At 37.5% G+C, this 57671-nt stretch carries 49 protein-coding genes (2 of these 49 cut by a window edge); 31 read left to right on the top strand and 18 right to left on the bottom strand.

Annotated elements, in window-relative coordinates; genetic code table 11:
* The 6 genes from ACFSQJ_RS01475 to ACFSQJ_RS01450 all read left to right on the top strand — a co-directional run.
* A protein-coding gene (locus ACFSQJ_RS01475; protein WP_377764985.1) for a hypothetical protein crosses the window boundary here: on the top strand, positions 1-1771 show its 3' portion. It extends 200 nt beyond the left edge of the window; only the last 1771 of its 1971 coding nucleotides appear in the window; the start codon falls outside the window, past its left edge; it ends in the stop codon at positions 1769-1771.
* Positions 1772-1774: 3 nt separating this feature from the next.
* Complete coding sequence (locus tag ACFSQJ_RS01470) at positions 1775-2605, top strand: DUF2490 domain-containing protein (protein WP_377764983.1); 831 nt, start codon at positions 1775-1777, stop codon at positions 2603-2605.
* A gap of 33 nt (positions 2606-2638) precedes the next feature.
* The gene (locus ACFSQJ_RS01465; RefSeq protein ID WP_377764982.1) at positions 2639-3499 is read left to right on the top strand and encodes an MORN repeat-containing protein; all 861 of its coding nucleotides are present in this window, start codon (positions 2639-2641) and stop codon (positions 3497-3499) included.
* A gap of 124 nt (positions 3500-3623) precedes the next feature.
* The gene (locus ACFSQJ_RS01460; RefSeq protein WP_377764980.1) at positions 3624-4829 is read left to right on the top strand and encodes a MalY/PatB family protein; all 1206 of its coding nucleotides are present in this window, start codon (positions 3624-3626) and stop codon (positions 4827-4829) included.
* A 71-nt stretch (positions 4830-4900) separates the two neighbouring features.
* Entirely contained in the window at positions 4901-5515 is a 615-nt protein-coding gene (locus tag ACFSQJ_RS01455; protein ID WP_377764979.1) for a hypothetical protein, read from the top strand.
* Between the two features lie 126 nt (positions 5516-5641).
* Entirely contained in the window at positions 5642-6205 is a 564-nt protein-coding gene (locus ACFSQJ_RS01450) for a mycothiol transferase (protein ID WP_377764977.1), read from the top strand.
* A gap of 18 nt (positions 6206-6223) precedes the next feature.
* Here ACFSQJ_RS01450 and ACFSQJ_RS01445 read toward each other — a convergent pair whose 3' ends face one another.
* A complete protein-coding gene (locus tag ACFSQJ_RS01445) occupies positions 6224-9424 on the bottom strand; it encodes an AsmA family protein (RefSeq protein WP_377764976.1) in 3201 nt (1066 codons plus the stop codon).
* Between the two features lie 420 nt (positions 9425-9844).
* On the opposite strand from ACFSQJ_RS01445, the gene ACFSQJ_RS01440 reads away from it, so the two are divergent.
* The 4 genes from ACFSQJ_RS01440 to ACFSQJ_RS01425 all read left to right on the top strand — a co-directional run bounded on the left by ACFSQJ_RS01440 (position 9845) and on the right by ACFSQJ_RS01425 (position 12486).
* Positions 9845-10423 carry a TetR/AcrR family transcriptional regulator gene (locus ACFSQJ_RS01440; RefSeq protein WP_377764975.1) on the top strand — a complete coding sequence of 193 codons (579 nt, stop codon included), beginning with the start codon at positions 9845-9847 and terminating at the stop codon, positions 10421-10423.
* A 69-nt stretch (positions 10424-10492) separates the two neighbouring features.
* On the top strand, positions 10493-11497 hold the full coding sequence (gene ahr, locus ACFSQJ_RS01435; protein WP_377764974.1) for an NADPH-dependent aldehyde reductase Ahr: 1005 nt from the start codon (positions 10493-10495) through the stop codon (positions 11495-11497).
* 112 nt (positions 11498-11609) lie between these two features.
* On the top strand, positions 11610-12023 hold the full coding sequence (locus ACFSQJ_RS01430; protein ID WP_377764972.1) for a nuclear transport factor 2 family protein: 414 nt from the start codon (positions 11610-11612) through the stop codon (positions 12021-12023).
* Between the two features lie 19 nt (positions 12024-12042).
* A complete protein-coding gene (locus tag ACFSQJ_RS01425; RefSeq protein WP_377764971.1) occupies positions 12043-12486 on the top strand; it encodes a nuclear transport factor 2 family protein in 444 nt (147 codons plus the stop codon).
* A gap of 615 nt (positions 12487-13101) precedes the next feature.
* Here the strand turns inward: ACFSQJ_RS01425 and ACFSQJ_RS01420 are convergent.
* On the bottom strand, positions 13102-14304 hold the full coding sequence (locus tag ACFSQJ_RS01420; RefSeq protein WP_377764970.1) for a DUF4932 domain-containing protein: 1203 nt from the start codon (positions 14302-14304) through the stop codon (positions 13102-13104).
* A gap of 266 nt (positions 14305-14570) precedes the next feature.
* Between ACFSQJ_RS01420 and ACFSQJ_RS01415 the strand changes: the two genes are divergently transcribed.
* From ACFSQJ_RS01415 to ACFSQJ_RS01365, 11 genes are all read left to right on the top strand, one after another.
* On the top strand, positions 14571-14909 hold the full coding sequence (locus ACFSQJ_RS01415; RefSeq protein WP_377764969.1) for a PadR family transcriptional regulator: 339 nt from the start codon (positions 14571-14573) through the stop codon (positions 14907-14909).
* Positions 14906-17572: an ABC transporter permease gene (locus ACFSQJ_RS01410; RefSeq protein WP_377764967.1), complete on the top strand. Its 2667-nt coding sequence runs from the start codon at positions 14906-14908 to the stop codon at positions 17570-17572. Before ACFSQJ_RS01415 ends, ACFSQJ_RS01410 begins: the two co-directional genes overlap by 4 nt.
* 15 nt (positions 17573-17587) lie before the next feature.
* A complete protein-coding gene (locus ACFSQJ_RS01405) occupies positions 17588-18193 on the top strand; it encodes a fibrobacter succinogenes major paralogous domain-containing protein (RefSeq protein ID WP_377764966.1) in 606 nt (201 codons plus the stop codon).
* Positions 18194-18623: 430 nt separating this feature from the next.
* Positions 18624-20633, top strand: coding sequence for a helix-turn-helix domain-containing protein (locus tag ACFSQJ_RS01400; protein WP_377764965.1), 2010 nt, complete (start codon positions 18624-18626; stop codon positions 20631-20633).
* Positions 20634-20825: 192 nt separating this feature from the next.
* Complete coding sequence (locus ACFSQJ_RS01395; RefSeq protein ID WP_377764963.1) at positions 20826-21329, top strand: YybH family protein; 504 nt, start codon at positions 20826-20828, stop codon at positions 21327-21329.
* A 547-nt stretch (positions 21330-21876) separates the two neighbouring features.
* Positions 21877-23832: a hypothetical protein gene (locus ACFSQJ_RS01390; protein WP_377764962.1), complete on the top strand. Its 1956-nt coding sequence runs from the start codon at positions 21877-21879 to the stop codon at positions 23830-23832.
* 142 nt (positions 23833-23974) lie between these two features.
* Positions 23975-25198 (top strand): DNA cytosine methyltransferase, encoded by a 1224-nt coding sequence (locus ACFSQJ_RS01385; protein ID WP_377764961.1) that lies wholly within the window; start codon positions 23975-23977, stop codon positions 25196-25198.
* On the top strand, positions 25195-27528 hold the full coding sequence (locus tag ACFSQJ_RS01380) for an ATP-binding protein (protein ID WP_377764960.1): 2334 nt from the start codon (positions 25195-25197) through the stop codon (positions 27526-27528). The genes ACFSQJ_RS01385 and ACFSQJ_RS01380 overlap by 4 nt, the downstream gene beginning before the upstream one ends.
* On the top strand, positions 27528-28835 hold the full coding sequence (locus ACFSQJ_RS01375; RefSeq protein ID WP_377764958.1) for a hypothetical protein: 1308 nt from the start codon (positions 27528-27530) through the stop codon (positions 28833-28835). The genes ACFSQJ_RS01380 and ACFSQJ_RS01375 overlap by 1 nt, the downstream gene beginning before the upstream one ends.
* Positions 28836-29207: 372 nt before the next feature.
* Positions 29208-29492, top strand: a complete 285-nt coding sequence (locus ACFSQJ_RS01370) for a helix-turn-helix transcriptional regulator (protein ID WP_377764957.1) — start codon at positions 29208-29210, stop codon at positions 29490-29492.
* On the top strand, positions 29485-30762 hold the full coding sequence (locus ACFSQJ_RS01365; protein WP_377764956.1) for a type II toxin-antitoxin system HipA family toxin: 1278 nt from the start codon (positions 29485-29487) through the stop codon (positions 30760-30762). Before ACFSQJ_RS01370 ends, ACFSQJ_RS01365 begins: the two co-directional genes overlap by 8 nt.
* 579 nt (positions 30763-31341) lie before the next feature.
* Here the strand turns inward: ACFSQJ_RS01365 and ACFSQJ_RS01360 are convergent.
* Positions 31342-32643 carry a hypothetical protein gene (locus ACFSQJ_RS01360; RefSeq protein ID WP_377764955.1) on the bottom strand — a complete coding sequence of 434 codons (1302 nt, stop codon included), beginning with the start codon at positions 32641-32643 and terminating at the stop codon, positions 31342-31344.
* Between the two features lie 66 nt (positions 32644-32709).
* Positions 32710-33048: a hypothetical protein gene (locus ACFSQJ_RS01355; protein WP_377764954.1), complete on the bottom strand. Its 339-nt coding sequence runs from the start codon at positions 33046-33048 to the stop codon at positions 32710-32712.
* Between the two features lie 120 nt (positions 33049-33168).
* Here ACFSQJ_RS01355 and ACFSQJ_RS01350 point away from each other — a divergent pair, with 120 nt between their 5' ends.
* Complete coding sequence (locus ACFSQJ_RS01350; protein WP_377764953.1) at positions 33169-33726, top strand: YceI family protein; 558 nt, start codon at positions 33169-33171, stop codon at positions 33724-33726.
* On the opposite strand, the gene ACFSQJ_RS01345 is transcribed toward ACFSQJ_RS01350, so the two are convergent.
* The 11 genes from ACFSQJ_RS01345 to ACFSQJ_RS01295 form a co-directional block, all read right to left on the bottom strand.
* The gene (locus ACFSQJ_RS01345; RefSeq protein ID WP_377764950.1) at positions 33727-34161 is read right to left on the bottom strand and encodes a hypothetical protein; all 435 of its coding nucleotides are present in this window, start codon (positions 34159-34161) and stop codon (positions 33727-33729) included. It abuts the gene before it with no gap.
* The gene (locus ACFSQJ_RS01340; protein WP_377764949.1) at positions 34158-34418 is read right to left on the bottom strand and encodes an acyl carrier protein; all 261 of its coding nucleotides are present in this window, start codon (positions 34416-34418) and stop codon (positions 34158-34160) included. Before ACFSQJ_RS01340 ends, ACFSQJ_RS01345 begins: the two co-directional genes overlap by 4 nt.
* A 3-nt stretch (positions 34419-34421) precedes the next feature.
* Positions 34422-35699: a beta-ketoacyl-[acyl-carrier-protein] synthase family protein gene (locus ACFSQJ_RS01335; protein WP_377765159.1), complete on the bottom strand. Its 1278-nt coding sequence runs from the start codon at positions 35697-35699 to the stop codon at positions 34422-34424.
* Positions 35689-36459 (bottom strand): GIY-YIG nuclease family protein, encoded by a 771-nt coding sequence (locus ACFSQJ_RS01330; protein ID WP_377764948.1) that lies wholly within the window; start codon positions 36457-36459, stop codon positions 35689-35691. The genes ACFSQJ_RS01335 and ACFSQJ_RS01330 overlap by 11 nt, the downstream gene beginning before the upstream one ends.
* A gap of 149 nt (positions 36460-36608) precedes the next feature.
* Positions 36609-37397, bottom strand: coding sequence for an SDR family oxidoreductase (locus ACFSQJ_RS01325; RefSeq protein ID WP_377764946.1), 789 nt, complete (start codon positions 37395-37397; stop codon positions 36609-36611).
* A complete protein-coding gene (locus ACFSQJ_RS01320) occupies positions 37397-38452 on the bottom strand; it encodes a type III polyketide synthase (protein WP_377764945.1) in 1056 nt (351 codons plus the stop codon). Before ACFSQJ_RS01320 ends, ACFSQJ_RS01325 begins: the two co-directional genes overlap by 1 nt.
* A 3-nt stretch (positions 38453-38455) precedes the next feature.
* Positions 38456-39157: a methyltransferase domain-containing protein gene (locus tag ACFSQJ_RS01315; protein WP_377764944.1), complete on the bottom strand. Its 702-nt coding sequence runs from the start codon at positions 39155-39157 to the stop codon at positions 38456-38458.
* A gap of 11 nt (positions 39158-39168) precedes the next feature.
* A complete protein-coding gene (locus tag ACFSQJ_RS01310; RefSeq protein WP_377764943.1) occupies positions 39169-40296 on the bottom strand; it encodes an NAD(P)/FAD-dependent oxidoreductase in 1128 nt (375 codons plus the stop codon).
* Between the two features lie 75 nt (positions 40297-40371).
* Positions 40372-41064, bottom strand: coding sequence for an OmpA family protein (locus tag ACFSQJ_RS01305; protein WP_377764942.1), 693 nt, complete (start codon positions 41062-41064; stop codon positions 40372-40374).
* 7 nt (positions 41065-41071) lie between these two features.
* Positions 41072-41554 carry a lipocalin-like domain-containing protein gene (locus ACFSQJ_RS01300; protein WP_377764941.1) on the bottom strand — a complete coding sequence of 161 codons (483 nt, stop codon included), beginning with the start codon at positions 41552-41554 and terminating at the stop codon, positions 41072-41074.
* 170 nt (positions 41555-41724) lie between these two features.
* Positions 41725-43701, bottom strand: coding sequence for an alpha-ketoacid dehydrogenase subunit alpha/beta (locus ACFSQJ_RS01295; RefSeq protein WP_377764940.1), 1977 nt, complete (start codon positions 43699-43701; stop codon positions 41725-41727).
* Positions 43702-43808: 107 nt separating this feature from the next.
* Here ACFSQJ_RS01295 and ACFSQJ_RS01290 point away from each other — a divergent pair, with 107 nt between their 5' ends.
* From ACFSQJ_RS01290 to ACFSQJ_RS01270, 5 genes are all read left to right on the top strand, one after another.
* Positions 43809-44759: an isopenicillin N synthase family dioxygenase gene (locus ACFSQJ_RS01290; RefSeq protein ID WP_377764939.1), complete on the top strand. Its 951-nt coding sequence runs from the start codon at positions 43809-43811 to the stop codon at positions 44757-44759.
* Between the two features lie 4 nt (positions 44760-44763).
* On the top strand, positions 44764-45093 hold the full coding sequence (locus tag ACFSQJ_RS01285; protein ID WP_377764938.1) for a translation initiation factor: 330 nt from the start codon (positions 44764-44766) through the stop codon (positions 45091-45093).
* A 146-nt stretch (positions 45094-45239) separates the two neighbouring features.
* Positions 45240-46172 (top strand): DUF1835 domain-containing protein, encoded by a 933-nt coding sequence (locus ACFSQJ_RS01280; RefSeq protein WP_377764937.1) that lies wholly within the window; start codon positions 45240-45242, stop codon positions 46170-46172.
* A gap of 1 nt (position 46173) precedes the next feature.
* Positions 46174-47040, top strand: a complete 867-nt coding sequence (locus ACFSQJ_RS01275; RefSeq protein WP_377764936.1) for a nucleoside phosphorylase — start codon at positions 46174-46176, stop codon at positions 47038-47040.
* A gap of 19 nt (positions 47041-47059) precedes the next feature.
* A complete protein-coding gene (locus tag ACFSQJ_RS01270) occupies positions 47060-47905 on the top strand; it encodes a substrate-binding domain-containing protein (protein WP_377764935.1) in 846 nt (281 codons plus the stop codon).
* On the opposite strand, the gene ACFSQJ_RS01265 is transcribed toward ACFSQJ_RS01270, so the two are convergent.
* Both ACFSQJ_RS01265 and ACFSQJ_RS01260 read right to left on the bottom strand, forming a co-directional pair.
* Positions 47894-48313 (bottom strand): response regulator, encoded by a 420-nt coding sequence (locus tag ACFSQJ_RS01265; protein WP_377764934.1) that lies wholly within the window; start codon positions 48311-48313, stop codon positions 47894-47896. The two genes, ACFSQJ_RS01270 and ACFSQJ_RS01265, sit on opposite strands and share 12 nt — an antisense overlap.
* 83 nt (positions 48314-48396) lie before the next feature.
* Complete coding sequence (locus tag ACFSQJ_RS01260; RefSeq protein ID WP_377764933.1) at positions 48397-49062, bottom strand: uracil-DNA glycosylase; 666 nt, start codon at positions 49060-49062, stop codon at positions 48397-48399.
* Between the two features lie 98 nt (positions 49063-49160).
* Here ACFSQJ_RS01260 and ACFSQJ_RS01255 point away from each other — a divergent pair, with 98 nt between their 5' ends.
* The 3 genes from ACFSQJ_RS01255 (at position 49161) to ACFSQJ_RS01245 (ending at position 52617) form a co-directional block, all read left to right on the top strand.
* Positions 49161-50201, top strand: a complete 1041-nt coding sequence (locus ACFSQJ_RS01255) for a dipeptide epimerase (protein WP_377764932.1) — start codon at positions 49161-49163, stop codon at positions 50199-50201.
* 3 nt (positions 50202-50204) lie between these two features.
* Positions 50205-51248, top strand: coding sequence for a DUF1611 domain-containing protein (locus ACFSQJ_RS01250; RefSeq protein WP_377764931.1), 1044 nt, complete (start codon positions 50205-50207; stop codon positions 51246-51248).
* An 82-nt stretch (positions 51249-51330) separates the two neighbouring features.
* Positions 51331-52617 (top strand): alkaline phosphatase family protein, encoded by a 1287-nt coding sequence (locus ACFSQJ_RS01245; protein ID WP_377764930.1) that lies wholly within the window; start codon positions 51331-51333, stop codon positions 52615-52617.
* A 102-nt stretch (positions 52618-52719) separates the two neighbouring features.
* Here ACFSQJ_RS01245 and ACFSQJ_RS01240 read toward each other — a convergent pair whose 3' ends face one another.
* A complete protein-coding gene (locus tag ACFSQJ_RS01240) occupies positions 52720-55989 on the bottom strand; it encodes a VPS10 domain-containing protein (RefSeq protein ID WP_377764929.1) in 3270 nt (1089 codons plus the stop codon).
* Positions 55990-56283: 294 nt separating this feature from the next.
* Here ACFSQJ_RS01240 and ACFSQJ_RS01235 point away from each other — a divergent pair, with 294 nt between their 5' ends.
* Positions 56284-57671, top strand: the 5' portion of a protein-coding gene (locus ACFSQJ_RS01235; RefSeq protein ID WP_377764928.1) for an endonuclease MutS2. The gene runs 784 nt beyond the window's last position; 1388 of the gene's 2172 nt are visible here — the first part of the coding sequence; it begins with the start codon at positions 56284-56286; its stop codon lies off the right edge, out of view.

Raw genomic sequence — 57671 nt, 5'->3', positions numbered from 1 at the left:
GGCCAATCTTGATGCGCTGCTTCAAAAACAGGATTATTCATTTGATTTTTCTGGTAGTTTTCAAAACAATTACCCCAATGGAGATTGGAAATTTCAGTTCGGCGAGTTTCAATCCAACAATGAATCTCAAGTAATAGATTACCAATATCGAGTTGCTATTAGTGGTGTTCAAGAAGAGGCCTCGGGTACTATATTAAGAGGAAAACCTGACGGTTCTTGGGCCTACACCGTAAACCAAATCGTAGATTCTAAAATAGCGCAGACCCTTTTTAAAAGCAGTATTGAATTCGATAAAGGAATTCCGCAAAAAAGTTTTCGCATAGAGAACGATAGCTTGGTTCTAGCGGGTCGTTTTTTAAGAAACGGATTGGCACATGATGAATGGTCACTTTATGATTCCTTTGGCTTAGGCGCTTCAGAGAACTGGACTTTTTCAAATGGTTTATTAAAACAAATCACGCTAGAAGTAGATGGCACTAGTAAAACCACAAAGATCTATGGCGCTTATTCAGGCAATACAAAAATCATAAATCTTGATGAAAAATATATTCAAGCCCTAAAAGCATATCTATTCGCAAGCTCTGACCAAGAAAATGAAGTAGGAGGAAAAATGAAGCAATTATTGGCTCAAAATGCGGGCTATTATAAGAAAATAGATACGATTCTTTCAGCACTAGGAGAGTCTGCCTTCCTTCCAGAATTCAAAGTTAAAGTACCTTATTTTCAACTGACGGCCCAGGAAAGCGAACAACTAAAATCGGTACTAGAGAATTATACCAAAGCAGATGAAATAAGCGCTTTATTTTTAAAGGATACACAGCTCAATATTTTAAGATTATCCGATGAAAATGCCGCATTTCATTATGAAATAACCAAAAAAATTGAAAAGGAATTTCTAAGACCTCTTGGAAGAATATTACATTATCACCATCAAGGTGTTCTTGAATTTGCACCAATGCCGCAAGTCATTCAAAAACTATGGCCTGCAGGAAAACCTTCAACGACTATTGAGGCCATTATCAACTTAGATAGCCTAAATAAAAAGCGTTCATTTAGTTTAGACGACAAAGAGCAATTCAATTTTTCAGGTAATAATTTGGCAAGCTTGGTTCAGATAAGCAATTATGCCGCTAAAAGTCTTAATGCCATAAAACGAACGTTGGACAAACGGCTTACCAAGGATAGGCGACAGCAAGAACTCATTGGCATTGAAGAACAATTGATCGTTAAACAACAAGAGTTGCATAGCCTTATCGACTCTGTAGCCAGTACTAATATGTCGTTGTCATATAAAAGAGCACTCGATACTTTGAAAAAACATGCTGATAATGCCTTAAGTTCATATGCTTCAATGAAAGAAACGGAAGCAAAACTTGCAAAGGCTAGAGAACTCTCATCATGCTTTGATGAATTAAATGTGTTGGCTATAAACATTACAAATCTTCCAGAGCAAGAACAACTTATCAAAGAAAAGTACAAAGACCGTATTTGGAATCCATTTATGGCAAACCTTATGGATGAGGAGGTGAAAAAGAGAATAACATCCGCTTACAAAAAAGTTTTGATTCCCTATTTCTTGACGCAGGCACAAACGGAATTCGATTGCCAAAAGGTGAAAACATTGAATAACTCAATGAAAGAAACCTATCAACGCATGCTGGAACTCAGGGTAGAGAACACCTCGAAATTAGAACGCAAGCTGAGAAAAGAAACAGACCCGTCTAAAGTCTTGTCTTTATTTGGGCTTCAATCCCTAACAGAAGAGCACTAGTCTATGAGAAACACTTTTAGTTCCATATTCACCGCATTTCTGTTAGGCGTAATAGCCTGTAATCTGGCAATAGCCCAAGATATCGATGGAGAATTCCTTCCTACTGAATCAAAGTTCAAAGACCCAAAAACCAGGGTATGGCTTAACACTTATGGTAACATTAGAATTTCAAAGCGTTTGTTTTGGGTGGCACAAACACATTTTAGATTTGAAGAAACCGATGCTACACCTTTCATTGGCCAAGTAGGTCAGATTTACAATCGCCATGCCTTGGGGTATATTTACAATAAAAAAATCAATGCGGCATTGGGTGGTGTCATGCGGATTAATTTCAATACCGATGAAAATTCTACGGACCGAAACGTAGTACCCGAATTTCGAATTTGGCACCAATATCAATTTGCGATGCCCGTGTATAGTGCCATGGTCTACCATCGTATACGAATAGAGCATAGATGGACACAAGGGTTCGAAGAAAACAGCGAATATATATTCCGTAATAGGTGGCGCTATATGTTTAGGGCTAAAATTCCATTGAACAATGATGAACTTGCTCCTAAAACACTTTATGTCTCCCCTGAAACCGAGTTGATCATGCAAAGTGGAAAGGCTGTTGTGGGCAGTGTTATGGAAGACTTACGTTTAACAACCACCCTAGGATATATTTTAACACCACGGTTGACCATAGCAGCTGGGGCAATGTATTCTCAAGGGCAAACGCTAGAGAATGCTGGCGAGTTCAAACAAAATTGGACCATACGCTGCCATGTGTATTTCTCACCTGACTTCAGAAAGGTAAAAAATAAATTGCCATCAATACATCTAAACGATTAGGCTTTAACGTACCTAGTAATAGAACCGTTTAAAATGAAAAAAAGAGTTTTAATTCCTTACTTGTTGCTGGCCGCATCACTTTTAATTACCATTGGTCTGTTTTTTAGGGTAAATGCGCTACAAAATTCAGTGAATCAATTTGGTTCCAATAAAGAAACACTATCCAAAACGGTAAGTGTTTATGAAAATCTATTTTCAAAAGACTCGCTTTTGCTAAAAGAAGATTATAATAGTGCACTTAGTGAATATGAAAAAATTGCGCATGAATTAGGAAGCGAAGATAAGGGTCTTCAACTGCGTATCGCATTGGCGAAAAAAATGAGAGGCTATGTCGAGGAAAGAAAAACCAAACATAAAGATACGGTCAAGAACGACTCTTTACCACAAAATAAAGTAGTCAGTCCTTTAGAGATCGAGCGTTATGACTCTTTGAGCTTCGCACATGAAAAAGCGAAAATCCAGCTAAATCGTCTCAGAAAACAATTAAAAGAGAAATCTTTTGGCGAGTACCTCACTTTTAAAAGTAAAAAGGGCAACCAAATGCATTATGTAGGTCAAGTTCGCAACAATATGGCCAATGGTTATGGTATCGCTTTGTTAGATACCGGTAGTCGCTATGAAGGTGAGTGGAAAGACAACCAACGACACGGAGAAGGCACTTTTTATTGGCCCGATGGGGAATATTACATTGGCAGTTACATAAATGCCAAAAGGAGTGGTTATGGTACCTATTATTGGCCTAATGGCGAGAAATATGTCGGGTATTGGCAAGACGATAAACGCAATGGGGAAGGGGAGTTCTTCGCTAAAGATGGAAATCTACTTACAAGCGGAATTTGGGAAAACGATAAGCTTGTTGAAACCGATAAAGCCGAAAAACGAGCTCGTCGCTAACACGACCAGGCCGTAAATTAAGCGAGACCAAAATTTAGCCCATAAAATTCTTGCGGCTTATCCGAAGTACTTTAAATTCGTAGTTGGTAAATTACCTATTCACAATCTAAACTTTCAAAAATAGATGTCGACCAACAACTACCAATTCGATCAAATCATTAATAGAAAAGGCACGAATGCGATGTCCCTAACCGGATATCGTGGCTATCTTTTTGATCCCGATGAAAATCTTAGCGGTAAATATGACGAAGCGGATTTTATACCTATGTGGGTCGCCGATATGGAATTTGCCATAGCTCCGGAAATCATTGCCTCCATGAAAAAACGCTTAGAGCATCCATTATTAGGCTATTCAAGGGTTGCAGACCCTAAATATGCGCTGGTTTTTCAAAAATGGTGTGTGGATCGTTATGGATGGAAGTTTGATCCAAAGCATTTGGTCAATGCCAAAGGAGTGATTCCCGCTTTGTACGATTTAACCGGTCATATCTGCAAACGCGATGAAAAAGTCTTGATTATTACCCCATCATACGCGTTTTTCAAGCATGCCGTAGATTTTAATGGGGTAGAATTGGTTTGCTCTGATTTGATTGAAGTAAACGGCGAATATCGGATGGATATGGATGATATTCGAAAGAAAGCAGCTGATGAAAAATGTGTTTTAGGGATATTCTGTAACCCTCATAATCCAACAGGGAGGGTATGGTCAAAAGAAGAATTGCAAGAGTTAGGTGAAGTATGTTTAGAGCATGATTTAACCATCATATCCGATGAAATTCATTGTGATTTGCTTCGTAAGGGTATGAATTTTACTCCTATGGCAAGTCTTTTCCCAGATTCGAATCAAATCATTACTTGTATGGCCCCCAGTAAAACATTTAACCTGGCAGGTAATATGTTTGCCAATATCATCATTCCGAACGATACATTGCGAAAGACCTATAGTGAAAACTACTTGCCTGTAGAAAACCCTTTAAGTATCGTAGCAGCGCAAGCAGCATATTCAGAAGGGCATGCTTGGTTGGCTGAATTGACAGAATATTTAGATGCTAATTTCAAGTATCTCAAAACAGAATTGGATACTCATTTGCCACAGGCAAAATTTATAATACCCGAGGCTACTTACCTGGCATGGGTAAATGTTAGCGCCTATTTTACTGGCGATGAAAATTTAACGCTCTTCTTCGCTCGTAATGCAGGGGTCTTATTAGAAGGTGGTGATATGTTTGTGGCTAATGCTGAAGGCCATATACGATTAAATCTTGCTTGTCCTCGAATACGACTAGAAGAAGGTGTACGACGCGTTATAACTGCCATTTTAGAACATTAATAACTACTATGAAAACTATTTCAATTCTTTTGTTATGCTTTTTCGGGCTGAATAGTTCCATTGCACAAAACATGACAACAAAATACCAAAAAGTTGAAGGCTGGTATTTTAGGGCCACTGGTGGATATCCAGCGGCAATCACCTTCGAGCCGATTGTACTTTTTAAAGATGGCTCATATTATGAAATAGCAGACGAGCCCTTGACAGACTTGAACTTTTCGCAATCAAAACAAGACCAAAAAGACCTATGGGGAACTTATCAAAGAAGTGGTGATATCTTTACCTTGACCGATAATGAGGGGAAGTCTAACGAATATGATCTAGATTCAGGAAATTGGTTTCGTGCCTTTGCTTTTGATAGCTCCGTACGTTTAAAAGGCACCTACGAAAAGATTTCAGGGGGTGATTTTGGTAATGGTGTATACGCCCTGTTCAACTCGCAATTGACTTTTTTAGATAGTGAGCATTTTACACATACTGAAAATGGTGGAATCACGGCCTATGGGTCAAATGTGTGGAAAAATGATAAAAATTCCGGAAAATATCGTATTGAAGGAAATCTAATTCAATTTGACTATAATGATGGCCGAAAAGCACGCCTTTCGTTCGCCATTGGGGCCGAAGGTGACAATATTATGGATACCGATATGCTATTTATTGGAGGCAAAGCCTATGTTATCGAGTAGTGCCTATCTCTTTAGAAAAAGTAATTTAAAACTACCGATGAAACCTATTTCTAGTATAACTATTTAAGCATAACAAATAACAATAAATAGTACTTTTAGTGTAGATGCTCAGTATAAAATTCAACTATGAAATCGCTCAAAATAAAAATTACATCTATATTACTATTACTGCCGACACTACTATTGAATGCTCAGGGAGTGATGAAATCAGTCGAAGGCTATTCACCAGAGATTGGACTAATGATATACATGTTGGAAGATTTAAAAGATAGAATTACGGAACAGGTCAAAGACCTTGATCAATCACAAATTGATTTCTTGTATGATGACGATGCCAATAGCATAGGATCATTGATTATGCATTTGGTGTCTACGGAATCATATTACCAAACAGCAACTTTGGAAGGTAGGGAATGGACGGAAGATGAGCTGGCAAGATTTGGTATGGCAGGCGAACTTAATAAAGAAATAAAAATTAGGCTCAAGGGCAAGCCTATTCAGCACTATTTGGATTTATGGGATGAAGTCCGAGAAAAAACGCTAGAAAAACTTAAAACTAAAGATGACAGTTGGTTTGCTTCAGATTTAGAAGAAGGGCTCAACAACCACTATATATGGTACCATGTGATGGAACATTCGGCCAATCATATGGGGCAAATTGCCACTATAAAAAACAGATTGCCCGAATAAGGCTATAAGCTTTAAAAATCAGTTCTTATCTTTCTTTTTCTTGCCCAATGAAACCTTATAGTCATCTATAGTGCCTTGAATCTTTAGATTTAGAAATTTGGTTTTTCTATTAGGGTCAACTTCAACAATTTGGTCTACTTGATTTTGCTCGATAACCGTATCCTTTTTGCTCCCGAAGAGTTTTTGCCATGTGGCCTGTCTTACTGTTTTCCAAGGTATGCGTAAGTAATAATCAATATTTTGGTTGCTGTCATGCGTTCCTGATAATTCCATATGACCAATAGTAGATTCAATCGTCATCGAGGGAATATTAATTTTACCTTTATCAATAGCCAAAGTGTTTTGTAGGGTGTCAAATCGAATATTACGTAGGTTTTTATCGCCCATGTAATCTGACAGCGCCAACATAGGGTCATAATTCTTTAGTTTTCCGTTCAACACTTTTACGTCCATTTCAATAGAAGACTGATCCAAATCGGGAACCAAATCGGGGTACACCCTAATTTTACCACTAATATTAGAGCTAAGCTTTCCTTGTAAATTTTCAGAAACCAAATGGTCTTGCCCAAAATTTTCAAACTTGAAAAGTAATTTTTCCAAATCCACATCGGTCATTACCAGGTTCGGTTGCATATAAATGTGTTTGGGATCACTGCCATTAAAGTATCCGTTTAAACGAATGTTTCCGCCCGCAGCATTCATGCTAAGGGTATCTACATAAATATAATGATCAGGGGTTGTTCTTAAGTCTGCGTTGATATTCCGTAAGTCAATCTTATGATACCTAAAATTGGTAATATCCGCTTTAAAGCGCATGTCGGTAAATGGCAATTCATAAATATTGAAAGCCTCAGCATGTACGGCAACATCTTCTGTAGTGGTTTCTTTTGATTTTGTTGCTGACGGCGAACTTATATCAAAATTAAAAAGTGCATCAAAATCGACATAATTTGCGCTTATCGCTAGGTAATTATCACGCTTTTTTACCGATTGGTCCTCGCCTAAATAATAATTCAAGTCCAAATTAAAATTGGTCGACCCAATTTCGCCATGAAAATCAGTAATTACAATATGGTCATCGGCGTAACCAATGTTGCCTTTAAAATCATGAAAACGCTGCGGATGTAATTTCATCTTGGTGTCAAGTTTGTCAAGAACAACGGCAATAGAACTCAACGAAGAATCGGCATACTCCATTTTAGTGGTAAAATGCAGGCCTAAATCTTCAAAAATTTCATGTCGGTATTCTTCAGGCACGTAGTTTTCACCCTTGTACGAAAAAATATCTTCTAGGCGTAATTTTTCTGAAACAAGATTAAAATCCAGGGCAACGGCACCGTTTCGTTCTGGCTGCATCCAAAACGCATAATCATGGATTGAGCCATCGAAATGAAAATCACTATCATCAATAAAGCCGGTAAAGTCTACAATGTTCAAATCTTTTTCATTTAACAATACATCGGCATGAAAATCATGCAAACGATGCGGATAGTGTTTTAACTCTGCGTAAAGGCTATCGATAAAAAATTCTCCTTTTGGTAAATATTCAGATTCGGTAAAGTCTTTGGCAGAACCCACAAAAGAAAGTCCTAAACTCAGGTTCTTTACCTGTTCATCGATCACGGTTTGCACAGTGTCTCGCGCTGAAAACCCTGTTAGTTCTGCAATATCCAGGTAGTTGGATCTCATCTCTAAATGTGCTTCTACGGGGGTGTTCGTATGATGCACAATGGAAGGCAAGTCTGAAAGGAACCCATTGATCGTAATATCTGAATCACCCATTAACAAATCAAATTGTTTGAGAGTAGCTGCCTTGCCTTTCATCAGCAGATTTACATTTAGACTGTCTATGGGAACCAAAAGATTTTCTGCTTCTAAATGCAGCTGCTCTACTTTTAACGATGCGTAGTAGGCCTGGTTGAGCTGTTGCAAGGCCATTTTAGGATTATCGATATCAATGATATCATGAAAATTCATTTGTAGCTTAATATTCCCAGAGACGTTCTGTACTTGTTCCAGTTCAAAAAAGTCTGCAATAAAATCAAGGTTAACATCAGCATCAACTTGCATATCAACTTCCGGGACGTCAAAATTCTTTACAAATAATGAGCCTTTAAACTCTCCTTTTTCCAAGGAAGCCGTCATATTGTTCAGCGAGAATTCCATCGTGTTGGCTGCTCTGTTTGCACCATTGCTAAAATGGCCGCTGAAACCCATATTGTCTATTTTTTTTGCACTGGTAGTATTCTCTAAAAAGGCCTTTCCAGCACCAAATTCAGCATTAATAGCCGGTCTGTTGCCTTTGTTTGCAGCCCCTTTGATGGTAGCATTAAAATAAATCTCACCAGCATTCTTGTATTTCTCTAAAAACGGGATCACATCCGATGGGGCAAAAGCAATAAGCATATCAAAATTAGGTTTGGTACCTTTTATGGCCAAGTCAAGGTCCACATCATTCTTGGTATCGATGGAACCCTCAAGTTCAAAGTCACCGTTCTCCATAGCAATTCCTGAGGGTGCTATGTCTAGTATACCCGTAGCTTCATTAAAGACCAGATCCGTGTGTATTTCAAAATGTTTTTTACGAATAAAAGTAGTGTCACCATCTTTTATGACATTGAGTTCTAATTCGGTATCAATATGACCAGCAATAATGGTATCACTAATACGAAAACCACCTTTGCCATTGTAAATAAACTTCTCCACATCGGTATTGGTCGCCTCATCAAGGGTGTGAATATCCAGATCTTTTAAACGAATCTTATTTAAATGAATATTAGTGCTGGCCGTTCCATCTTCAGTGGTAGTCGCCAACGAATTTTGAATGTTAGAAGTATTATCTTCATGAATAACAATATTAAAAATACCGTCTTCAATACGTAAAGAGTGAATGTCGTAGTTTCCACTGGCGATATCCCAAAGATTAAAACCTACATAAATGTCTTTAACATCCATTAGTAAGGGCGCATTGTCCGCCTTGGTCTCAAATATTTGAACATCATAAACTTTTATGGAGAGATCAGGAAAGTTACCAAATAACGACAAGTTACTATTACCAATGGTAATCAAGCCTTTATGCTCTTGATTGAGTAGTGCAATTTCTCCTTTTATAATTTCGGCTTGGTTGTTTTGCACATACAGCAAAACAATGCCAATGCAAAGTACAGGAACTATGACGACTGCTAATAGTATCCGTTTCCAGTGTTTTTTGAGCCTCAAAGCAGTTTTATTTGATTAAGAAGAGTATTCCCTTTTAGAAATAACGAATTCGGGGTCCTCGTATTGTTTGGTTCACGTTAAGATTTGGAACAGACAATCATGATAATTTTAGATAATGTCTAATCTATCGTCACTGATTTTTTCTTCTAAGAAGTTTCTTTAAAAATGGTAATGGAATACGCTTTTTTCTGAAATCAAGAAAAGATTGGCTTAAGGCAAATCTTTTAAAGATTCACGAATACCTATTTATAAAAATAATGACCCAATGAGTAAGGGGCAGGGGAGTAGGTATAATATGTGTATGGAGTGGTTATATTTTATCAATATTTCTGTTTTTATTAATGTAGCGAATAAAAAATCAAATATTTTTTAATTTTTTTGTAAATAGATAGATTTATATACGACTGTTCGAATATTAAAATGAAAAAAGACAATATACATAGAGCTTTAGAGACTGGAATAAAGATTTTGAGCCAGAAGGGATACCATAATTTGGGTCTTAGGGAGTTTTTGAAAAATGCAGAGATTCCTAGTGGTTCATTCTATTACTATTTCAAGAGCAAGGAAGACTTTGCCGCCAAGGTGCTTGAGCATTATGGGGACAAGGTTGCGGCCTACTTCACCGTTAAGTTATTGGAGAATGATACGCCTTATGCGGAAAGACTGGAAACAATTTTCAATGAAGAATTGGAACGATTGGAGGCCACGGCATGTAAGGAAGGATGTATGGTCGGCACCCTCACCAGTGAGATAGCCGGACAGAACGAGATCATCCAGAAGGTGGCCGACAGCAATTACAAAAAATGGCAGGACATTTTTGAGCGGTTTTTCATGGAAGGTCAAAAGAACGGAGTCTTTTCCAAAGATTTTAAGGCTTCAGAAATGGCAGTGTTCTTTCTGACAAGTAGACAGGGCGTGATGACACGCATCAAGGCAGCCGGAAAAGATGAGTCCTATCGGCTGTTCAAGTCGTTCATGACGAAAATGATAGAAAGGTAATTTTTTTTTCACATTATATACGAACGTTCTAATAGTAAATAATAATAGAATCATAAACAATAGAATCAGATGAAAGTAAATGCATACGCAGTTCAAAAGCCTAATGGAAAATTGACACCGTACACCTACGAATTAGGAGAGATCGGGGCAGAAGATGTCGATATCAGAGTTACCCATTGTGGGGTTTGCCATTCGGATTTGAGCATGATGAACAACGAATGGGGCATGACAGAATATCCCCTGGTACCCGGCCACGAAATAGTAGGGGAGGTCATTGCCATTGGAAGTTCCGTTAAAAATGTTAAGGTGGGACAGACCGTGGGCATGGGTTGGTTTTCGGGCTCCTGTATGAGCTGTTCCAGTTGTATGAGCGGGGACCATAATATGTGTGATACTGCCGAACAGACTATCGTAAACAGACACGGCGGTTTTGCCGACCATGTTCGTGGACACTGGTCATGGACAATCCCCATTCCCGAAGGAATGGATTCGGGCAAAGTAGGTCCATTGTTCTGTGGTGGTGCAACAGTGTTCAACCCGATAGTGATTGCAGGTGTGCAGCCTACGGATGCAGTTGGGGTAATTGGTATCGGAGGGCTTGGGCACTTGGCCCTTAAATTCTTAAAGGCTTGGGGATGTGAGGTAATAGCCTTTTCTTCCAATCCAGATAAAAAAGAAGAAATCCTCGCTATGGGGGCGTCCAAGGTAATCAACTCCAGAGATCCAAAAGAATTGGAAACGGTACAGGGAAAACTCAAACTTATCCTTAATACTACAAATGTTAATTTGGATTGGAATGCCTATCTATCGGCACTTTCAAAAAAAGGAAAACTACATACCGTTGGAGCGGTATTGGAACCCATGGAAATCCCAGCCTTTAGTTTGATTGCCGGAGATAAAACGGTAGGCGGTAGTACCGTTGGAAGTCCCGAGTTGACCAAGACAATGCTGGAGTTCTGCGCAAGACATGAAATTTATCCAACAGTGGAGGAGTTTCCTATGGAAAAAGTGAATGAGGCCATGCAACATCTAGAGGAGGGCAAAGCACGTTATAGAATAGTGCTTAAAAACTGATAAATCATAAAAATTAGCACTAATTACAGTGATAGTGCGCTAAGGGTTTGAAACACCTTTGAAACGAAAGTTCAAATAGTAAATATTAATACAACAATAAATAATAAGAAAAATGGAAACAGTTACAGAATTGACAAAAGAAACAAAGGCAGATGAAATTCAAAGTTTTAATGAATACAAGCAAGTTGAAAAAGCTTTGCAGCCCTACATCAAGAGTGCCAAGACAGGTGATGGAAAGTTGAGCCGTACTGCATTTTACGACCATGCTCATATTGTAGGTTCTATAGGTGGACAATTGTACAACATGACATCTGATGAGTTTGGTGAAGCAGTAAACGCAGGTGGTGCATCACCGGATGTAAAAAGCCATATTGCATGGATTGATATTTCGGGGCCAGCGGCAGCTGCCAAGGTAGAGTTTATCGATTGGAGCGGGTTAAGATTTACCGATTTCTTCGTCCTTTACAAAGAGGATGGGAAATGGAGAATCAGTGGAAAGGTGTACGATTCACATGCAAACAATTAATCCATAAAACTAAATTCCGATGAAGACCTTAAGTATATTAGTATTTTCCCTTATTGCCTTTAACGCATTTGCACAAAAGGGAACAATGCAGGAAAAACAGAGCTTTGATGAGTACAACAAAGTGGCCAAGGCCTTACAACCTTACATCGAGAGCGCCAAGACAGGCGATGGCAAGTTAAGCCGTTCAGCATTTTATGCCCATGCCCATGTTGTAGGTTCTGTAGATGGTGTAGTATATAATGTGACAGCAGATCAGTTCGAAGGTATTGTTGACGAAGGCGGGCCTTCCAAGAATGTAAGGCATCATATTGCATGGATCGATATTTCAGGACCAGCAGCAGCGGCCAAAGTTGAATTTTATGACTGGGGAGGATTCCGTTTTACCGATTTCTTTGTCCTTTACAAGGAGAACGGAAAATGGAAAATCAGTGGGAAAGTGTATGACTCGCATTCACGCAATTAATACATAAAAGCTATTTGATCTCAACAAGAAGGCCCGAAAGATATTGAATCGCATTCGGGCTTTCTTTTAAATTCTAATGACATCAAGAGCAAAGAAAATATTAATCATGACAGAAATTTTGCGCAATTTGCTACAGTAAAGCATTTGTACTATAATGTACCGCGTTATGTAACTTTGCTTTAGTGAAAAGCGAAGTTCTTTAACCCAATTTTCTTGATTTTTTTCTTTCCAAAAGTTTCTTTAAAAATTTAGTGGAATACTCTTTTTTCTGAAATCAAGAAAAGATTGGCTTAAGGCAAATCTTTTAAAGATTCACGAATACCTATTGATAAAAATAATGACCCAATGAGCAAGGGGAGGGGGAGGACAGCGAATCATCGTGGTTGAGGAGCTCGATTTAACCATCGTTATTTCAGGTCATGATGGTGAAGATGATAAAATAATGGAACCTATTTTTGAAACGGTGGTGCCAGCGTTTGTGAAACCATAATTTCAAAATGAAGTACATATTATAACTTCAAAAAACCAAAGCACAACAGGTTTTTAGGTTAGAGCTAAAGTAGTATGGTTCATATCAATGCCTTTTAACATGAACTAGGTGGCCTAAATCAATAGCTAATTGTTATACGTATCCATCCATTTCAACAGCGCCGGATACATATTGGTGTAATCGTTATGGTCTTTGGATAATGAATGCAACTGTTCTTGAAAATCTGGAAAATGGACAAACTCCCTGCTAGCTACCATCATATTTTCATGAATGAATAAAATGGTGTCTATGTTTTTTTTGGAATATGCGTTACGGGCGTACAATCCAAAAACACCCCAAGTCATATATTCGTTAAAGGTAGAATAGTTGCTAGAATAACCTCTTTTTCGGGTGTTCCATTTTTTATAATCGGGTATCGTTTCATCCAACAGTTTTAGAAATTTGTCGGTTGCCAGATTGACATAGTTATGGTCCATTTCTGTAAACAACTGTCGTGTAAATTTGCTTTTTGCAATCTCTAATTCGTCTTCAGAAAGAGAATCTAAAGCGATTCTTGGAGGAGGAGAAACAAACAACCAAGCTTGGTATTTTTCATTCCTTGGGTCTTTAAGTCCCGGTAAGGTATTGTGAAAACCACCGGTTAATGGCGAAAATATAATGCGGTACGAATTGTATCTTTCTGGAAAGTGCGCCTCTAGGAAATCCCAACTTTCCTGTATGTCACAGAGTTGATCAAAACGATTGATAAGATTTTCGTAATAAGGTTGATGTTCGGTATAAAAGGAATAAAAGTCGGACTTTTTTGCAAAGTCTTCAATCAGTTCCAAATGATCTGGATAATAAAACACCTTGCTTTTAAAAAGTTGAAGGAGTAGGCCATTTACGTGAAAAACTTCCTGTTCTTGGATGGTGTTTTCCGGTGTAATTTGATAATTTAACGAGAAAAAACGTATCGTAGGTTGTATTTGTGAGTACGCATTGCCTTTTAGCTGACTTTCCAACAGTTGCACCAAAGCATGATTTTTTAATGGAGCAAAATGTGCCGAAACATCGTTTAAATATTCAGGTGTGGTAGTACTGATAAGATTTTCATCTTCCTGAAATGTTTGTGTTAAACTACACGCAATGTACATAAGCTCGTTCATTGCAGGTACTTCTATAGTATACTTGTTTTGGTATTGTTCTTCTATGGTTACGGTAGGGTAGAGTAGGGCGATTGCAGTGTCTTCGACTAACTTCGGTTTTATGAAATAGACAATAACGATAAGAAGTAACAGTGCGAGAAGGGGCACAATTACGTACTTCAAGAATTTCTTAAAGAGTTTCATGATCCTATGTTGATTAATTGATGAATGATTAAAACATGCTTCGGGTTGATAGGCCAAAAAATGTTCCGTTCCTAAATATAAATGTTTTTCTGATATAACAAACCATTTCGTACAGGAGATCGGTTGAAAAAGATTCATATATAGTACTGGTTTTATTTGTTTTGGGAAAATAGATTCCCAATGTGTAGTCTACAATAAATTATTAAAACTACAATTACGAATAATATAAATTTGTATATTTATTGCAATTACGAATAATATGAAAAATGAAGAAAACAAAACTTGGAGAGTTTGAAGAGTTGGTGCTACTCACGGTAATTGTGCTGGAAGAAGAAGCTTATGGTGTCGAAATAAAAAAAGAGCTTGAAACAAGGTTGAATCAAACGTTGAGTGTAGGATCCATACAATCGGCTCTCAAACGAATGGAACAAAAAGGATTTTTGACCTCGGAATTTGGTGAAGCGACCAACAAAAGAGGAGGAAAGCGAAAACGCATTTATAGTGCAACTTCTTATGCCCATAAAGTACTTAATGAAATAAAGGAAATAAGGGAAGCGCTTTGGAAATCAATCCCTCAACCTAAATACAGCTTGCAAGGCATATGAGTAAGAAAAAGAAAAATATGCCGCCATATTGGGCTCTAAAATTCCTGAGACTCTTTATAAAGCAGGAATATATTGAAGAAATTGAAGGTGACCTCGAAGAAACTTACCAAATCAATAGACAAGAATTTTCTACAATTCAAGCAAATTGGGTTTATGTTCTTGAAGTATTCAAGCTATTGAGGCCTAATTTAATTAAAAGCTTAGCTTGGAATTATTCAATAAGTCCTACAGGTATGTATAAGAGTCACTTCAAAACATCTGTTAGAGGTCTAAAAAAGAACTTAGGTTTTTCAGCTATCAATATTTTCGGTCTGTCCCTAAGCATAGCTGTTGGTATTTTAATGATTTTACTAATTTCTGAACTCTATTCTTTTGATGATTTTCATACACAAAAAGACCAGATATATAAGGTTACGACCCACCGAGTTCAGGGTACTAAAGGTAGCGAAGTACAGCTTAGTACAGCTTCCTACTATATTGGAAATCAACTCAAAGAACAGGTTCCTGGTATTGAAGACGTAGTTTTTATGAGAGCAGATAGGCTTTCAGCAGATTTTACAACCGAAAGTAAAGCCATTAGTATCAATGGGTTTTATACCTCGGCTTCTTTTTTTGATGTGTTTTCTTTTAAGTTGTTACAAGGCAATCCACAAACCTCATTATCTGAACCCAATAGTGTTGTAATAACCCAATCTTCGGCAAGAAAACTATTTGGCGATACCAACCCAATGGGTCAGGTTTTGAATGTAGAAGAAAATGAAGACTTCAAAAATGTTGTCATTACCGGAGTTGTGGCCGACCCACCAATTAATTCTCATATGCGTTTTGATGCACTGGTCTCTTTATCCACAGTGGTAAAACCTTCCAGTGAAACAGGAAGTGCTATCAATAGTCCCGACAATACAAACGATGTGTCGGTTTACCTTGTGCAAAATGAACAGGCCAAAACTGAAGATATTATTGGTTCGATGGCTAACCTTATGGTAGATTATAATAAAACAATCGAACATCCCATTAGGCATTCTTTACAACCTATGGAAACTTTCGTTACCAGCAATATCTATACAAATAGAATGGGACCCATGTTTTCTGAACGTAAAATTAAAATTATGCTTGGCCTTATGCTGATTATACTCATATCAGCGTGTTTTAATTATACGAATCTGTCAATGGCTCGTGCTTTGAAGCGTTCGAAGGAAGTTGGAATCCGAAAAGTGATGGGTGCCAGTAGGTCTCAAGTTTTTACACAATTTATTATGGAAGCCTTGGTTCTTGCATTTTTCGCCTTATTGGTAGGTTTGGTTTTGTTTTTTATAATAAGACCGCAATTTCTCAATCTGCCAAATCCAGCTGCAATGGGTCACGATATGTTTTCTCTAAAAATCAATTATATACATATAGCTTATTTTATTGGTTTCACTTTTATTGTTGGCCTGCTTGCAGGTTTTCAGCCCGCATTTTTACTTTCAAAATATAAAGCCTTGAATGCATTTCAAGATGCCAGTACGTTTAAACTGTTTTCAAAAGGTGTTAACTTAAGACAGGTGTTAACTGGTTTTCAATTTGCCATTTCAATAGGACTCATCGTCTGTGCTGTTTTAGTATTTAAGCAATACAAATTTAGTTTGGATTATGATTTAGGATATTCTACCGAAAGCATTGTAAACATTCCCATAGAAGGTGATTATATTAATCTGCTTGAAGCCGAGATTGCCAAACTACCCGAAGTTCTTGAAACCTCAAAGTCTTCTTGGGTATTGGGTGTGGGAGGTGATGGCATGTCCGTCGGGATGGTAATGTCAAAAGATAATCCAAAACCAACCCCTTTTTTAGTGAATCAAGTAGATGATTCTTACTTGAGTATGCACGAATTATCATTTCTTGCAGGTTCAGGATTTACAAGGTCATTGGCTGAGGGTCAAACTCAAAATCACGTCATTATTAATGAGAAAGGCTTACAAACCTTAGGCTTAGATTCAGCAGCTGATGCTATTGGTAAAACTATTTTGTATGACGGTAATTCACTTCAAATACAAGGTGTAGTTAAGGACTTCATTAGCATTGCACTTACCAAAGAAATATTTGAATCTTTCGCTTTTGTGCAAGCCAATGAAGCAAGCCAATACAAATCGCTAAATGTAAAAATCTCAAGTGCAAATTTACAAAGCACCTTAGCAAAATTAGAAGTCGAGTATCGCAAACATGATGCTATTCACCCTTTTGAGGCGCATTTTTATGATGACCAGATAGCGAAAGTGTATGAGCGTGAAAAAACGACTTTTACAATTGTTTCCTTTCTTGCTTTTTTAGCTATCTCTATTTCAACATTAGGTCTACTGGGTATGGCGGTTTATACCCTTGAAAGTAGAAAAAAAGAAATCAGTATTCGAAAAGTGTTAGGGGCAAAATTGCAAAATCTATTTCTATTACTTTCCCGTGAGTTTTTAATTATTGTGTTGGTTTCAAGCGCAATAGTTATTCCTGTCGCACTATATATTGTTGACAGTATGGTGCTAAATGATTTTATACATCGCATTGAAATAAAGGTGTCTGACTCACTTTCAGGTTTAGTCATTATGCTATCAATAGGCCTTTTAACCATTGGCTGGCAGATTAGGACAGTGTTTATAAAAAATCCTACAGACGCACTAAAAAATCAATAAAAGCAACTTATGAGTATGAGACTAATTTTAGTTACGATTGTTTTATTTCAGTTTTCGGCGGCTGCCCAAACAGTGGGGTCATTTACTGATCAACGCGATGGCTATAGCTATAAAACAGTCACTTATGAGATTAAACACAGTAAAGATTCGATATCCACAATGACCTGGATGGCGCAAAACTTAAACTACAAAACAGAAAGTTCGTATTGCTATGATGATTATGATTCAAACTGCGAGATTATGGGAAGACTTTATATCTGGTCTGCTGCAATGAAGGCTTGCCCTGACGGTTGGCATTTACCAGATGATGAGGAATGGAGGCAATTAGCAGATTTGTTTGGAGGAGTTAAATCAGCAGCAAAACATTTAAAAAGCACGAATGAATTATGGAAAGGAGCTACTAAAGGAACCAATAAAAGCTTGTTCGCAGCAATGCCCTATGGACACGGCACTGTAGGCAGTGGTTACTTCGCTTTCTCATTAAATGCGACCTTTTGGTCAGCTACAACCATAAGTAATGACCGTGCTTCTGATTGGGTTTTGAGTGATTGGGAGAGAATGATAAGATACAATGGTCATAAAGCTACAGCCGCTAATTCGGTGCGATGCATTAAGGATTAATAGCTATTTTGAACCAAAAAATACTTATATATCAATCTGTATCATAATGTTCCGCGTGAAGTTTATCCTGAGCGGAGTCGAAGGGTAACTTGAGCTTTGGTTACGGCATAATAATAAAGATTGAAAATCTTTATTATTTGAGCGAGACGGTGCGAGGGCAAAGTTGTTACCATCTTCTTTGATTTTTTTCTTTCTAAAACTTTCTTCATAATAAGGTAATGAAACCGAGGTACGAGGTTCATGAATACCTATAAAAACAATTATAAACAATGAATAAACACTTATTAACTGACCGAGTGCAGGAGGGAAGGCAATGTGTGTGAAATGGGAATAAATTGATTATTATCAAAATGATTTGATTTTTTCAAACAAGTTCTTTTGAAATTCTGTAATTTGGAATACTTTGCCCTGATGAAATTCTAATATCTAAATGAGCACTGACGACAATCAATCAAATAATTCCCAAAAAAAATTAACACGGGAAACATTGATTGGCAGACTGACTAAAGAAATCGAATCGAACTTGAATAACGACCAATTCGGAGTTGATAGTCTAGCACAAGCGGTCGGTATGAGCCGTTCTAGCCTTCATCGGAAATTACACAAACAACTTGGTATCTCGACAAGCCAATTTATAAGAGAGTATCGATTAAAAAGGGCTTTAGAAATTCTGAGGCTAGAAGACGTAACGGCTTCAGAAGTTGCTTACCGAGTTGGCTTCAGCAGTGCGACTTATTTCAATACTTGTTTTCATAAATTTCATGGCTATACACCCGGTGAAGTTAAGACGAGAATTCCCACTGATATCGAAGAACAAGACGAAAGTTATTCTTCGAAAAAAGAGCATGATTCGAGCATTGAAACTACTGTATCAAAATCTAAAAAAAAGGGTTTCAAGAATATCCTGATTCTTGTAACACTTTTCATATTTGGTGCCATTGCTACTTTCTATATTAACGACACTTCCTCTGATACATCTGTTCAAACGAATGAAAACAATGTTATTAATGAAAAATCGATAGTCATTCTACCTTTTAAAAACTGGACTGGAAACCCTGATTTGGAATATATTTCAGACGGTATGACCGATGCGGTGACCTCAAGGCTTACAAAGGTTAACGCTATTGAAAAAGTGATTCCGTTTACTTCAGCGCTACAATACAAGTCAACAGAAAAACCGATTAAAGAAATCGCCAAGGAGTTGGGTGTCGCGAATCTTCTTCAAGGAAATCTTCAACTTTCTGGGAATAAAATCAAGATAAATCTGCAACTCATTCATGGCCGTTCCAATGTGCATCTTTGGTCCGAAGAATACACGAGGGAATGGAAAAGCGATGAGATTTTTGAAATGCAGGCCGAAGTGGTCGAGGCTGTGGCTAAAAATATGAAGGCTACCATCTCTGAAAACGAGTTGGTCGCTATTAAAGAAATACCAACTAAAAGTAAACAAGCGTATTCCTATTATCTTCAAGGAGAGTTTCAAAAGCAAAAGGGAAACGAGCTATCATATTCAAATGCTATCAAACTTTATGAAAAGGCAATTGCAGCAGATTCGATTTTTGTAGAACCTTATATAGACATGGCTAATGTTTGGCATATGGGCGGGTCAGTTTGGGGTTTTTATGATCAGCAAATGGCTTGGAGTAATGCAAAGGTATTACTGCAACAAGCGCTAAAAATAGAACCAGACAATCAACGAGTAGCCGAAGAACTTGATACCGGAAGGTTTTTTTATGATTGGAATTTTGAACTTGTAGAACAGTCTTATGAAAATATAGTGAGCAATTCTGTAAATGACAAGCCATCTGTTATTTCACTTGATTATCCCATTAAAACCGGAAGATCTGAAGAAACCCTTAGGGCAATTGAACGTTTTAGCATCAATGATCCTTCAAATGTATTTTATCCGTTTTTTAGAGCAGAGGCACTATTTTATTTGGGTTCTGCTAATAAAGCTAGAGAAATATTAACCCAAACAGACCCACTGTATAACGGAAACTGGTTTTATTTACGGGAGTCTGCAAAACTGTATTACTACCTAGGCGAATATGAAAAGTCAAAGATTCAACTTGGAAAAATATTATCGCAATTTTCAGATTACCCACCCATATTGATGTGGTTGAATGCTGTATATGCTCAAATGGATGGCGATTCTGAACTTACCAGCACCTATTTGACTGAACTATACACCAGTTACTTTGAAAATTCATCAGGTAGCCCCGCTTGGTTTTTGGCGATGTACTATTGTACTGTAAATGATTATGAAAGAGCCCTTGATTGGCTCCAAAAATCTTATGATAGACATGAGGTAGAAATGACTTGGCTAAGAGAAGAACCTTTGTTGGCGCCAATTAGAAAAGATCCACGCTACAAAAATCTCTATGAAAAAGTTGGATTTCCTAGTATCGGAATACCGATTAAAACCTCTTCAGAAAATTAACCCGTCAAATTATCTCTTCAACATCATTTAAAGATTCTGCATCATAATTTAAATCCATGTACAAAAGCTTAACAAGCTTGCCACATGATTGTTAGGTAGCGTTTATCCCTTATTTCCATCTTTGGATTATTCAAATATGGGTGCGAGATCATCTTGTACTTCATTTAAAAATAATCACTAAAACTTTTTATTATGAAATTAAAATTAACACTTGCTAGTATGCTGTTATTAGCACTTTTCACAACAGGTTGCACGGCACAATCGGAAATGGCGCCCGTAGATTTATTAAACGATGAATTTCCTGAATCAAAACAAGAAATAATGGAAACCATCGGCACAATTGCACAAAGTCTTAAAGACGGCGATTTGGATAAGTTGATTTCCCTTCACGCCTACAGCCCAAAGTTCACCGAATTTAATAAGGGAGAACCCCGTGTTGGCAGTGCAGGTAATGAGACCTATGAACGTGAAGTTTTTGGCGCACTAACTGAAGTTGTGAAATTTGATTCTAATGATTTACAAATTGCAGTATATGGCGACGTAGCTAACGTAACCTTTCATTCTGATTTTCATCTTAAATTCGGAGAAGACTTAGTCGTGGTAAATGACCAAATATCCTTACTATTTTTAAAAACGGCTGACGGATGGAAAATTGTTGCCGAACACCATTCACCATTGAAGAAAGAAGAAAGTTAAATTCAGACTAATTCATTTTTTAGAATTAAAAAAAGTGATTGTCTACTATTAGGTAATCACTTTTTTCACACATACAGATTCTTAGCAGCATCATAAATTTGATATAGGAATTCGATGAAATTACTTATAACTTATCGCTATTTGATATAACGTCGGATTATAGAACAATTTTGTTCTATAATGTTCTGCGTTATGTAACTTGAGCTTTGGTTAAAAGCGAAAGTATCTACAAATTTTCTTCGATTTTTTTCTTTCCAAAAACTTTCTTCTCAAAAGGTAATGGAACACTTATTATGCGATCCGACGTTAGGAGGGGAGTGTAATGTGTGTGGAATGGTATTTTACTACAATTTAAAATCGGTTGCAGAAAACCGTAATTGTATTCTTGTTAATTTTTTCTATATTTAAACTTCTCAAATAAATTACTTCCTACAATTTTCTTCCCCCAAAATTTGAATTAAAAATAATCCTATTTGAAATACCCATTAACGGGTATTGATTTGTTATTGTTTAAAATTGAAATTTAACTAACCAAACCCTTTACAATATGAAAAACTCATTTCAAATAAGAAGACCCTATTATTTACTAGTAATTCTAACTTCATTTTATTTTCATTCTTGCAACAATTTAAAGTCAGGAATAAAACCGCAGAATGAAATTGCAGTAGCGGATTTAGAAGGTAAAATATTACCCAAAGATGGGTTGCTACCTAAAATTGATTCTGAGCCAATTATTGTATTCGATAAATTAAGTTTTGGCAGCGGATACAATTCTTCAAACGCGCATGAATATTTTTCAGTTATGGAATATTCAAGTATTGCGGATAACACAGAAATTATTTCATCTGCGACAGGAAATACAGGATTTGTAGAAATACATAAAATTACTAAGAAAGATAGTTTAAGGAAAGTATTGGACATTACTAAAAACGCCTCCATAAAGGCAAAGTTTGGAAAAATAGGTGGTGGTAAAGCCAGTTACAAGGAAAGAAAATTTCAAGAAACTAGGATAGGTGAGTTAAATGAAATTGCAATTGTCAAAGCGCAATATGTAAATGAACCAAGGATTATACTAAATCCAAAATTAAAAAGTAGTCTTTTAAAATTGGCTAGAACAAATCCAAAAGAATTTATGCATACGGCGGGAGACATGTTCGTAAGTAAGGTTTATACTGGTGGCACACTTTATGGCGTATTTAATCTTAACGCAAGACACTACTATCAAAAGAAAAAAAATGAATTGTTTGTAAAAGCTTCTGGTAGCTATCTTGGGATTAGTGCAAGCGGTTCAATAGACATAAAAAAGACTCAAGAAGCTTTTAATGAAACAAGCAAATTGGATGTATCCTATATCACAGAGGGAGGTGCTGATTCTCTTGGCGATATAAATACTATCGACGGATTTCTAGACGGAGCTAAAGTCTTTAAAAAACAAGTAAGCATAGGTCAAGGACATCCCGTTATTCTATACGTTCAACTTGAGCCTTATGAAAACATTGCAGGCTTTCCTAAAATTGATTTTTCCCCAATTCGTGTAGTTCAAAAAAAAATGCTAGAGAAGTGCCAACAAATTTCTTATGACATTGATGAATCTATGGCCAATGTATTAGATGTTATAAATAATGAAACATATTATTCAAAGGAGGATGTTAAAAAAGCTAGGGAATTTAAAAGTTTACTTCCACAACTAGAGAAAAAACTTAAAATTGAATACGAGAAAAGTTTAAATAATTTTGAGTATAAAGAAGAAGAAGTTTTGAATACTATTTCAATGAATTTGCCATTTAAACCTTCTTTAATAAAGCCGATTCCATTTTATTTAAGTAAAAAGCTAAAAGCGGATGCAGGTGACCAATCTATTATGAATAGCAGCAATACCTCAGGTAAATTCCTTTTTATCGATGGGAAGTTAGCAAGCTTAGAACGTGGAAAAGCAAAGGAAGAATTACGCGATTTAAAATATCAATTTAACGATAGAAGGCATAGAGCGACCCTTTCGAAACCTTACCCATACATAAGGGATTTCTATCCATATTACTTGGTCACGTTCAAAGATATTGCCTCTAAGAATATTATATCTGAAATAAAATATTCTGGAAAGGAAATTGAGGTTCCAGCCAATGTTTCTATAGAAATTAAATTAGTTAATCAAAATAGCCAATATCTGGATTCAAGAAGACGTAGCAGAAGAAGTTTGCCATATACAAAGTACTTGAATGTTAGAATTTTGGATATTTCTGAACCTATTGTAAAAATCTATGAAAAAGAAGAAAATCTTGTTGTAAAAACAATATTTAAATCACGCTACTATGTCCATCCAATTGATGGATTGACATATATAATATGCGAGGATGATGATGGTTTTATTGTAATTCTACCGAGTGGTGAAACTCAAGGTTACGGTCCTGGATATACTTTAAGTGAAGTTAGGCAAGCCCATGGTTTACCATCTAGTCCATTTAGAACAGATGAACATGAGGAGACTTGTGGTGATAAATGGTGATTCCGTTTTTTTTTCTTAGGACTTTAAGTCTATGTTAAAAGCTACTTTTTGAAAAAGTAATCTTTATACACCTATAGATACTTGGTTTTTTCCTTTTTTTTTAGTAGCAACTAAACTATTTTTATAGTTATTTTCTTACTATATGAATTTCATAGATTTATTTTCTGGAGCTGGAGGGCTTTCCGAAGGTTTTTTACAAGCTGGGTTTAATCCAATTGCTCATGTCGAAATAGACGAGAATGCTTGTAAAACGTTGGAAACAAGGCTTGTGTATCACAAACTTAAAGAAGAAAATAATCTAGAGAGATATTACGATTATCTTCAATCCAAAATTTCTAGAGTTGACTTCATTGAAAAGTATGGTGACAAAAGTTTATCAGAATCAGTATTAAATATTGGAATAGGTGGTGAAAACAATAGTACTATTTTCAAAAAAATTGATGAATTAGCAGGTGCTAATGAAATTGATTTGGTTGTTGGCGGTCCACCTTGTCAAGCATATTCACTGGTTGGAAGAGCAAGGGATAAAGATGGAATGAAGAATGACCCCAGAAATCATTTATATAAAGAATACGCTAAATTTTTAAGGTACTATAAACCTAAGGTTTTTGTATTTGAAAATGTGATGGGTCTTATTACGGCCGACAAAGGGAAATATTTTAAGAATATGAAGTCCTATTTCAAAAGAATAGGGTATGAATTGGATTATTCGGTACAAAATTCAGCTGATTTTGGGGTGCTACAAAAACGAAAACGAATAATTTTAATTGGTTGGAAAAAAGATAGTGGTTTTAATTATCCTGAATTTGTCAAAAGTAATTGGAATTGGAAGGTAGAAGATTTACTAAAAGACCTCAAAAAATTAAGACCAGGAGAACAAAAGAATTTGACAAAGTATGTCGGAGATAGTTCGGAGTATTTAAAAATATTTAAACTCAGAAACGGAGTTGATTTTGTTACTCAACATATAGCAAGACCACATAATACAAGGGACTTGGCCATTTATAAAATTGCAATCAAAAAATGGTTAGAAAAAGAAGAGAGATTAAAATATCCTGATTTACCAAAAAAACTTAAAACTCATAAAAACGAAAGCTCTTTTTTAGACAGATATAAAGTTGTAGACCCTAAAGGTTTATCACATACAATGGTTGCACATATAGCAAAAGATGGTCATCATTATATTTATCCTGACATGAAACAAATTCGTTCTCTTTCAGTCAGAGAGGCAGCAAGAATTCAATCATTTTCCGATGATTATTTTTTTGAAGGTGGAAGAAGTGCCGCATTTAGGCAAATTGGTAATGCTGTGCCTCCGCTAATGGCATTAAAAATAGCGGAAGGAATAAAGGGGGAATTTGAATGAAAATAGAAAGGCAATTATATCAAAGGGCAACTGATGCCATAATAAATCTTGTAGCTCCAAGTGAAAAAACAGGGACGTCGATAGAGGATGGAATCCAAGCTATACTATCACTACCTGAATTTAAAAGTAAAATTGACAAGGTAAAATTGCTTTTCGAGATTGAGGAGAAACTAAAAGAAACTCCTTTTAGAGCTAAAAGCCATATTTTAAGCTTACTCGGAGACGAACTAATTGGAAGTGACAATTTAGCCATTTTTGAGTTAGTTAAAAACTCTTATGACGCTGATGCAGAAATAGTAACGGTGACTCTTGAAAATTTAAACTCAGATACTCAAAGAATAATTATTGAAGACAACGGAACAGGAATGTCCCCTGAAGTACTTAAAAATGTTTGGTTAGAAATAGGAACGGATTTTAAAAGAGGTGGGAAGAGAAAACCTAGTGATAAATATGGACGTATTTCGTTAGGTGAAAAAGGAGTTGGAAGATTAGCTGTTCATAAACTTGGGAAGGTAATTACATTGGAAACTCAAGCCGAGAAACAAAATTTTACAAGTCGTATTAAATTTAATTGGCAGAAACTAATCGAGGAATCAAATTATATCCAGGAAGTTTCTGTGAAAATTGAAAAAATCGAACCACCAATTTTTATTGGTAATACTGGCACCAGAATAATAATTTCTGACTTAAAGAAAAAGAAGTGGTCGAGAGGTGATTTAAGAGATTTAGCTCGTAAAGTTTATTCGATCAAAAGTCCATTTAAATCTATTGATAGTTTTGACGTGGTTTTAAAAGCAAATGACCATCATCAGTCTTGGTTTGATGACATTAAAGACACAAAAGAAATCCTAAAAGATTGTTTGTACTATTTTGATTTTAAATTAGCTAGAACTAAGAAAGGTAAGTTTGCCGAATTCACTTGGAATTATGACTTCAAACCTCCAAAGAAGTTTGGAATTAAAAGTAATAAACTTAGCCACAACGATTTCAAAAGTAAAACTTTAGACTATAATACCCTTGGTATAAATTCATCTCAATTAGAAGAATTATTTGCAAAAGACCAAAAGAATCTGGCAAATCTAGATTTAGATGGTATCGGTGACATCGAAGGTAGATTTTATGTTTTTAATCTGTTGGGACCCGTGTTAAAAGCTTTTGGGCAATCAAATACTATAAAATCACACTTAAGAGAAAATTCGGGTGTAAGAATATTCAGGGATGGAATAAGAGTTTATAATTATGGAGAACCAAGTGACGATTGGTTAGGTTTGGATTTGTCTAGAATCCAAAAATTAGGAGAACATTTTAGCAAGAATACTGTAGTTGGAACAATTGATATTGAATTAAAGGATAGTGAATCAGGGTTAAAAGAAAAAACCAATCGAGAGGGCTTCGATGAAAATATTTTCTACAAAAAATTTCAATTTGTAAGCTCCAGTATATTTGAATTCTTTGAAAGAAAAGCACAACCAGATAGAGAGTTAATTAAAAGTTACTTAAAAGGAGTAAAGCCTGCACGTACTGTTGGTCTATCTGAAAGTATTGAATCCCTAGAAAAGAAGCTTAAAGAAAAGAAAGTTTTGAAAGAAGTTGAGCCTCTTTTAAAAAGAGTTCAAAAAGATTACAATGACATGAGGGATGTCATGGTGAATTCTGGGATGTCAGGATTGAATTTGGGAATTGTGTTCCATGAGGTAGACAGAGAAATAAAATTTCTTAATAAGGAAATAAATAATGATTTCGAAGTTGATGCTATTAAAAACAGGGTCAAAAATTTAATAGAGTTACTTGAAAATTTCTCGCCAATTCTAAAACAAAACAAGTATATAACTATATCTGCTAGTGATTTAGTTAAAAAATCAAAGGGTATAAATTTCCCAAGATTTAATTATCATGAGATAATTTTTTCCAGTCCACTTATTTCAAAGGAATCTCCCGATTTCAATATTAGCGGTCCAGCAAATTTATTGATAAGTGCAATTTCAAATATTATTGATAATTCTATATACTGGCTAGATAGCAAAAAAGAGTTGAAAGGTAAAAAGTATAAACCTGCCATTCTTATTACTTCGGACTTTGATAACTTCAATGCTCCGACAATTTTAATAGCAGACAACGGTCCAGGATTTAATATAAATCCTGAAGACTTAACTATGCCGTTCAGAACCACTAGACCAGGAGGTATGGGATTAGGTCTTTATTTTGTTAGCATCGTTATGGAAATGTTGGGAGGGCAACTACTTTTTCCAGAACACGATGATGTAAATATTTCGAAAGCATACGATGGGGCCTTAGTAGCTTTAGTATTTCCTAAAGAAGGTCAGTCGTAATGTTTGAGCCTAAGAACGAAATCATAATCATAGACAATAATGCACAGCATTTAGAAACTCTTAGCAAAAGATTTCATACAAATGGAATAGGCTGTATGGAGTTTGAGTATGATGCAATGTATGAGAGTCCCCTTTTAGGAGTTCGAATTGCTTTTTTTGATATTAACTTACTTGACCTAGGTGGTGGGGAAAGAAGGATTTTCAATACTCTCGCTCTCGCTCTTAAACAGTATATAAGTATTGACAATGGGCCATTTGCTCTTGTTTTTTGGACTTCAAATAGTGAAATGATTGAAAGATTCAAAGAATACGTCCAAAATAGGCATCCTGATTGTCCCAAACCATTCGTTACGAAGTTTATTGACAAAGACGAATTCTTAGTTGGCAACGATGGAGAATTACAAAATGAAATTGAGAATATATTGTCTGATGATGTCTTAAAGTTGATGTTTGATTTTGAAAGTCTTGTGAAATCCGCTTCATCAAATGTTATTGATGAGATTTATAAAATAATTCCGAACAATGACGATTGGGGTGCAAACGCAAATTTTTCTGTGAATTTTGAAAAAGTATTTTCGAAAATATCAACCTCGATGCGAGGTTTTGATGGTGCGAAAAACAATCCTGATAGAGCGGTTTTTGAGGCATTATTACCAATTTTGACTCATCAAGTCATGAAAAAAGTTACTTCAAATAAATGGAGAACTTATCTTCAAAGTTTAAATCTAGCTACCAAATATGGAGACTTAAGAAATCCTAACGGGTTTAGAGAAAGCAATCTGAATTCGGTTTTTCATATTGATAATGAACCAACAACAAACGATGCTAGGGGAGTTGTTATAAAAATGAATAGGCATCATCAAAAGGTATTGGGCATTTTTGGGATGTCCTACAGAGAATGGTTAGATAAGTTCGTTCCTTTTAAAAAAAATACTGAAATACAGAGAGCTAGTGTGGAAGCATTGATAGTGAAATCAGAACTTGTAGCTATAGAAATTAGTTCGTCCTGTGATTATCAGCAAGATAAATCTCGTCTAAATAAATATGTTTATGGGGTGAAATTTCCGATAATTCCAAAAAACTTATTGGGGTCATCAAAGGATTCTGCCTTGAATATTTCTAACTATGTTACTTCAAATCAAGAGTTTGAAATTTGGCTAAATCTTAACTACGTTTTCGGAGCTAGAACTAATGATAAGGTTTTCGAAAAAAGCACTCATTTGTTTACGTTTAAAAAAGAAATTATGGATATGCTTGGAAATCGATATGCCAATCATGTATCTAGGATCGGAATTACTAGTTTTTAGCCTGGCCTAAGAGAATTTTAGTAAAACAATAGGCGAGGGGAGCGGCCATATTTTAGGGGGCTGGTTACTATTTTTCTTCACAATTGAAAAGATACTCTAATCTACAAGCAGTCTTAAGAGTTACAATGGATCCTAAAATATAGCGACTGAGCCGTACATTGTTTCCGAAATTATCTGTAAGCCTTGATTTTTTTGTTTCTTTTTTTATCAAGAAAAAAAGACAAACAATAAAGTATATTTAATTATACTAAATCTCAATTTCTTATTTTAAAAGTATAAATATCTATACTTTATAGTCTTTAAATCATTAAAAGTATATTTATTTATACTATTTTGATATTTTTTCATATATTTGTATATATATTTATACATATGGATAATCAGATAACAATTACTAAAGTCATAAATAAAATAGGACGAGTAATAGAATCGTATAGAGACAAAGAAGATTTAACTCAAGCTGAGTTAGGTAAAAGAATTAATGTTTCTCGCTTGACGATTATTAATATAGAGAAAGGCAAAGGGTCCAATACCCTAAATATTTTAAAAATTTTAAAATACTTTGATTTATTACATGACTTAGACGTAAGTTTTAATCTAATGCTGGAAAAAGCCAATGAAGATGATGGTTTAAGTGAAATAAACTTATATGAATAGCAAATTAGATAAGATAAAAGTTAGAATATTTGGAGAAGAAATAGGCATTTTAGCCTATGATTCTATTAAAGCAGAAAGCTATTTTCAGTATAACGAAGTCTTTCTGCAACGTAAAAGTTATACCAATATTTTTCCATTTATTATTAAACGTGTTTCCCAGACTCAAATATTTAGAAACTACAAAGAACACACTTTTAGAGGATTGCCTCCAATGATAGCTGATTCACTTCCGGACGATTTTGGAAATCAAGTTTTTAACGAATGGATAAAATCAAAAGATATTGATAAGCATAAGTTGTCTCCAATCTACCAACTGGCATATCTATCAAATAGGGGCATGGGTGCATTAGAATATTTTCCTGGAAAGTCATTGCCAAAAGCAGGAGAAATAAATTTAGACTCCATTACTGGTATATTAAGAAAAGTACTGGATGTGAAAAAAAACCATAAAGAATTAGAGCTATCTGATTTAGCGCTTTTAAACATTTTTAAACTTGGTTCATCCCCAGGTGGAGCTCGCCCTAAAGTTATTGTGTCTGAGCATAAAAAGAGTAAAGAATTGATTCCTGGAGATGTGGAATATAGCAATGATTATAATCATTATTTAGTCAAATTGAATATGGATAATGATGATGGTTATTCAAGAGAATTGGTTGAGTATGGTTACTACAAGCTTGCTTTACTAGCTGGTTTAGATATGATGCATTGTGAAATGATAGATAACAAACATTTTGCGACCATAAGATACGATCGTGAAAATGGAGAAAAGGTTCATGTCCTTACGGCCACAGGAATTAGTGGTTATAACTTTCAAGACCCAGCTGTTTCTACTTATGAAAATGTATTTGAAATTGCCAATAACTTAAATCTTCCTTCAGGAGATATTGATTCATTATTTAGGAGAATGGTATTTAATTATGTTTTTCATAATGTGGATGATCATCTTAAAAATCATTCTTTCATTTATGAAAAGGATAATGACCGTTGGCGAATTTCCCCCTCATATGATATAAATTATTCTCTAAATGCGCTTAGAAAATGGCCAAATGCGCCACATATGCTTAGTTTAAACAATAAGAATACTCAAATAGATACTTCCGATCTATTAACTATTGCTAAAACTTACTCTATAAAAAGTCCTGAAAAAGTAATAATTGAAGTCTGTAAAGCCATATCTCATTGGGAAACTATTGCAACAGAATTGAAGATTCCTGAAAGAGTTTATAATTCAATAAAGGAAGATTTTACAGATTATTCTAATATGCTCTAAAAGTTTTCAAATCCTATTTGACATAATGTTAGAAATACCTAAAGAAAAGCTTCAATCAAGACTGGAGGTTAGCAAGGGCTAAGAAATTATCTCGCAGAGTAATTTTTAGCTGTTGCGGCAAGTTGACTAGAATGCTGTAGAAAAAAATCTTGCATACATTTCCTCGAATACGAGAATTTTAAATGAATCTAAAAGGCTAGCTTTTAAATGGCGTTGGCAAGCGATGGCAAATTGTGTTTAAAATAAATTGCCTGAGCAATTTGATTTTAAAAAGCAATCGAGCGCTTGGTAGCGGCTATTTTACATAACGACAAATTATGAGTACAGCCGAAAGGTTTGTCGCCAGGGTCGCTGAATTTTGAAGTTTAGAATAAATTTTATTCTGTGTGGGAAAAATTTGAAGCTACGGAAATTAAAAAGGTTGATGACCCTGTTGGTAATTCGCTTAAAAGTTATAAACGTGAGGGATATTTTACATAATAGAATTATGACTTACAGCTAAAGGTTTGAACCTGAAATACTTATATATCAATCTGTATCATAATTTACATTATGTAAAATAGATTATTTAAAAGTCCACTATTCCTTCCAAAATGGAAAACTCATCCAGTTTTGCGAAACCTGAGAATCTTTCTTTCCATATCGTCTTCTAACGTGCATTATATTTCTGCCTTGCTTTAATGTATCCACTTTTATAAATGTTACATAGCCTTCCTCATCCGTTTTTGGGTGCTTGTATCTATCCCAACGCACAGAATCCAGCTTTTTCGTATTTAATTCTACCGTAAACAAGGTATTTAAAGCTTGTTGGTATTTATTCCGTTGTCCATCAAAAAAGGCACTCCTAATAGAATCGTTCTTAAAAATCGGTATTTCTTTCTTAAAATCTAAATCGGTTAAAACACTATCCTTAAAATCATCGAACCAAAACCAATGCACTATAAATAGCTTTAGGTAATTCTCGTCTATTACTTCACTCTGTATTCCTCCCCTATAAAAAACTTCATTTTCCTTTAAATGATCTTCATAATAATTGTTACGTATCATATAAACAGATGGTTGCTCATAGGTTTCTCTATCATCAAAACTTTTAACCGTAAAAGTTCCTCCATAAAAAAATGCCCCTAATTGATTTATTGATATCAATGTTGCCATCACGATATAAAAAACACCAAAACTCAGCAATATCCACTGTTTACTATTTGACCGTAAAATTAAAAGCTCTCTTTGGTATAAAAATGAACCACTTATGTAGTAGTAAAACGTATTTAAAGCGGTTAAAACTTTATCTACAACCTTCTTACCTGTCTTAAACGAAAATTGAGCTAAAATACCTAATTGTGAAAGCAGTATAACTGCAGCCAAGACATAATTATAGGTAATATTGTAGACCAAATCATCTAGCTCTAATACCTCTAACAAAAAGGCATCGATTAAGAGACATACTACAATCGTACTTATGACCACCATTGCGAAAAGAATCGCAAAACTAAAGCTTAAACTAGCCCATTTCTCTAAGGTTTCTAGTCTATTTTCTCTATGATATCGTAATTCGAGCCTCTTTTTTCGACTATCGGAAGGGTTTATTTTATCATAATTAACTCCATTTGGGTACCAATTATAAATGGCCATATAGGCCACCCAAAATGTACGTAGCACCAAGTTTGCCCCAAAACCGATCAACAAGGTTCGAGTTAAAATGTATAAGCCAAAGAAAATAAGCGTTTCGTAGTGATTTAAATTTAAAATCGCCTGTTTCTGAATGTAGAAGTTTTTAAAAAAATCGGTGCTGATAAACAGCGTGTAGAAGAGTCCGCCTGCGATTATAGTTTCTAATTGCCAGCTTATGGACCGGTATTCCGCCTTTTGGTTGTTTTTCAATTCGGTTGGTGATTGTTAGCCTAAATATAGGACTCTTTTCCAGAAAAGAAAATCGAAACCTTGAAATTAATAGCCGCTTGTATCGATAACGTACGCCCCTATTTTACTATCCAGTTCTTTAAAAGAAGCGATTTGATCTCGCATCTTTTCGACCAGTTCTTCCTGTTTATCGAGCTGTTTTACATCTATGGTACGGAATAACTCTAAATGCCGTTTTTTTAAAGCCTCAATATCGTCGCGCAAATCGCGTAATCGTTCAAAGCATTCGTAATTTGTGGGTTCGCAGGTATACGAATTGAGTTTGCCCAAAAGCGTTTGTATCTCGGTATGATTACGCTCTAACTTAAAAAGCATTTCATTGATTAAGGCGCTATTTTGTTGGGCACTCTCCATTGCTATTGCCATCTGATTCTCTTAAAATTAGTAAAAATACTGGCATTTTGTAGAAAAAATATGCCAATTCAAGTAAGTTTAACAGTTCAATAACCTTAAGAATAGAAAGTTGGAATTTTATAACTTGTATGTTTGAAACTAGAAACAGACTTATCATATATGATTATTCAAAATACCATGAAATATCGCATCACTTTATTATCCTTTTTACTTTTCCTAGTAGTTAACACCAATCTAAATGCTCAGGCCAATATTTCTAATGCCGAAGTTAGTTTTGAGTTTGTTTCGAAAGAAGTCAAAGGGAGCATCGCGGGATTTACATCTAGTTCCTCCATTAATTTTGATACGCCCGAAAACTCTTCCTTTACGGGTTCGGTAGCTGTTGAGACACTTGACACCAATAATGGGCTGCGTAATTGGTCTTTAAAAAGCAGAAAGTACTTTGATGAAGATGCGTTTCCACGCATTAGTTTTGAGAGCACCGTTGTTACCCAAAACGAGACCGGCTATATCGTAAAAGGGAATCTTACCTTAAAAGGTATCACGAAACCCATAACGATAAGCTTTACCAAAAAAGGAAACCAATTGAAAGGCCTGTTCGAAATCTATAGTTATGATTACGGAATCAAAATAAAAAAGAAACGCGAAGACAATCTGGTCAAAGTAGTCTTGTTGTTCGACCTGAAGTAGCTATTTGTCCTGCTTTTTGAATAAAAATCGATACACCTTCCCTACTCCCCAATTCCCTAAAGGAAAATAAAGCGCAAAAAAGAGCGCCATGGCCAAACTGAAATTACGTTCATTAAAAAATTGATCCAATAAATTGTTGGGATACGCGTAGGAAGTACCAAAAGCATATCCCCCAAACTCCAATAGGCACATTGCGACCAAACCATAGGCGTACTGGGCATGAAAAGGCAAACCTCTTAAAAGCAATGAAATAGGTACCATATAAAAAATGTAACAGGTAATTACCTGCCACCAATAGGTAAACTTGGCGATTTCAACCTCCGCGCCAAACCAGTTCATCAGCATACCCCATGAAAAATAAATTACACAGTAAACAGCTATCAATCGCTTGTCTACAGTAAGTTTAAGTAAAATCCACTCTTTTAGTGCATTCATTTTTCAGCCATTTTTTTATCGATAATCTGTAATGCATCTTTCACGGTCAGCATACCATCCATATCATCATTTTCTAACATAATATCAAAAGTATCCTCAACATCCAATACAATATCTACCAGGTTTGCCGAATTGATGTTCAGTTCACTGGTAAAATTGCTTTCAAGAGTGATAGCATCAACACTAACATCATCAGGCAAATACGTCTCCACAATAGCTTTTAATTTTTTATACTTCTCTTCTTGGGTATCGCTCATCTTTTATTTTGAATAGGTGCTAAAAATAATACAGGAATTCACATCGCCAAAACCAAAACTCGCTTTTGCCACTATTTTTATTGGTTTTTCAATGGTTGTTTGCGGTATGTTATCTACATAAATCAATCTTTCAATTTCGGGATGCAAATCCTCACTATTGAGGTTCCCATAAACCTTTTGTTCTTTTAATTGCAACACACAACCAACACTTTCTATGCTACCTGCAGCCGCAAGACAATGCCCAAAGTGGCCTTTGAATGAATTTATTAAGGGAAAATCGCTTCCGGATAACCCTAAGGCTTTACTCCAATTCTGAATTTCCGTAGCATCCTTGGTCGTAGCGGTCAAATGCCCGTTAATCGTATCAATAGCTTTGACGTCGATATTTGAATTCTTAACCGCCTCTTGTATACATCGTTGAACGGCCTCATTATTTGGGGCTGTCATACTGCCTCCGGCCCGCTGTCCGCCACTATTTACAGCACCGCCCAATAGTTCGGCATAAATTGCAGATCCGCGGTCCAAGGCGCTTTCAAGAGATTCCAGTACCAGTGCCCCTGCCCCACTGCCTGGCACAAAACCCGATGCCGAAGCACTCATGGGCCTGCTTGCAGCTTTGGGATTATCATTGAATTTTCTTGGAAGAATACGCATGGCATCAAAACCACCCCAAACATAAGGGCCACTATCACTACAACTCCCGACCAACATTCGTTTTGCACTTCCTGATTTTATTCGTTCATAACCCATTAGAATAGCTTCGGTACCTGTGGTACAGGCAGACGAATTGGTCGTCACCTGATTACCAGTGCCTAAAATACCGCCTAGATAGGCACTGATTCCACTTGCCATGGTCTGTACTACCGAAGTACTGCCCAATCTTCGTACGTTTCCCTCATCCAGTTTATATATCGATTCTCGAAACTTATCTACACCTAGAATTCCGGTTCCAAAAATGATTCCGCTTTCCCAATCTGGCTGATTTTCTTGACCCTGTCTTTCAAGTCCGGCATCTTTCCATGCATCCAATCCTGAAATCACACCGTAAACAAGTCCGCTTGAGTTTAAATCTTTCAGTTGTACTTTACTAAAGTAATTATTAAGGTTAATCTCTTTAATATTCGGTTTTCCAGCAACTTGACACGAAAAATTTAGATTTTTTAATTCTTCAAAAAAATGAATGCCGCTAGCACCCTCATCCATAGCCTTTGAAAAGGAAGGAATGCCCGTTCCGTTAGGTGCGCATACCCCAAGGCCGGTTATTACCACTCTATTTTTCATCATGAGAGGCTTTGAACATTCCTGAAATAACCCCTTTACAAACTACCTCGTTTTTTGCATTGTACATCTTAACCTTGCATTTGAGTTTGTGAAATCGAAAATAAACCAATTCGGACCGTACAGTGACCCTTTCATTAGGATAAACTGGTTGTAGAAACTCCATATCAGAGCTTGAAAGCCCTATTTTCAAGTCCTTATCCATATCCTTGCCTAAAAAATATATTCCCAAGCATACCAGCCCTATTTGAGCGCAGCATTCCGTTAATAAAACTCCAGGGGTGACCGGAAAATTTTTAAAATGCCCCTTGTAAAAACCAGCATCGGCTTTAAAAGTATACTCCCCGACTACCCCATTTTCATTGACTACACTCAGCGAATCAACAAAAAGAAACGGATTTTGGTAGGGTAGCTTTTCTATAATTGATTGAAAATTGTCTGTCTGAGCTGTCACACTGAGCTTGTCGAAGTGCTGTCGAAGACTATTTCGAGATAGCTCGGGCAAACCTTCTAAATTGTTATTTATCAAAGCTTCTTTCTTTTTTCTGCTCCACCCTTTTAGCTGCTTTTCTTTCGCTATAGCCCGGTCAGGATTCACAAATTCTTGAAACCAAACCAACTTCACGGGTCGGCGATTAAAGGTATATGCCTTCTTATCTATTCCTTTATTATGTTGTTCCTCCCTTAAATAAACGTCGTTGGTTACACCAGTGTAATAGGATCTATCAGAACACAATAAGATATAGACAAAGTACTTTTTCATGGGTCTTTCTAATATCACTTAATGCTTTGGCGGGCTCGATATAAGCGCTTTTGTTTTATTAAATTAATTATGTCACTTCGACAAGCTCAGTGTGACAGTTAAACGGCACCATCTTTTTCAACACTTCGACAAGCTCAGTGTGACAAAATCTACCGTAAACTTTCACCTCCATCTACCTTCAGAACCGTTCCGGTAATCCACTTGGCCTCTTCTTTTGTAAGCAGAAACGCAGCATCCGCGACATCTTCTGGCCTTGTCAACCGTCCATTAGGATTTCGTTTCAGGGCCTCTTCAACAATTATATCACTATTGGGAATCATTCGCATCGATTTCGTGTCGGTCACTCCCGCTTGAATACAATTCGCTTTAATACCGATCGGAGCGAATTCAAGTGCAATATTTCTAACAATAGCCTCTAAGGCTACCTTGGCTGCAGCGACTGCCGCATAATTCGGCCAAGCCTTACTATTTCCTTCACTGGTAAAGGCAATAATTCGTGCATCTTCAGAAAACAATCCATTTTTAACCAATAATTTCACCCAATCATACAAACTCAGGGCCATCGCATTGATGGTCAATTGAAAATCTTGATTGTGCAACTCTAAGGAATCATTGGAATACATTGGTTTTAAATTGCCCTTGGCAATACTATGCACCAAAACTTTTATGCTAGCGCTTTGCAATAATTGTACTATTTCAACAATGAGGTGTTGTTGTTTCTCAGTATTCGTAGCATCTACGTTATAACCGATACAACGAACACCACTTTGAATAATCTCTTTAAAGGCCTTATCGATTGTTTCTAAGTCGGACTTGCGGTCTCTATGGATCACAATCAGATTATAGCCTTCCGAACCTAGCTTTTTTGCTGTTGCCAGACCAAGGCCGCTGCTACCGCCAAGAATTAAAGCCCAAGGATATTCATCATCCAAATTCATTACCATTCTATTAAAACACGTTGTGCAGAAAAACCAGGACCAAAACTTAAAATAAGGCCTTGTTCCCCGCTTGCTATTTCTTTCTCTAAAAACTGCTCTAAAACATACAGGACAGTACAACTGCTCATATTGCCATAATTTCTGAGCACTTCACGAGTATCGTTAATCTCCTTCCCTAATTTACCAAACAAATCCTCAACCGTCTGTACAATTTTACGCCCTCCAGGATGAAAAATCAAGTGGTCCACTTTTTCGATAGAACTATTTTGTTTTTCTAAAAAGGGATGTACAATCTTTGGAAAGTGTTCTGCAATAACCTCAGGAACCGCAGGGTCTAGAATCATTTTTAGACCTGTATTGGTCAAATCAAAACCCATCATATGTGTAGCATCTTGAAAATGGTACATTTCCTCACCACAAAACTTTGGCCCTTCGGCTTCCTCCTCCGAAGAAAGTAAGACACAAGCTGCACCATCACCAAAAATTGCTGCACTTACCATATTGGCCATGGAGAAATCGTTGAGCTGAAAAGTAGCCGTAGGACTTTCAACGGCGACTACCGCTGCTCTTTTACCAGGACTATTCTTTAGAAAGTGTGATGCATATATCAAACCCGACACCCCGGCGGCACAGCCCATTTCTGTTACCGGCAGGCGCACCACGTCTTGTTTAAGACCTAGTTCATTAATTAAGTAGGCATCTAACGAAGGTATCATAATACCGGTGCAACTCACCGTAATGATATAGTCCAAAGAATTGGCTTCCCAATTGTTTTTTTTCAAGGCCTTGGCCAGGCAATTCACGCCAAGTTTTTTGACTTCGCGAACGTAAATAGCATTTTTGGCCTCAAACGAAGTCGCATTGAAAACTTCATCGATATTCATGATGCCATAGCGCTTGTCCACGCCTGCCCCTTTAAAAATCTTGACCACCTTTCTTCTAAAACGGTCTTCTTGCCCAGAAAGCCAAAGATTAACGAAGGGTATGATAGCTTCTGTAGTTCTGCAGTATGCCGGCAATTCTTTTGAAACTCCAACTATTTTAACTTCGCTCATAAATTAGTTTAGTCGATTGGTTTGCATTATCCATACATAACGAAAAGCCCATTTCCATTCAATTCTATGAATAACGTTCGGTATTTTTTTTGCGAATTGCTGTAATTCTGATTTCAAGAAACCACTTTTTATGGAGGTCAACCCGTCTTTTTTGGCAATTTTGGTTTTCAAGAAAAAAAATCTGAACACTTTAAAAAGATAACAGGCCAATCGACTTCTTTGCAAATCATTGATAACGACGCCAAGTCTTGAAATCGAAATAAACTTGTCTAAAAAAACGGAAATTTCGTCATTATTAAAATGATGCATTGTGAGAGTACAAAGCAGCACATCGCACTGAAATTTTTCTGGATTTAATGCCAAAACATCTTGTTTTACATAGGAGATTTCAGGAAAATCCTTAGACGCTTCCTTAGCAATCGAAAGGATATCCTGACGCAAATCCATCCCTATAAGTTCAGCTTTGATGTCTTGTTTTCTTAAGAATAATGCCGCCTCCCGAAGCATGTAACCGTCGCCGCAACCCATATCCAAAATCGTATACGATTGATAAGAACTGCTTTTCAGCAATTCATGTAGGCCATCGATACTAATTTTGCTTCCGCCCAGCACTGCATTGACCCGATTGATGTCCTTAAATACTTCTTTAAGCTCTTGAACTCCCAATTCGGGATTGTCCATCAACTCCATTTCCGTATTTCTCATTGTCAACTGCATTAGACTAATATAGGGTTTCCATGGGTGCGTTTAATCATCGATTGCAGTATTTTTTCAGACTTTGCGATTGTACCTAGTGCTATTTCAGAAGCCGTATTGCTCATAAGAACACGCTGTACCGTTCTCCCCATTCGTAATCGCCCTTCAAATTCTTTTCTCCAAAGACTGGCATAACTTTTTTCTAGCTTATCTCTATTTGGATTACTCTCTTTTAAATAATCTAAAATGCATTCTGCGGCTATTTTAGCACTATGTATCGCCATTGCCATACCATTACCGCAAAGCGGATGGATTAAACCAGCACTATCACCGCACATTAAGACATGATTTTGAACGGATTGTTTCTTTTCAAAGGAAATCTGGGCGATACTCACCGGCTTTTTGAATTTAGGCTTCGCACTGGCCAAGAAATCACCAAGAAACGGGTTCTTTGAAACTACTTTTGAATTAAATTCTTCGATAGAACCATACTGTTTAAAGCTTTTAAAATTAGCAAGATAGCAGAAATTGATACTTCCATCCTCGGTTTTCGACAAACCACCGTAACCTCCATAAAAATTATGCAGGGCAACTCGATTAGAAGGAAAATCATTGAACTCATAATGGCATTTGACGCCAAGCCAAGGTGATTTCTGCTGTATAAATCTTCGGTTTAGCTTTTTATCCAATCCCGATCTTTTTCCATAAGCTCCAATAACTATGGCACCTGTATAATTTTCATCAGCTGAAACCCTTACCTCAAATTGATTCTCTTTATAACAAATGTCATCAGCAGTTTTAAAGGCAAAATCTACCTGCATAGCCTTTGCTTTTTGATATAACAGATTATCAAACGTATAACGGCTAATTCCAAATCCGCCTAAAGGAAGTTTGGTGCGAATACTTTTTCCGGACCCGGTGCTCATTTGCAAAGTATCGATAGTGACCGTGTTTTCAGTATTCAAATTTACTCCTAAGGATTCGAGATAAGGAAGCACTTCATTGGACACATATTCTCCGCATACCTTATGGTTGGGATAATTGTTCTTCTCTACCACCAAAACACTGCGGCCCTTTTGCTTTAAGTGTATTGCCGCAGTCAATCCTGCGAGACCACCCCCAACAATTATGACGTCGTATTTTTCCACGTTTTGAAGATACCGTATAAAAACAAAAATCCCGACTATTGCGAGTCGGGATTTTGTTGTGGGGTGTTTATTTGCTTATCCTTTTGTTTTCTGCATTGCTTCTTGTTTCAATGCTTCACTGGCGATAATTGCTAATTCTACTCGCCTGTTCTTTGCTTTACCTGCAGCAGTTTCATTACTTTCTTTTGGTTGTGTTTCACCATACCATTTGGTGGAAAATCTATTCGCAGAAATTCCTTTGCTTACCAAATAATTGGTTACCGACTCCGCACGTTGCTGCGACAACTTCCAGTTATACTCTTCACTACCTGCACTATCCGTATGGCCTTCTACCAATACATTAGAATTTGGATACTCTTGAAAAATACCGGCAAGTTTATCCAAAGTAGTTGCAGATGTTCCTTTGACATCAGACCTGCTTGTATCAAAATAGACCCCGGCGTCTTCGGTAAAGGTCACATTAATCCCCTCGCCTACTCTCGTAACTTCTGCACCAGGAATTTCCTCTTCGATTCGTTCTGCCTGTTTATCCATTCGATTTCCAATATAACCACCGGCTGCACCACCGACAACGGCACCGATAATGGCCCCTAAGGCCGTATTTCCTTTTCCAACATTATTTCCGATAACACCACCGATTACAGCGCCACCACTTGCACCGATTACGGCACCCTTTTGTTTATTGTTTGCGTTTTTTACGGCATTACAGCTCACTACAAGACTTAAAACCATTAGTAAAGCTGCACTCTTTCTTATATTTTTTCTCATCTTTCTTTTATTTTCTTGTGAATTCATAAACTATAGTTACGGGCTGGCCATCAACCGACACGTTTGACTTCAAGGTCATCGTCTGTTCATTTAGATTGGCAATATCCAATCGGTATCCTCTACCTCCAGAAACGTCTTTTCGCTTCTCATCGATAAACTTGAACTGCAGCTGGCTTAACCTATCGGCAGGCTCAATTACCGACCAACGAATAAAACGGTCTCCACCTTGACAAAGCGAACCATTTTTTATGGTATAACGGCCAGTACTGTTATTGTCCCTGAAGAACCAATTGCTCCCTTCAAAACAAATATCTTGGGCATCTCCGAAAATGACAGACTTAAAAGCACCATCATTGTTTTCATAAGAGACATCGTTCAGCTCCCAAGTACCGCTCAATAAATTTCGTTGTTGTCTCGCAGATTTAGAGACCGAACATGAAGCTACTAGACCTACTAGTATTAACATGCTCATTACTTTCATTTTAGTCATAGTTAAAGTTTTAGTATTTGTTGTATATACGTTCCTATTCAAAAATCGATTACGGCTATATGTTAATTTTTGTTAAAAACGATAAAACACAGCCCAATCGCCATGCCAACAAAATTGCGTGAAATTGATTTCTTGAGGTACCTGAAATACTATAAATATTAACGCATACGCTAATAGGCCATTAATTCGAGTAAATTTTCCTCGAAACGTTTTTTGGGAAGGTAATCGGCCTCTAAGTTTGCTGCGAAAGGGATAGGAGTCTCTAAGCTTGCAACCCTTTTTACAGGGGCATCAAGATACTCAAAGCAGTTTTCCATGACCAAAGCCGAAATGTCACTTGCAATGCCCCCAAATAGGGAATCTTCTTGAAGAATGATAAGCCTGCCCGTTTTCTTTACGGATTCATAGATCGTATCTACATCAAGGGGTTGAAGCGTTCTTAAATCGATGAGTTCCGCATCTATTTCAGGATGTTTTTCAAGTGTTTCCAAGGCCCAATGCACTCCAGCACCATAGCTCACAATACTTACCGCGTTGCCAGTTCGTAAAATACTGGCCTTGCCAAGAGGTAATGTATAATAATCATCGGGAACATCACCATAAACACTTCTATACAGCCCTTTATGTTCAAAAAACAATACTGGATTCGGGTCGTTAATAGAAGTTATTAGTAATCCCTTGGCATCTTTAGGGAAAGCAGGATACACCACCTTAAGTCCTGGAGTTTTGGTAAACCACGCCTCATTAGTTTGAGAGTGAAACGGACCAGCGCCAACTCCACCTCCACAAGGCATCCGAACAACTACATCCGCATTCTGCCCCCAACGATAATGAACTTTGGCCAAATAATTCACCACGGGATTAAAACCAGAGGTGACAAAATCGGCAAACTGCATTTCAACGACGGCTTTCATACCATTGATGGATAGCCCCATAGCTGCAGAAACAATGGCAGATTCGCAAATAGGGGTATTTCTTACCCTACTACGGCCAAATTCTTTTGTAAAACCTTCGGTTATTTTAAAGACCCCTCCATATTCCGCAACATCTTGCCCCATTATAATGAGTTCGTTGTGGCGTTCCATCGACTGTCGCAATCCGTTTGATATAGCATCTACAAAACGAATATTTGAAGTATTTTCAGAAGGTTTAACTATTTCATTTTCAAAACTCTGATACACATCACCTATTTCATTACTTAATGTTGATGAAATCGGCTCTTCATTAAAGGCCAACTCTAGATTCGAGTTGATTTCTTCCGTTATTTCTGCTTTCAGGTTTTCTATGTATGCTGAGGTCAGTACCTTTTTCTCTAGCAAAAAAGTCTCATAGTTTGAAATAGGGTCTTTTTTTGCCCATTTAGCCATTAATTTTTCTGGCACATATTTCGTTCCGCTTGCTTCTTCATGTCCGCGCATCCTAAAGGTTTTAAACTCCAAAAAGACCGGTCGCGGCCTCTTTCGTATGGCCTTGCACAGTTCGCTTACTTTAGAATAGACCTCAAGAATGTTGTTCCCTTCAATGATACGGCACTCCATGCCATACCCTTTGGCCCTATCGGCCAGATGCTCACAATTATATTGCTCGTTCGTTGGGGTCGAGAGCCCATAACCATTGTTCTCGATACAAAAGAGCACTGGCAAATTCCACACCGAAGCCACATTCAATGCCTCGTGAAAATCTCCCTCGCTTGTAGCGCCTTCTCCCGTAAAAACAGCGGTTACCCGTTTCTTTCGTCGTAAAGAATCCGCTAGGGCAATACCATCGGCAACACCAAGTTGTGGACCTAAATGTGAAATCATGCCCACTATTTTATGTTCTTGACTACCAAAATGAAAACTTCGGTCGCGGCCTTTGGTAAATCCGCTGGCCTTGCCTTGCCATTGGGCGAACAATCGATTTAAAGGAACGTTCCTAGTCGTAAAAACACCAAGGTTTCGATGCATTGGAAGAATGTATTCTTCATTCTTTAAAGCGGAAGCGACACCCACCGAAATCGCTTCTTGACCGATACCGCTGAACCATTTCGAAATTTTACCCTGACGAAGCAGAATAAGCATTTTCTCTTCAATCATTCTAGGCTTAAGCATTCGCTCGTAGAGCTGAATTAAAACTTCATTATCAAAATCGCCAATATGGTATCGCATATAAAAAATTTCAAGCGGGTTAAAAGTAATAAAAAGGTCAGATGCGGTCTAATTTTTAAAATGGTTGATTGAGATTTCTTAAATTTGAAACTCTTAAACAAGCTACCATGAGCGCAATACCAAGTGTAAATTTAGAGGACTTTATATCAGAAGACCCAAATAGAAAAAAGAAATTCACAAATGATATCGGCGCAGCTTTTGAAGATATTGGTTTCGTTGCACTTAGCGGGCATTTTCTGTCCGAGGAATTGGTCAAGAATTTATACGATGAAATCAAAAAGTTCTTTGCACTGGCACAAGAAATAAAAGACTCTTATGAAATTGAAGGCATTGGGGGCCAACGAGGCTATACCTCTTTTGGTAAGGAACATGCCAAAGGGAGAAAGGAGGGGGACTTAAAGGAATTCTGGCATTTTGGACAATATGTGGAGAACAATCCTAAATTGGAAGCAGAATATCCGGATAATGTTATGGTAAAAGAACTTCCAGAATTCAACGCTGTAGGTAAAGAGACCTATCAGATGTTAGAGAAGACCGCAAAATACGTTTTACGCGCGTTGGCCTTACATCTCGATTTGGAGGAAACTTATTTTGATGAATGGATCAAAAATGGGAACTCTATTTTACGCCCAATCCATTATCCTCCAATAACCTCAGAACCGAAAAATGCGGTGCGCGCAGCGGCACATGGAGACATTAATCTCATCACCTTATTGATGGGAGCGCATGGTAAAGGTTTACAAGTCAAAAATCATAAAGGCGAATGGGTCGATGCGATAGCGCGGCCGGACCAACTCATGATCAATGTTGGAGATATGCTTTCTAGACTGACCAACAATAAATTAAAATCCACCATTCATCAAGTGGTAAATCCACCTCGGGAATTATGGGGAACTTCAAGGTATTCCATCCCGTTTTTCATGCATCCGGTTAGTGAAATGCCCTTAAATTGTTTAGAAGATTGTATCGACGAAAATAATCCGAAGCAGTTTGAAGATATCACCGCGGGAGCATATTTACATGAGCGTTTAATCGAACTAGGCTTGGTAAAAAAATAAGCAGATGGATATTAGTGACCAGCTCAAAAATTTATTCCCAGACCATGTTCCTGAGGAATCTAACACCCCAGAACCTGAAAAACCGGACTACTGGTTGCAAGATGCACCTATTATCTGCAAATACGAAAAACGAAAAGGCAAGCCAATAACCATTTTAGAAGGGTATACCGGCTCAGATGCAGATTTTAAGAAGTTGGCAAAAGAGCTGAAGTCCTATTTAAGCGTCGGAGGAAGCTTTAAAAACGAAACAATTATTATTCAGGGGGATTATCGCGACAAAATCATGGATTTCTTAAAACAAAAAGGTTTTAAAGTGAAAAGGGTCGGCGGATAAATTACAAATGGTTGCGTTTAAAATTGTTTTTATCGATAATCTGTTAATTTTTTCGGTCAAACAACGATGTTTTGCCGGAATAATTTTTCTCTTTTTCGTTTAAATACTACATTTAGAATTCCTAACTAACGTAAACTACACTGAAGATGAAATCACTGTTGCACATTACCAATGGAGACAGTTTCACTGAAAAGTTACAATCGTTACCTCTTAAGGGAGATATTATTACCTGGCGCGAAATGCTTTGCGAAGGTAAAACCCTTAGTAGCGTTGGTAGCGAATCCTTTTGGAAAACCCGTTTTGAATTTTTAAACAAGAATTATAAAGTATCGAAATCTTGGTTTGTTGAAAAAACCTTAAAAGAGTATCGGTCCCTTTGTAATCATAAGCAGCAAGACCAAATTGTACTTTGGTTCGAATACGATCTTTTTTGCCAGATCAATATGCTTGCTGTTCTAAGTTGGTTGAAAACACACCGCAGACATGCCGAGATTTCATTGGTCTGTAGTGGCAAAGAAGATGAAACGGACAGATTATATAGCTTAAATCAGCTGAGCGACGAACAACTGGTCGCTTTATACAAGAAACGAACAATACTTTCTCAAGATGATATCGAATATGCAGATTACGTATGGCAGTTGTATTGTAGCGACAACCCAATTCGTTTAGAAAACCTTACGGATTACCAGAACTATAAGTTCGATTATTTATCAGATGCTATAAAAGCACATTTGCGACGCTTTCCGACCATTAAGAACGGACTTAATAGCGTTGAAAACCGGGTATTACATCTTGCGATCGATGAAAAATCCAGCTCACGTCTAGAATTCATGAGAAAAATACTTGGCAACCAAGGCTTTTATGGTTTCGGAGATGTACAATATGACAGAATACTTACTACTATGAAGCCTTTGATCAGTTCTTTTAGCCCGGTTCGTTTAACCAAAAAAGGGAAAGAGGTACTCCAAGGAAAATCAAATTATTATGCAGAAATACGTGATAATGAGGCATATTTGGGTGGCGCGTTAAAGTATAATTTCTTGTATAACAGTGCTTCTGAAAGAATTTTAAAATTATAGTATGCCATTAGCAGCTTCTGAGCTGATTCTTAATTCAGATGGCAGTATTTATCATTTAAACCTACTTCCTGAAGATATTGCGGAAACAATTATTACAGTGGGTGACCCTGAGCGAGTTCATGATGTATCAAAACATTTTGATGTCATTGAAGTAAAAAAAGGAAAACGTGAATTTCACACCCATACGGGTATTTTAAACGGAAAACGCATCTCGGTAATCTCAACCGGTATCGGAACGGACAATATCGATATCGTTTTTAATGAATTGGACGCCTTGGTCAATATTGATTTTGGCAATCGTGAAGAAAAGGACAAAAAAATAGCACTCAATTTTATACGCATCGGTACATCTGGAGCTATTCAACCAGATATCGACATCGATTCTTTCTTATTAAGTGCCCATGCAATCGGTCTAGATGGATTAATGCATTTTTATAATTGCTCTGATGAGCAGAATATTACTTTAGCATCAAAATTAAATAGTTATTTAGGCTGGCAAAATCGTCATATTACGGCATATGCGTTCGACTGCGATGATCTTTTGAAAAATAAGCTAAATTCAAATCGTATACGATTTGGAACCACGGTAACCAACGCAGGTTTTTATGGTCCACAAGGTCGAGGAATTCGTCTAAGTCCAGCATTGAAGGACTTTCATCAAAAATTAATGGCTTTCAATTTTCAGGATAAAAAAGTAACCAATTTAGAAATGGAAACCGCTGGAATTTATGGCTTAGCATCTATCTTGGGGCACCGAGCGGTCTCCATGAATGCTATTTTGGCCAATCGGGCTACAGGTAAATTTTCTAAAAATCCAGCTAGAACTGTTGAGCAGCTTATTCAATACTGCTTAGAAAAAATTTCATGAAATTTGCAATAAAATTACAATGAAGAAGGTCAGCATCATCGGGGTACCCGAACATTTTAATCTACCATGGCATTTAGCCATTGAAGAAGGTGCTTTTGAAGAAAGAGGTATTGACCTCGAATGGACCGATATCCATGAAGGAACCGGCAGAATGGCACAAATGCTGGCAGATGAAGAAACCGACATGGCCATTATATTGACCGAGGGTATCGTAAAAAGTATCACAGACGGAAATCCTTCGCGAATAGCGCAGGTATACATTCAATCTCCCTTATTATGGGGTATTCATGTAGCTGCAAATAGTGATTTTAACACTATTGACGACCTAGAAGGTTCAAGAGCGGCAATAAGCAGATACGGTAGCGGCAGTCATCTAATGGCATATGTACACGCAAAACAACAAAACTGGAGCACTAAGGACCTCAAGTTTGAAATCATCAACAATCTTCAGGGTGCTGTGGCAGGTTTAACAGAAAATGAAGCGGACTATTTTATGTGGGAACATTTCACGACAAAACCACTAGTGGATAAAGGTCTTTTTAGAAGATTAGGGGACTGCCCTACCCTTTGGCCCTGTTTTGTAGTCGCAACTACCAATAAATTTGCCTCAGAACAACCTGGTGCGCTAAAGCATATCTTAGAAATCATAAATTTATATACCGAAGAGTTTAAACTGATACCGAGTATCGATAGAACATTGGCAAATCGTTATGACCAAAAACTAGAGGATATTAAAATTTGGTTATCAAAAACGCATTGGGGCCAATCACAGTTAAAACCGGACATCCTTAAAAAAATCCAGGTCCAACTTTTTGAATTGGACCTGATATCTGAAATTAAGGACAGTAGTGCTTTATTGACTTAGTTTTTCAGCGTAATGTTTTCCTATTAAGGCCCTAAATTTTTCATCTGACAACGGCTTTTCTACCGTGTCTTGTACTAGTGGGTTTTCCTTGGCCTTTTTCGCAATTTTATTGGCATCAAGACCCGTTAAAATAGAAATGGTAACCTGTTCCTTGAATTTTGCATCAAAACGTTGGTTAAACAGTTCAAGAAATTCCCAACCATCCATAATCGGCATCATGACATCAAGAATGATCAAACAAGGTCCTATGGCCTCAATATCACTATTCTCCAAAAATTGAAGCGCTTCCAAACCATTTACTGCTGTAACAACATCGATAGTATCATCAATTGCTTCTGCGAAGTACTTGTTAAGCAAGTTTGTAGTATCGTCATCATCAACTAACAAAATTGTATTCAGTATATCCATATTGTAAGAATTTTATTCGTTTTTCTAAAAAAATAACGTACGATTTCTTAAGATATTTTAAGCACTGTAAGAATTTAAGGGTTTTACCAGTCTATTTTTACCTTATCCATCTTTTGTAGTAAGCCATTTGTCTTACTAAAGTGTTGATTTCCAAACCAAAGTCCTCTGTTTGCACTTAATGGTGAAGGGTGCCCCGATGTTAGTATATGATGCTTCGCTGTATCGACCAAACCGGTTTTTTTCTTAGCAAATCCGCCCCAAAGCAGAAAAATCAAACCTTCTTGTTCTTTCGAAAGTGTTTTGATAACAACATCAGTGAACTTTTCCCAGCCTTTTTTCTGATGGCTTCCCGCTTGATGGGCTCGAACGGTCAAGGTCGCGTTTAAAAGGAGTACCCCCTGTTCTGCCCACCGCTCTAAATTTCCACTTTTTGGGTACTCTTTTCCGGTATCGAATTTAATTTCCTTGAAAATATTGCTTAATGATGGTGGATGCGGTACACCATCTCTAACCGAAAAGCATAAGCCGTTGGCTTGATTCGGTCCATGGTAAGGATCTTGTCCGATAATCACCACTTTGGTTTCGTGAAACGGACAATGGTCAAAAGCTGAGAAAATCTCAGAACCTTTAGGATAACACGTATAATTTTGGTATTCGCTCTTTACAAAGGTGGCAAGTTCATGAAAATAGGGTTTCTCAAATTCTGCTTGCAAAAAAGGTTTCCAACTTGGTGCAATGGAGACATTCATCTAAAGGAGTTTCTACAAATTTACAGCTTGCTGTAATTTGTTTTTGAAAACATGAATAAATTCTAATACTTTAGAGGAAGATACCTATTGACCGATTTATGAAAGTAGCCTTTAAAACGCTTTATCTTAAAAAGTTATATCCGTTACGCATAAGCCGGGGCGTTCGTGATGGGCAATCTAACCTATATGTTTCTGTCACCGATGGCGAACATACCGGATGGGGGGAAACTTCGCCCGGAACATCCGAAGGAGCCTCCAGTCCTGAAGAAGCACAACAGCAGTTAGAAAGTTTTTTAAAAACACACAAGGATTTAAGTTCTGTTCAGGACACCTATGACGCTGCCATGCTGGCGGGAGTAGCTCCCTGCGCCCTTGCAGCACTAGATATCGCCCTGTGGGATTTAAAAGCAAAAAAAGCGCAACTCCCTTTATACGAACTTTTGGGTTTTTCAAAACCAAAACATGCCACTTCCATTACTTTGGGTATTATGAGTCCGGCAGAAGCTAAAAAACGTTTACCGCTCATCTTAAAAAATCAGGGAATCAAGACTTTAAAAGTGAAATTGGGCAGTAATGATGGTATTGAGGCGGACAAAGCCATGTATACCGAGGTATTGAACTACCATCAACAACGGCCCATAGCGATTCGAGTAGACGCCAATGGCGGATGGACTTTAGATAAGGCAAAACATATGATGCATTGGTTATCAGAGCGCAACTGCGAATATGTAGAACAACCTTTAAAAGAAGGGCAAGAACATGATTTGCCAGAATTGTATAAAGGCCGCCCTTTACCCATATTTGTCGATGAATCCTGCAGATTTGCTCGCGACATCCCGAAATGGGCGCACGCTGTAGACGGGGTGAATATGAAGTTAATGAAGTGTGGTGGAATCACCGGTGCATTACGAATTATAGCAACGGCAAAGGCTTTTGGTCTACAAACTATGATTGGTTGTATGGGCGAAAGTTCCATTTCCATAGCTGCAGGAGCAGCAGTTTCAGGTGCCTTAGACCATATTGATTTAGATTCTCATCTGAATTTAAACCCAGACCCTTGCGAGGGAGCTCCGCTTATTAATGAAATTACCATGCCCTTAGCTATTCCTGGGCATGGGGCTAAATTCAAATCTGTATAAACTATGTTCGTTACTAGCCAAAGAATAGCCCTATTTATGGAAGGGGCGTTGGATTCTGACTCGGGAAAAATGGGTTTTGGACTGATGCGTTTTTCAAAACACCCTATTGTATGTGTCATCGATTCAAAATTCGCCGGAAAAACAGTTAAAGAAGCCGTTGGCCTTCCGTATAACATTCCGGTAGTTGCCACAATTGATAATGCTGTTCAAAAAGGAAGTGAAATTCTAGTTCTAGGTATCGCTCCTTCCGGGGGTAAGTTTCCGACTTCGTGGGAAGCACCTATCTCCGAAGCTTTACAAAAAGGACTTTCCTTAATCAATGGATTGCATGATGATTTAAATGCACGTTTCGGGCATTTACTTAACACTAAGGCAGACCAAAAGATTTGGGATGTTCGCAAACCTAAGGCCAACTACCCTATTGCAACGGGCAAGGCCGCGCAGCTAAACAACAAGCGCATCTTAATGATTGGCACCGATATGGCTGCTGGTAAAATGACCACGGGCCTAGAACTGTACGCTGAACTTAAAAAACAAGGAATGAAAGTAGGTTTTGTACCCACTGGCCAAATTGGCATCACCATTATGAGTAGCGGAATACCTTTGGATGCCATTAAAGTCGACCAAGCAGCAGGAGCCGTACAAGAAGCTGTTTTAGAACATTCGGATAAAGAAATTGTCATCATCGAGGGGCAGGGTTCATTGGCGCATCCCGGTAGTACCGCTACCCTGCCCTTGATACGTGGAGCGCAGCCTACACATATGATTTTATGTCACAAAGCGGCCTATTCCCATCTGCGAGAACCTGTTTCACACATCCCCATTCCTCCCTTAGATGAATTCATTGCGTTAAATGAAGCGCTAGCCGAGGTTTGCGGTTCGCAAACCAAAGCAAAGACTATTGGCATTGCTCTAAATACTACAGGTTTATCGGAAGAAGAAGCTTTAAACAGCATCAAAGAAACGGTTAAGCTCACAGGGCTGCCAACAACCGATGTGGTTCGCTTCAATGTTGCCGTTTTGGTCGATGAAGTTCTGAACTGTTAAAAACTATACTGAAAGAATTCAGGACACTATCTGCAAATTCATGCTCTAAAAACCGAGATTTGTAACAGCTATACCATCAATCATGAGCAAAAAAACATATTTATTTAGCATCGTATGCACCCTCTTTGTACTGTTTTTATCATGCAAATCGAGCAATAGTCTTGTAAAGGGCACTCCGATTACCAACTCCAAGGCCGCTCAGCAAAAACCCTATCTCATCTTAATTTCGCTGGATGGCTTCCGTTGGGATTATGTGGAACGTTTTCAGCCCCCCAACCTGGTTGAATTTATTAAAAACGGAGTCCAGGCGGAATCATTAATTCCCGCTTTTCCATCAAAAACATTCCCAAATCATTATACGATTGCCACTGGCATGTATCCTGATAAGCACGGTATCATTGGAAATTCGTTCTATAGTTATAAAAAGGACAAGTTGTACCGGTTAGGAAACCGCGAAACCGTTGAAGATGGCAATTTTTATGGCGGAACCCCTATTTGGGTGGCAGCGGAAAAAGAGAACATGGTTTCGGCCAGTTTTTTCTTTGTAGGCACGGAGGCCGATGTTCAAGGGATGCATCCCTCCTACTATTACACTTTTGATAATAAAATACAGAGCGATGTTCGGGTAAATCAAGCTTTGGATTGGTTGGCCATGCCCAAAAAGAAAAGACCACATCTCATCACTATGTATTTTTCTGATATGGACAATACCGGGCACGATTACGGGCCTTCAAACGATGAAAAAATAAAGGAGACCCTCTACGCTTTGGACAAACATTTGGGCGACCTGTTCAAAGGGGTAAAACAAACTGCCTTACCGGTCAATATCATCATCGTTTCCGACCATGGCATGAAAGATATAGCCGTTAATAACTATTTGCCCATTCAAGCCGTTGAAAACCCTTCGCTATATAAAACCTTGAATAATGGAGCTATCGTTAATATTCACCCGAACGACAATAGCCAAATCGATTCGATTTATACCTATCTAAAAACGAAAGAGCAAAACTTTAAGGTCTATAAAACTGAGGATACCCCAGGTTTTGAGCATACACCACAAAACGAAGACTGGGGGAAACTACAAGTGTTGCCAGATATGGGCTATTATTTCACCTCTCAAAAACGAATAGAAATGCTATTAAAGGGTGACAATAAGAATTTTGGGGTTCATGGCTATGACCCCAATCTAAAAGAGATGCATGGCATTTTTTATGCTAATGGTCCAGCCTTTAAGAATGGTTACATCACAGATGCTGTGAAGAACATTCATATTTACCCGGTAATGTCTAAAATTTTAGGTTTAGAAATTCCAAATGATATCGATGGTGATTTAAACGAACTAATAGATGTGCTAAATGCAGCGGATTAAAAGGCTTTATGTGGTTTCTTGCGTGAATAAGTTTATAAAAACAGCCTTTGAGAGTTGATAGACCCCATTTAAATCATTTAGGATTATGAATACGAAATACCCTCAATTCTTCGGTAGTGCTTCGCCTTCCATCCACGGTGCGCCTGCATTAACCAAATCCTTTGCCAACTGCGATAATTTCCCTTGACTCATTTCCAATTGTGACTGTGATGAACTCAATTGCCCATTGATCAGCTGTAAAGCGTTTTGATGATTCGTCGTAGGACCATATGTTGAATGATCAATTCCAATTTGTAAAGAAAATAATCTACCACCGACTGTCGGCCTCGTTTTTTCTCCTGGTTCTACTTTCGATTTTTCACCATTTAGCGCTTGGTCAATTTTCAGAAGTTCCATTCGTACTTCAGCCAATCGATTATCAAAACTACCTGCTGCTGTAGGCGAATAATCCAATACTTTTTTCATGCGTTCTGCACGGGTCAAAGAATTCATTAAACTCATTTGAATAGCAGAATGCGAACGTACGGCATCTTCATATTGTCGCCAAAAAGCAGCCACTTCTGAATGCGGTGCACCTTCCAATGCACCTTTGCGTAATGGCACCACCTCAAATTCTATCGATTGGGACAAGGCTTTTACCACTCCATCCACTTGTTGAAAAAGCGAAGCGGAATATGTTCCTGGTGCAGCCATCAACGCTTTTGGGCTATCGTCCCACATGGGCGCTGGAGGTTCAACCATGGAAATAGCATTAGGAGAAGGATATCTTAGATCCCAAGCAACTCTATGAAACCCTTTTTTGGCCGTACCGTCTACGCGTCTGACAACAGTCCCATTTTTATCTTTGATTTCAACCCATATTTTAGGTGAATTTTCCATCCGTTCTGCCTCTAAGGCATCCCAACCGGGAAAAGCGATATTCTCTTTGTTTTTCTTTTCTTGAGCGGAACGAATTTCCTGTTTTGTTTTTAAATCATCTTTCAAATAATAGGTAAAGACAGCTCCAAACGGAGGATTGTCAGCTACAAAATGGTCAGCTCCCTGATCCCCTTTTTTTCCTTCAAAACCGAGCTGCCCTCTTGGGATATACCACCATGCTTTTCGAGTTGAAAACAAAGTAGCGTCATTTTTCAAAACTTCATCATTTACTTCTCGTAGTACACTTATATCATCAAAAACATAAAAGCTTCTTCCAAAAGAGGCCGCAACTAAATCATTTTCCCTACGCTGAATAGCCAAATCCCGAAACGATATGGTAGGCACACCGCCTTCGAGTTTTATCCATTTATCACCAGCATTAGGAGAAAAATAAATACCAAATTCAGTTCCCGCAAACCACAAATCTTTTTTTTCATGGTCTTGAACAAGACGCCAAACCAAGTCCCGTTTAGGCAAATTATTTTGAATGGACTTCCAAGTTTTACCACGATCTGTACTCTTTAATATATAAGGTTGGTAATCGCCATACTTATGATTATCCATAGCTACATAGACCGTATTAGCATCATGTAAATCTGCTTTGATATCATTGATATATGGAAGTCTCGGCATTTCTTTAATGCTAGACACTTCTATTTTGCGCCAAGTTTTCCCATAATCTTCTGTTACCTGTATCAACCCATCATCGGTGCCTATGTATATTAAATTTTCATCAAGCGGTGATTGAGCGATAGAAGTAATCGTGTTGTAATTGGACATTGCGTTCAAATCCCACGCATTATCCCAACTTTGTTGTTTTCCCATAATCGGTAACTCTAAACGATTTTGGTCACGTGTTAAATCTCCTGATAGGGTGCGCCAGTCATTGCCACGATTATCAGAAACCCAAAGTCTTTGCGATGCATGAAAAATTCGTTCTGGTGCATGGGGACTTACCAAAATTGGGGCGTCCCAATTATAGCGTTCATAATCTTCATCTGCTCCAGGTTGCGGTTGAATGTCCATCACCTCACCGGTAATCATATCAATTCTGGACAAGGTTCCTTCCTGACGTTGTCCGTACATAATATTGGGATTACCTGGCTCGGTAGCTGGTTGGTGTCCATCCCAGTCCAAGACTACTTTCCAGTCTGAATTTTGAATACCATGTATGTTGTCCGTTCGAGAAGGACCGCCCTCAGTGGAATTGTCTTGTGTACCTCCGTAGATATTATAAAAAGGTTCGGCATCATCAACCGCCACTTTATAAAATTGCGTTAAAGGAAGATTTCCCATAAAACGCCAATTCTCGGCTAAATCAAAAGATTCGTAAACACCTCCATCTGTACCCATCAATAAGTAATCAGGATCGTTTTTTCTGAAAGCCAAAGCATGATTGTCAGAGTGTTTATGTTGTTCCTTCATGCGACGAAAACTTTTCCCGCCATCTTCGGAAATCTGTACCCTTACATCCAATAAATACAATCTATCAAATTGATGCGGTGAAGCATACAACTCTTGATAATAATGTGGTCCTGTTGCACCAGATACCGCATCAGACATTTTCTTCCAGGTCGAGCCACGATCTATCGAGCGATATAAACCGCCCTTTCGTCTGTCTAATTCGATAGCAGCATATAACACATCAGGCTTTTGAGGGGAAATCGCTAAACCGATTTTTCCCATATTCGATTCAGGCAAACCCGTTTCGAGTTTTTCCCATGTCTCACCGCCGTCTGAACTTCGATACAACCCTGTACCAGGACCTCCTCCCATATAGGCAGCTACAGTTCGATGCCTATCCCAAGTTGCAGCATACATTTGGTCAGGATTTCGAGGGTCAATAACAATGTCGGTGACACCCGTCCATTCAGAATTTCCTAAAGTCCGCTTCCAAGTTGTTCCACCATCGATAGATTTATACAATCCTCTTTCACCGCCTTTTGTCCAAAGCGGACCTTGTGAGGCCACCCATATCACATCCGAATTTTCAGGATGAATAACAATTTTCGATATATGGTTAGAGTTTTTCAGACCCATATTTTTCCAATTCGCTCCTCCATCATCACTTCGATATACGCCATCGCCAAACGATAAATGACGGCCACCTACATTTTCTCCAGTACCTACCCAGACAACATGAGGATTATTAGGGTCAATGGACACACAGCCTGTGGCAAAGGAAGCTTCTTTATCAAATATAGGATTCCAGGTGACTCCAGCATTTACTGTTTTCCAAACTCCTCCTGAGGCCACAGCGATATACCACGTATTATCATCTTCAGGGTGAATAGCAATATCTGCTATTCTACCAGACATAAACGCAGGTCCTATACTTCGTAGTTTTAGGCCTTCAAAATTTTTGTCTGACCAAGGTTTGACCGTATTATCTTGAGCAAAAAGAAAAGTTGAACAGAGGAAACATAGCAGTAATGTGAAGAATTGGTTTCTCATGGTATGGTTTTTTTATGAAAAAGCGATTAGCTCAAACTTAATGAATTATCATAGAATGATCACAGTGGTTAGATTTAATTTGTTGTTATGTGGTTTCTGGGATAGCGGTTCAAGCTAAACAACTTGACTGTTCTACTAACGGCTAACTTTACCCAACTTTATGTCATATTTTTGGTTACGGCAGATTGATACTCATGTACCATTCCATAACGAAACCATAACCAAGCCGATAACGAAACCCAATTTTTCACTTCCTTTTAGTAATACTTATCTTTGCGCTGCTAGAAAAAGAACATGCAGCAGATACACCAAAAAACCCTTCAAGACTTAGAATTCCCCACCGTACTGCATCAGCTAGTAGCCCGTTGCAACACCGAATTGGGCAAAGCTGCTGCTTTAGAAATACAGCCTTTATCGGATGAAGCTTATTTAAAAACGTTATTGGGGCAAACCTCAGAGTATCTGGCCTCTTTTGATAACGACAATCGCATTCCCAATCATGGTTTTGATGCTATTACGAGCGAACTAAAATTATTGGGGATTGAAAATACAACTCTAGAGATTTCGGGCTTCCGAAGAATTGGCAGTCTTTGTGCAACCATAGTCATCCATAAAAAATTCTTTAAAAAGTTTAAGGAATACTATCCGCTTTTGTGGGCCTTTTCAGAAACTGTAGAAGAAAATAAGGCCATTGTTGAAGAAATAGACGCTATTATTGATAAGTTCGGTGAGATACGTGACAATGCTTCGGTAGAACTTAAAAATATCCGATATCAGATTAATTCCGTCAAAGGAAAAATCAATCAAAGTTTCGGGGCCGCGCTAACCCGCTATCAGGCCTCCGAATTTTTAGATGAGATTCGGGAATCCGTTGTGGAGAATAGACGTGTATTGGCAGTTAAGGCCATGCACCGCAAGAAAGTCCGTGGTACGGTGATGGGGAATTCAAAAACTGGCAGTATTGTTTACATTGTACCCGAAGCTACACTTCAATTCAGTACCGAACTAAGCAATCTGGAGTTTGAAGAAAAAGAGGAGATTCAAAAAATACTGAACGGTCTCACAAATTACATTCGCCCCTATTCCGAAACCCTAAAAAACTACCAACACTTTCTAACCCATATCGATATTACGGCCTCAAAGGCAAAGTACGCATCGGAAATGAATGCCATTCTGCCCGAAATCAATACCGAGAAACGATTGTTCTTACGTGATGCCTATCATCCGTTACTCTATTTAAGCAATAAGCAAAAAAGAGAAAAAACTTGGCCCCAGACCATAGAACTGCATCAAGAAAAACGAATCATCGTCATCTCCGGACCGAATGCTGGTGGTAAAAGTATTACCTTAAAGACCATTGGGCTTTTGCAATTGATGTTGCAAAGCGGTTTATTGATTCCAGTGCATGAGCGTAGCTCGGTCTTTCTTTTTGAAAAGATACTAACAGATATTGGAGATAACCAATCCATTGAAAATCATTTAAGTACCTACAGTTACCGCCTTAAAAACATGAACCAGTTTTTAAAGCGTTGTAACAATAAAACCTTGTTCTTGATTGATGAGTTTGGTACAGGGTCCGACCCTGAACTGGGCGGTGCTTTGGCCGAAGCCTGTTTAGAGGTTTTTTATGAGCGGGAAGGTTATGGGGTAATTACGACCCACTACTCGAATCTAAAATTACT

Source organism: Croceitalea marina, from assembly GCF_042684265.1.
In the GTDB taxonomy this organism is placed as follows: Bacteria; Bacteroidota; Bacteroidia; order Flavobacteriales; family Flavobacteriaceae; genus Croceitalea; species Croceitalea marina.
Note: the sequence above shows the minus strand (reverse complement) of the source record. Positions and strands in the feature narration are given on the sequence as shown.

Coding starts and splice junctions, on each gene's coding strand:
- ACFSQJ_RS01470 (WP_377764983.1), top strand. CDS start 1,775: ATGAGAAACACTTTTAGTTCCATATTCACCGCATTTCTGTTAGGCGTA.
- ACFSQJ_RS01465 (WP_377764982.1), top strand. CDS start 2,639: ATGAAAAAAAGAGTTTTAATTCCTTACTTGTTGCTGGCCGCATCACTT.
- ACFSQJ_RS01460 (WP_377764980.1), top strand. CDS start 3,624: ATGTCGACCAACAACTACCAATTCGATCAAATCATTAATAGAAAAGGC.
- ACFSQJ_RS01455 (WP_377764979.1), top strand. CDS start 4,901: ATGACAACAAAATACCAAAAAGTTGAAGGCTGGTATTTTAGGGCCACT.
- ACFSQJ_RS01450 (WP_377764977.1), top strand. CDS start 5,642: ATGAAATCGCTCAAAATAAAAATTACATCTATATTACTATTACTGCCG.
- ACFSQJ_RS01440 (WP_377764975.1), top strand. CDS start 9,845: ATGAAAAAAGACAATATACATAGAGCTTTAGAGACTGGAATAAAGATT.
- ahr (WP_377764974.1), top strand. CDS start 10,493: ATGAAAGTAAATGCATACGCAGTTCAAAAGCCTAATGGAAAATTGACA.
- ACFSQJ_RS01430 (WP_377764972.1), top strand. CDS start 11,610: ATGGAAACAGTTACAGAATTGACAAAAGAAACAAAGGCAGATGAAATT.
- ACFSQJ_RS01425 (WP_377764971.1), top strand. CDS start 12,043: ATGAAGACCTTAAGTATATTAGTATTTTCCCTTATTGCCTTTAACGCA.
- ACFSQJ_RS01420 (WP_377764970.1), bottom strand. CDS start 14,304: ATGAAACTCTTTAAGAAATTCTTGAAGTACGTAATTGTGCCCCTTCTC.
- ACFSQJ_RS01415 (WP_377764969.1), top strand. CDS start 14,571: ATGAAGAAAACAAAACTTGGAGAGTTTGAAGAGTTGGTGCTACTCACG.
- ACFSQJ_RS01410 (WP_377764967.1), top strand. CDS start 14,906: ATGAGTAAGAAAAAGAAAAATATGCCGCCATATTGGGCTCTAAAATTC.
- ACFSQJ_RS01405 (WP_377764966.1), top strand. CDS start 17,588: ATGAGACTAATTTTAGTTACGATTGTTTTATTTCAGTTTTCGGCGGCT.
- ACFSQJ_RS01400 (WP_377764965.1), top strand. CDS start 18,624: ATGAGCACTGACGACAATCAATCAAATAATTCCCAAAAAAAATTAACA.
- ACFSQJ_RS01395 (WP_377764963.1), top strand. CDS start 20,826: ATGAAATTAAAATTAACACTTGCTAGTATGCTGTTATTAGCACTTTTC.
- ACFSQJ_RS01390 (WP_377764962.1), top strand. CDS start 21,877: ATGAAAAACTCATTTCAAATAAGAAGACCCTATTATTTACTAGTAATT.
- ACFSQJ_RS01385 (WP_377764961.1), top strand. CDS start 23,975: ATGAATTTCATAGATTTATTTTCTGGAGCTGGAGGGCTTTCCGAAGGT.
- ACFSQJ_RS01380 (WP_377764960.1), top strand. CDS start 25,195: ATGAAAATAGAAAGGCAATTATATCAAAGGGCAACTGATGCCATAATA.
- ACFSQJ_RS01375 (WP_377764958.1), top strand. CDS start 27,528: ATGTTTGAGCCTAAGAACGAAATCATAATCATAGACAATAATGCACAG.
- ACFSQJ_RS01370 (WP_377764957.1), top strand. CDS start 29,208: ATGGATAATCAGATAACAATTACTAAAGTCATAAATAAAATAGGACGA.
- ACFSQJ_RS01365 (WP_377764956.1), top strand. CDS start 29,485: ATGAATAGCAAATTAGATAAGATAAAAGTTAGAATATTTGGAGAAGAA.
- ACFSQJ_RS01355 (WP_377764954.1), bottom strand. CDS start 33,048: ATGGCAATAGCAATGGAGAGTGCCCAACAAAATAGCGCCTTAATCAAT.
- ACFSQJ_RS01345 (WP_377764950.1), bottom strand. CDS start 34,161: ATGAATGCACTAAAAGAGTGGATTTTACTTAAACTTACTGTAGACAAG.
- ACFSQJ_RS01340 (WP_377764949.1), bottom strand. CDS start 34,418: ATGAGCGATACCCAAGAAGAGAAGTATAAAAAATTAAAAGCTATTGTG.
- ACFSQJ_RS01335 (WP_377765159.1), bottom strand. CDS start 35,699: ATGAAAAATAGAGTGGTAATAACCGGCCTTGGGGTATGCGCACCTAAC.
- ACFSQJ_RS01330 (WP_377764948.1), bottom strand. CDS start 36,459: ATGAAAAAGTACTTTGTCTATATCTTATTGTGTTCTGATAGATCCTAT.
- ACFSQJ_RS01325 (WP_377764946.1), bottom strand. CDS start 37,397: ATGAATTTGGATGATGAATATCCTTGGGCTTTAATTCTTGGCGGTAGC.
- ACFSQJ_RS01320 (WP_377764945.1), bottom strand. CDS start 38,452: ATGAGCGAAGTTAAAATAGTTGGAGTTTCAAAAGAATTGCCGGCATAC.
- ACFSQJ_RS01315 (WP_377764944.1), bottom strand. CDS start 39,157: ATGAGAAATACGGAAATGGAGTTGATGGACAATCCCGAATTGGGAGTT.
- ACFSQJ_RS01305 (WP_377764942.1), bottom strand. CDS start 41,064: ATGAGAAAAAATATAAGAAAGAGTGCAGCTTTACTAATGGTTTTAAGT.
- ACFSQJ_RS01300 (WP_377764941.1), bottom strand. CDS start 41,554: ATGACTAAAATGAAAGTAATGAGCATGTTAATACTAGTAGGTCTAGTA.
- ACFSQJ_RS01295 (WP_377764940.1), bottom strand. CDS start 43,701: ATGCGATACCATATTGGCGATTTTGATAATGAAGTTTTAATTCAGCTC.
- ACFSQJ_RS01290 (WP_377764939.1), top strand. CDS start 43,809: ATGAGCGCAATACCAAGTGTAAATTTAGAGGACTTTATATCAGAAGAC.
- ACFSQJ_RS01285 (WP_377764938.1), top strand. CDS start 44,764: ATGGATATTAGTGACCAGCTCAAAAATTTATTCCCAGACCATGTTCCT.
- ACFSQJ_RS01280 (WP_377764937.1), top strand. CDS start 45,240: ATGAAATCACTGTTGCACATTACCAATGGAGACAGTTTCACTGAAAAG.
- ACFSQJ_RS01275 (WP_377764936.1), top strand. CDS start 46,174: ATGCCATTAGCAGCTTCTGAGCTGATTCTTAATTCAGATGGCAGTATT.
- ACFSQJ_RS01270 (WP_377764935.1), top strand. CDS start 47,060: ATGAAGAAGGTCAGCATCATCGGGGTACCCGAACATTTTAATCTACCA.
- ACFSQJ_RS01265 (WP_377764934.1), bottom strand. CDS start 48,313: ATGGATATACTGAATACAATTTTGTTAGTTGATGATGACGATACTACA.
- ACFSQJ_RS01260 (WP_377764933.1), bottom strand. CDS start 49,062: ATGAATGTCTCCATTGCACCAAGTTGGAAACCTTTTTTGCAAGCAGAA.
- ACFSQJ_RS01255 (WP_377764932.1), top strand. CDS start 49,161: ATGAAAGTAGCCTTTAAAACGCTTTATCTTAAAAAGTTATATCCGTTA.
- ACFSQJ_RS01250 (WP_377764931.1), top strand. CDS start 50,205: ATGTTCGTTACTAGCCAAAGAATAGCCCTATTTATGGAAGGGGCGTTG.
- ACFSQJ_RS01245 (WP_377764930.1), top strand. CDS start 51,331: ATGAGCAAAAAAACATATTTATTTAGCATCGTATGCACCCTCTTTGTA.
- ACFSQJ_RS01240 (WP_377764929.1), bottom strand. CDS start 55,989: ATGAGAAACCAATTCTTCACATTACTGCTATGTTTCCTCTGTTCAACT.